This window comes from Humibacter sp. RRB41 (genome assembly GCF_022761015.1).
In the GTDB taxonomy this organism is placed as follows: domain Bacteria; phylum Actinomycetota; class Actinomycetes; order Actinomycetales; family Microbacteriaceae; genus Humibacter.
Window position 1 is genome coordinate 508,423 of the sequence record NZ_JAKWJQ010000002.1, and the last position, 57,215, is coordinate 565,637.

Sequence of the window (57,215 nt, forward strand, 5' to 3'; positions counted from 1 at the left end):
TCGACAAGACGTCGATGCAGCTCGTCCGTCGGATCAGGTGAGTAGATGCCAACCTCAGCCAACGCATCGATGACATCGGGCTCCAGCGGGGCGGTGCCCGGCTCCATCTCGACAGCCATCTCAGATCAGCTCGTCCGGGTTGCCCTCGCCGGGCGTCGCCGTCGGCCACTCCGTCACAGGCTCTTCGACGACCTCGGCATCCACCACGTCGTCGTCCGACTTGGTCTCTTCTGCCGGCGTGACATCAGGCTCCGGGAGGTGCTCGCGCAACTGCCAGAACACCTGCTTCACCGACGGACCATCCGGCCCGTCTGTCGCCGCCAGGTTCAGCTCGCCAGCCGACTCCGCTTCCGCATAGAGAGCACGCAACGTGTCCCGGTCGCGACACCTCGACGCCAGACCCACCCAGTCACGCGATCGCGTCGGCGCCGGCGGCTCAGGCCGACGAGCAGGCTCCGGTGCGTCCTTCGCGGGCGCAGCCTGATCCATCTCCTCCGTGCCATAGATGCCGGAGAGGTCCTGCGGGAACGCCTTCCGCAACCCGAGCATCTCAGCGCACTTCGCCAACTGATTCGACGAGTTCGCAGCCCATTGACCGGACGGCTTCGCGTTCCCATCCCGATCCCTCGGGACATACCCGGAATAGGTCGCCACAGCCCACACAGGCTCCGTGAACCCCCGACGGTAGATGCCAACCCGCGCAGCCGCAGGCGGCGTCGTAGCCAGCCACACGTCCAACCACGTGACACCATCAGCCGTCCACTGCACCGGCGTCTGCCCGGTGTATTCCTTCGACCGCTCAGCGATCAATCGGAACCCATCGATCGAGGCCTGAATGCCCCACTTGCCGCCGCGCTCGATGCAGTAGATCTGCCGAGCCACAGGGTCCAACCCAGTGCGGCGGATCTGGTAGAGGAACGCCTCCACGATCGACTGCGGCGCCTCGAACGTCTCCTTCGTCCACGAGCTACCTCGCTTCACGTTCTTCTCGCCACGCAGCCCGAGCGACTCCATGAGCGCCGTCTGTTGCGGGTTCCACGCCTGCTTGTCCGCCGACTGCGGCAAGAGCGCAAGTGCGTCCGTCATGCCGCCATCTCCTTCTTGACCCACGGCAACCGAAGCGTCGTGAACCCCTGATCGCGGCACGCGGCCGCATACCCCTGCTCAACGATTCCCGCAGCCGCGAGAGCGTCGATGATCGGCACGACCTTCTCCTGGAAGCCCTGGATCGGATGATCGATGTAGAGGTGGAAATGCCCCGGCGTGCTCGACGGGAACACCTGCACCGGAAGGTCGATGTCGAGCAGCAACTTGTGCACGCCATCCCCCAGATCCGACGTCTTCGACGTGATCGCGTTTGCTTCGTCGATGTCGTCGGTCCGCTCAAGCGACGCGAGCACGTCGTACCCGCTGTCAAACCGCACACTCTTGAGCAGCACCTGACCCAGCATCGGGTTGTTGTGGTTCGTCGTCACTTCGTCGCTCCCTTCACACCCGTCACCGTCAGCCGGCCCGGCTTCGACTTCGTCACCGTCCGCTTGAACAGCGCCTGATGCTCGTTCCACCGCTTCGACAACGACTGCACCTCCGCGAACAACTCCGGATCAGCGTCCTTCGCCGCCTGCACATCCGGCTCCTCGACATCGGCGTCATCGCCAGGCGTCCACGACACCTGAGCCATCGACGACTTCTGCGAGAACGGCTTCTCCCCCATCCGCGACGTCAACGCAGACCAGGCCTGTTCCTTCGCCTTCTTTGCGTCCGACTCCGCCTCACGGAACCGCAGGACATCGACCGCGAAGGTGTCGAGCTCCTCGTCGACATCCGGCTTTCCGTCGGAACGCTGACGGTCCAGCTCCTCGAGGAACTCATCCGCCTTCGCCACCAGGTCATCGATGAGGAAGTCGTCGCGCTGCAGCCAATACCGGTGCAGCTCTCCCGCCGTGAACGATCCGTCTGGGAGCTCGATGCGCTCCTCGACCACGAACCGGCAACCGGTCGCACCAATCACGTACATGACCCACTGGCACTGGATCGCGTACCCCTTCTTCGCCATGTGCGGGGACCCCGGCGGCAGATCCTCCCAGCACGTCTTGATCTCCGACACCTGCAGCTGCTCGTCGAAGTCGAGCCGGATGCCGTCAGGCGATGCCAGGTGCCGCGCATTCGACGGATGCCGGAATACACGCGACTCCGGCTCGAAGCCCTCGCCACGGAGACGCTCAGCAATGACCGGCTCGCGCGTTCTCCCCCAGCCAATGACCGGCACGTGCGAGAGATCAGGTGTCGGCTCGTCCGACAGCTTCTCGTTGATCAGGGGCTGCATCGACTTCGCGCCGATGACCAGATCCCGGACCTCCGTCGCCGTGATCCCACGACGACGCTCTGCAAGCCATGCCAGCCTGTCCGTATCGGACGCGCCCGCCCGAGACTCCAGCTCGGCCAGAACGGCCGGCACGCTCACATCAGTCATGGTCACGCCGCGTCGCCGCCGTCGAAGTCATCGTCGCCGCGACCTGCGTTCAGGTCGAGCACCGCGGCGCCCTTCACCGGCTCAGGGATGTCCAGCTGTGTCCTCCCCGTCCTCGCCGACGCCAGATCGAACAGCTTGTTCAGCAGCACCTGCGCCTCAGCTTCATCAGCCACCGGCTCGATACGCGTGATCTGCGCCGTCGCCGTAACCTTCCCCGACGCGAAGTCCGTGTCCTTCTTCGCCGTCACGAACGTGATCACCGCGACGTGCTGCTTCTGCGGATCATCCAGCAGACGATTCGCCCACTCAGATCCGGCCAGCCCATTCGCCTCGTCATCCTTCGGAAGCGCGCCCTTCAACTTCGTGTCACTCATCGCTCGTATCCCTCCGTGCTCAGGCCGCGCGCCTCGAGCGCCGCGGCACGCTTCTTGTTCGATCGCGAGCGGAACTCGCTCGAATGCCGAGTACCGAACGCACCCGGGACGTTGGCCTGGAACCAGGCGCGCTCCGTGATCGGAGTGCCCACCTTCGGCTTGTGCTCGAACTTCACTCCGCCGCGCTTCCGCGCCTTCCTCGCCGCCGTCGACATCAGAACGGCTTCCAACCGTTCGAGTGCGACGAGTACCGCGCAATGAGGTGCTCACCCGGAACCTCGGCCTTCACGCCGTGCTCCCACTCGATGAGGAACTTCCCCTCCGACCCCGTCATCCGCTGCGGCGCTTCGAGCACCTTCCGGACCTTGCCCCGCACGCGCCCCGTCGCCGCATCCGCGACGTTCGAGTGCACCTTCAATGCCAAGCTCACGACCGTTCTCCCTTCGCAATGGGCCAGTGCACGGCCCGCACACTGTCCCGCCCAGACGACGCGAACCCGCCGCCAAACTCGATGCCCAAATGCGCGGCGCCAATCGCCGCAAGGGCCGCCGCATCCGCGACGTCGTTGTTCCTGATCTCCCCCGCCGGGAACGCCCTGATGGCGGCCGCGAGCATCTCGTCCTTGCCAGCCCGACCATTCCCAGTCGCGAACTTCTTGAGCATCCCCGGCTGCACCACAGCGACCGGTGCGATCTGCTCCAGCCCGTGCACCAGCAGCCACCAGAACCCGGCCAGCATGTGCGTCATCTGGTTGTTCGACCCGTACGCCGGGCCCTCGATAACCACGAGAACGACAGTCGACTTCGAGGCGGCAGCTCCCAGCTCCACGCTGCGGACCACACCGATCGCCTGCCGACGCAACCGCTCCAGCCGAGCCGACAACGCGTCGCCCGCCGGCTTCGACTGCACACGGTCGAAGCGCTGCGTGTGCTCGCCCAGATGGACGACGCCGGTCGAACTGATCGACGGGTCAACCCCTGCCACCGCGGCGCTCACCGGACACTCCCGAACGGAAGCCACTCGAACAGATCACGCAGCGCCATCTCCGCCTGCTCGCACTTCGTGCACGTCAGTAACTGACTCAGTCGACGTGCCCTCGCGGCAGCAACCAGGATCAGGTCGAAGCATCTCTGCGAGCACGCCGTCTCGACGCCGCACCGCAGGCAGCGGAAAACGCCCACCGCCGGCGCCTGGCACTCCGGCATGTCCGACGGATGCATTTCGCACGAGAGGTCAAAGTCGAGCAGTGAAAGAACGTCGACATCAGATGAGGCATCAGTCGTCGGCATCGTCGTCCTCCATCAGGAGACGCACACCGATCGCGATGACCAGGCAACCAAGTGCCACAGCCACGCACACCGTCAGCAGCCAAAGCCCCAGCACCGCGGACACGAGCATCCCGGCCAGCGAGGCGACGAACACTGACCACCAGACGACGCGGACGGTCAGGACTCCGCGCTCCTCGCGGCTCACGACGCAACCGCCTCAGCGCCGACAAGCAGCGACGCCAACCTGTGCGCCACAAGCCCCGTCGCGAGCTCGTTCGCGTTATCCGCTTCCTGCTCGCGCGAGATCCGATTCAGACCGGCCATCACCGCATCGAAGTCCCGGCCACGCCACACCCGGAACGCCGACTCGATCAGCTCCCGATCGTCCTCGACGTACGCGTTCACCATCCGCAGATCGCCAGCCAACGGCTGCACCATCTTGATCGGATCGAACCCGTAACGCTCCCGATACGTCCTCGCGACCACCTTCGGGAACGAACCCATCGCATGCGCCAAACGCGCACCCCTCAAACCCTTCGCCGAGAGGAACTCCGCCAACTCGAGCGGCCGCATCTCCGACCGCTCGAAGACCGCCCTCGCCCGCTCCGCTAGCTCCCACTCCGGGACCAGCCCGCGAGCCTCCTGCAGCTCGCGCAGCATCTCCATTGCCTGCTTCACCGTGATCGCCCTTCGATCGATGTGATGTCTGATGGGGACCGCGGCCGACATGGGGGGATGCCGGCCACGGCCGTCTACGCCGCTCGCGCTCGATCAACCCGCTGTTCGTCACGCGCCGGGAAGAACCTCGCCACGTCCACGTCCCACGCGTCGGCAAGCCGAAGCAGCTCAGGACCCGTGAACGGGATGCGACCGAGGAACCGCTGATTGACTGACTGTCGAGAGATCTCGAGAACCGCTGCGACTGCCTTCTGGTCCTTGCGCTTCTCTGCTGCGATGCCACGCACCCTGTCGGCAATCACTGTCAGCTCGTCCTGCATGTCCGCCACTGTGACAGGATTCCATGTCATGCGCAAGCAGCATTGACGCCGTGTCTCGCCGTCCTGACAGCTTCCCGTAGCAGACTGTCGGGAATCCTTGACAGAACGTCAGATAATCCGTACGCTCAGGTTCATGACGAATGTAGTTCCAAGCACTACCGCAGACGCCATCCAGCACGCACGTGCCGCACACCTTCGCGACCTCTTCGAGCCGTGGTCCCTCCGCAAGCTCGAGACACGCACGGGCATCGGACGCGGTGTCCTTGAGACCCGATTCAAGGGCACCACCGCACTCACGATGGCCGACATCGAGATCCTCGCGCCCGTCATCCGCATGGCCCCAGAAGAGCTCTTCGCCGAGCTACTCGCGATCAATCCGGACAACAAAAAAGGCCCAGCCTCCGAAGAGACTGGGCCAAAGAAGCTCCCCGTGGTGGACTCGAACCACCAACCTGCCGGTTAACAGCCGGCTGCTCTGCCAATTGAGCTAACGAGGATCGCCCGTGCGGGCTCCCCTACTTTACCAAAGCGCGCGCAGGGTACAAATCGAGTCGGCGGCGGCGCGGCGCGGCGCTTTGCGCGCTATTCGCTGAGGCGAAGAGCCGCGGCCAGTCGCGCGACGTACGGGTGGGTCGGCGCGGTGAAGACATCCTGCATCGTGCCGTAGCCGACGAGCGATCCGGACTGCAGAACGGCGACGGTGGCCGTCGCATTGCGCAGCACCCTGGCGTCGTGGCTGACGATCACAGCGGCGAAATCGTGCAGCCCGTGCAGCTGCGCCAGCAGATCGACGACCGAGTCGCGCACGGTGACGTCGATGCCGGCGGTCGGCTCGTCGGCGACGAGCAACGCCGGGTCGAGCACGAGTGCCCTGGCGATCGCGACGCGCTGTCGCTGGCCACCGCTGAGTTCGTACGGATATTTGTCCAGCACGCCGAGCGGAAGGTGAACGGCATCGAGCATCGATGCGCTCCTAACGCCCGCGTCGCGACGGCTGAAGTGCTTGTCGCGCTCGAAGATCGGGCCGGCCACCAGCTCTGCGACGGTGGAGGTGCGATCCAGGCGCGTGCCGGCATCCTGCTGCAAATAGCCGACGTGGAAGGTCAGTCGATCGCGATCACGAGCCTTCAGCTTGCGGATCGAATAGCCCATCACCGTGGCATCTCCGCCCGTGATGCGCGGAGACGCACCGCCGTCCGCACCCGCGTTGGCGGAGATGATGCGGGCGAGGGTGCTCTTGCCCGACCCGCTCTCGCCGAGGATGCCGAGCACCTCGCCCGGCTTCACGCGAAGGCTGATGCCGCGCAGGGCGACGCATCCTGCCGATGCGCCGTGCGGCGGGTATTCAGCAGAAATGTCACTGAGTACGATCGGGTCGCGGAATTTCTGGGCGGTCATACCGTGACTCCGAGGTGCATGACCGACAGCTTATTCGCGCGGTCGGCCGCCTTCACTCTCCGCGCAGGCGAGCCCTCTGTTGATCGATCTCGAGTAGCTCACGCTGAACGGCGGAGTAGGCCTCACGGTCCGCCGGATCTGCACGCTGCAGCCTGCCGAGGGCTGTCGCCTTGCGCCGCAGCAGCTCGCGATCGAGAAGTGACGCCACCACCGAGGTCGAGAACAACGCGGCACCGGCCTCGTCCCTCGCGGGGATCGGCGCGACGCTCAGCTGTCGAACCAGGTCGACGAACGGGGGCGGCACATCGTTCGTGATGCGGTCCACCCAGCCGGGGCCGGTGTACTGGTCGATGTTCGCGGCGATCGCGTCGCGCACGACGGCGAGGGACGCATTGGAGAAGGATGCCTGCACCAGCGCGCCGACGCGCTCGGCCTGCACGTGCTGCGGATACTGCAGCACCGCCATCAGTGCGTCGCGTTCGAGCCTGGTCGCAGGGTCGGAGCCGATGTTCGCGAGAGACGCGGCCGGCTCCGCCCGTTGTGCCCCGTCTGTGCCGTCGCGACGCGCCTCACCAGACGTGCGCTCATCCTGCCCCGGCCGGCCGGTACGGCCGCTCTGAGTCTGTCGGGCGGCCTGCTGGACCGCCTGCTGCACCTCGCCGAGTTCGGAGCCGAGCATGCGCGTGAGCTGCCGCGTGTAGCCGGGCCGCAGCGCAGGATCGCGAATGCCCGCCACGATCGGTGCGCACTCGCGGAGCGCTGCGACACGTCCTTCGACCGTCTCGAGGTCGTACTTGCCGAGCGCCTGCCTGATCACGAATTCGAACATCGGCCGCTTCGAGTCGATCATGTGCTGCACCGCGGCATCGCCTTGCTTGAGGCGCAGGTCGCACGGGTCGAGACCCTCGGGTCCGACCGCCACATACGTCTGCGCGGCGAATCGCTGTTCCTCGCCGAACGCACGCAACGCCGCCTTCTGGCCTGCGTCATCCGGGTCGAAGGTGAAGACGACCTCGCCGATGCCGCTGTCGTCGCCGAGCACCCTGCGCAGCACCTTGATGTGGTCGACGCCGAACGAGGTGCCGCACGTGGCGACCGCGGTGCCGACGCCTGCGAGATGGCAGGCCATCACATCCGTGTAGCCCTCCACCACCACGACGCGGTGCGAACGCGAGATCTCACGTTTGGCGAGATCGAGCCCGTAGAGCACCTGTGCCTTGTGGTAGACCGGCGTCTCCGGGGTGTTCAGGTACTTCGGGCCCTTGTCGTCGTCGAACAACCGCCTGGCGCCGAACCCGACGGTCTGTCCTGTGACGTCGCGAATCGGCCAGATGACGCGCCCCCTGAAGCGGTCGTACGCGCTGCCGCGCTCGCCCGTCGAGACCAGTCCGGATGCCGCAAGCTCCTCCGCGGTGAAACCTCTGCCCCGCAGGTGGGAGCCGAGCGAGTCCCAGGTGTTCGGCGCGTAGCCGACGCCGAAGCGCTCGGCCGCCCCTGGGTCGAAACCGCGCTCGCCGAGGAAGCGGCGGCCGGCATCCGCGTCTGATGCGCCGAGCCGCTCCCGGAAGAACTCCTCTGCTGCGGCGTTGGCGGCGATCAGGCGCGCCCGGTTGCCGGTCTCGGCAGCTGCCGGACCGCCATCCTCGTAATGCAGCGTGTAGCCGAGTCGGCCCGCAAGGCGTTCGACCGCCTCGCCGAACGTGACGTGATCCATCTTCTGCAGGAACTCGTAGACGTCGCCGCCCTCGCCGCATCCGAAGCAGTGATAGAGCCCCACCTGCGGGCGCACGTTGAAACTCGGGCTTCGCTCGTCGTGGAAGGGGCAGAGGCCCTTCAGCGACCCGACGCCCGCCGGCTTGAGGGCGACATAGTCGCCGACGATGTCGGCGATGTTCGTTCTGGCCTTGACCTCTTCGACATCGCTCTGTCGAATCCGGCCTGCCATGGCGACGAGTCTACTGACGCTGCCCCACCACTCTGCGCGAGCCGGAGGCCTGGGGATGAAGCGGAAGCATGTGAAGGGCGAGACGCTCTGCGAGGCGGAGGCCATACGGGCGCCGTACTCGGCCAAGCTTCCGGTCGACGCCGGCGCGCAAAAGGTCTAGCGGCACAGCCTCTCGAACCAGGCGATGGCCGACTGGTCGGTGAGGCTGGCCACCTGATCGACGACCGCCCGCTTGCGCTCCGCGTCGTCGGATGCCTGGCGCCAGTCCTCCGCGAAGCCCGGATCGAGCTCGTCCTCGCCCGACGCCAGCAGTACGTCTGCGAGCTCGGAGAGCATTGTGCGCTGCCTGGCGTAGATCGGCTGCCTGGTGTTGCGCGACATCACGAACGTCGCGACGATGCCCTTGAGCACCGCGATCTCGGCCTGGATCTCGCGGGGGACGACGACATCGGCGCCGAACCTGATCAGGCTGCCGTGCGGGTGTGCGTCGCGGGTGGCGCGGGCGGACGCTACGGCGAACCGACCGATCAGCTGACTGGTCAGGTTCTTGAGTCGCGCCTGGGCACGACGCGAGCCGTCCCAGGTGTCGAGCCAGGCATCCAGGTTGTCGAGGCGATCGAAGGCCGCGATCAGCTCGTCGTGGCGTACCTCGCCGCCGATCCACTCGTACATCGAGCCGACGAGGTTGTCGTGGTCGACACGGCTGCTCAACGCCGCGACGTCGATGTAGCCGTTCACGACGGCATCCTCGAAGTCGTGCACCGAGTAGGCGATGTCGTCGGAAAGATCCATCACCTGCGCCTCGATGCAGCGTGCGCGCTCGGGGGCACCGTCGCGGAGCCAGTGGAAAGCTGGCTCGTCGTCGGAGTAGAAGCCGAATTTGGCGCGGCCGCTCGGGTCTGCGACCGACGATGATGCGGGCCACGGATACTTGCAGCTCGCGTCGAGGCTCGCCCTTGTCAGGTTGAGCCCATACGGATGCCCGTCAGCCCCGAACACCTTCGGCTCGAGTCGGGTCAGCAGCCTCAGTGTCTGTGCGTTGCCTTCGAAGCCGCCGATGTCTGTCGCCCATTCGGACAACGCTCGCTCACCGTTGTGGCCGAACGGCGGGTGCCCGATGTCGTGCGCCAGGCACGCGGTGTCGACCACGTCGGGATCGAGTCCGAGGCTGGACGCCAGTTCGCGCCCGACCTGAGCTACTTCGAGCGAGTGCGTGAGCCGGTTGCGGGCGAAGTCGAGCCCGGCGGCCGGAGACAGCACCTGCGTCTTCGCGGCGAGACGGCGCAGCGCGCTGGAGTGCACGAGACGAGCTCGGTCTCTCGCGAAGTCGCTACGCCTGGTCGAGTGCTGCTCGGGAAGCCAGCGTTCTCTGTCGAATTCGGTGTAGCCGGCCTGTTCGGCCGATCGGTTGTGGTGCTCCTGGCCTGGCACGGCATCGTGGGTGCCGTCGATGTCAGCCGCCACTCGTGTTCACCTCGGCCTCCGCGAGCTGGGCGTGCTGGTCGGCGGCGATGGTGCGCGATTCGAGCCAGCGGTCCGGGAGCGACGGCACCTTGGGGGTTCCGGCGCGACCGCGCGGTCCCTCGGCGTCATCTCCGGGATACGGCAGCGCGGAGTCGAGGGTTCCGAGCAACTCGTCAAGCTGCTGCAGCGTCTCGACGGTGGCCAGCTTGGCTCGGAGTTCACCGCCGACCGGGTACCCCTTGAAGTACCAGGCGACGTGCTTACGGATGTCGCGGCACCCGCGTTCCTCGCTCTCGAAGAACTCGACGAGCAGTTCTGCGTGCCTGCGGAATGCTGAGACCACTTCTCCGAGGTTCGGGTGCGCGATCGCGGCGTCGGCCTCGTCCTGGCTGATCACGCCGGCGCGAGCCCTGAAGGCGGCGGCGAGGTCGCCGAACAGCCACGGCCGCCCGAGGCAGCCGCGCCCCACGACGACGCCGTCGCATCCGGTCTGCTCGACCATGCGCACGGCGTCCTGAGCCGTCCAGATGTCGCCGTTGCCGAGCACGGGCACGCTCGTCACCGTCTCTTTGAGAGTGGCGATCGCCGACCAATCGGCCTGGCCGGAGTAGAACTCGGATGCCGTGCGCGCGTGCAGCGCGATCGACGCGACTCCGGCATCCTCGGCGATGCGTCCCGCCTCGAGGTACGTGAGATGGTCGGAGTCGATCCCCTTGCGCATCTTGATCGTCAGCGGAAGCGAGCCGGCGGCCTCGACGGCGCTGGCGACGATGTCGCGGAACAGGTCGAGCTTCCACGGCAGCGCCGCTCCCCCGCCCTTGCGGGTCACCTTGGGCACCGGACAGCCGAAGTTGAGGTCGATGTGGTCGGCACGATCCTCCGCGACGAGCATCGTCACGGCTTCGCCCACCGTCTTCGGGTCGACGCCGTAGAGCTGGATCGAACGAGGCGTCTCGCTCTCGTGATGACGGATCAGCCTCATCGATTCCGGCGTGCGTTCGACAAGTGCGCGCGAGGTGATCATTTCGCTCACATAGAGGCCGGCGCCGAACTCACGGCAGAGCCTTCGGAAGGCCGTGTTCGTGATGCCCGCCATCGGCGCCAGCACGACGGGCACGTCGAGTCGCAGCGACCCGATGGCCAGCTGCGACGGGCTTAGTGTTGCGGTGGGAGACATCACCCACGATTCTCTCAGATGGCGCCTGAAAGGAACGAAGAGCGCATGCCGCAGGGACGTGACCGGGTGTTGGAGGATGCAGAAGCGCGCGGGCTTCAGGTGCGCATCGTCGAGCGGCCGGCGGCGGGTTCGCTGCACGAGGCCGCCGCCTTGCTCGGTCTGCAGCCGCACGACATCGTCAAGACCCTCGTCGTGAAGCGTCATGACGGCGACTATCTCTTCGCGCTGGTTCCTGGCGGACGCAAGATCTCCTGGGCGAAGCTGCGTGCATTGGTCGGCGTGAACAAGCTGTCGCTGCCGGATGCCTCGCTCGCGCTCGACGCGACGGGTTACGAACGTGGCACCATCACCCCGCTCGGTTCGACGACGGCCTGGCCTGTGTTCGCCGACTCGAGTGTCGCCGGACGCACGATCGCGATGGGCGCAGGCGAGCACGGCTACAGCGCGTTCGTCGATGCCGACGCGTTAATCGGCGCCTACGGTGCCACCGTCGCCGACATCACCGACCCCGAGTAGCCCGGCGTCAAGCCCCCGGCTCACGTCGCACTTTCTGTTCTATTGGCCGTCCGATTCACCAGAAAGTGCGACCTGAAGTGAGACGGGCTAGTCGGTGTGGGTCGCCACCGATGTGTCGTCGGTCGTCGGAAGAACACAGGCGTCACCCTCGCACACGATCGCGTTAGGGTCGCCGAGCGGCTTCAACGCGGTCATGCTCCGACCTCCGCCGACTCCGTGGATGCTTCGGAGGAACGCTCGTTCCAGACCTGCTCGAGCACCTGGGCGAACGTCGCCGCCTCTTGAGCGCCCGAGACGCCGTACTTGCCGTCGATGACGAAGAACGGAACGCCGCCGATGCCGAACTCCTGCGCGAGCGCTTCGTCTGCGCGTACCGCGTCGAGGTACTCGTCGCTCGACAGCGATCGCACGACGTCGTCGCGGTCAAGACCGACCTCCGCGGCATAGTCGGCGAGGTCGTCGACATGTCCGACGTGTCCGCCCTCGACGAAGTGCGCCTTCAGCAGGCGTTCCTTCATCTCGAGCTGCTTGCCGTGGGCCTTCGCATAGTGGATCAGGCGGTGCCCTAGAACGGTGTTGGTGTGCTTGACCGAAGGGAAGTCATAGTGAAGACCCGCTTGCTCGGCGATCGCGGTCACGCGATCGAGCATCTGCGTCGCCTGCTCAGGATCGATGCCCTTGTGTTGCGCCAGGTACTCGGTCTCGCTGCCCTCGAACTCCACCGGCGTCTCCGGATTCAGCTCGAAGCTGTGGTACTCCACCTCGACCGCACGGTCGTCGCCTGCGCCCTGGAAGAGGCCGCTGCCCGCCTCGAACTTGCGCTTGCCGATGTAGCACCAGGGGCATGCTATGTCGGACCAGACGTCGATCTTGATGGGTTCACTCACGACTGGGGTAACCCCGACTGATCCGGGAGTATTCCGTCGACAGCCTCCACGGGCTCGCCCGGCGCGTCCACCGCTCCGCCGAACCGGCGGTCGCGGGACAGGTAGATGTCGATCGCCCTCCACAGTTCTTGACGCGAGAAATCGGGCCACAGCGTGTCGAGAAAGACCATCTCGGCATACGCCGATTGCCACAGCAGAAAGTTGGAGGTTCGCTGCTCTCCGGAGCTGCGCACGAAGAGGTCGACGTCGGGCATGTCTGGCACGTAGAGATGGCGTCGGATCGTCTTCTCGCTGATCGCCGACGGCTTGACGCGACCCGCCCTCACCTCCGACGCGATCTCGCGCATCGCATCGACGAGTTCGACCCGTCCGCCGTAGTTGACGCACATCGTGAGGGTCAGCACGTCATTGTGACGGGTGAGCTGCTCAGCGAACTGGAGCTCCTTGATCACCGAGCCCCACAACCTCGGCTTGCGCCCCGCCCAGCGCACCCGGACGCCCCACTCGTTGAGCTGGTCGCGGCGCCTGTGCAGCACGTCGCGGTTGTAGCCCATCAGGAATCGCACCTCACCGGGTGAGCGCGCCCAGTTCTCGGTCGAGAACGCGTAGACGGAGAGATGTTTGACTCCGGCCTGAATCGCGCCGGCGATCACGTCGAGGAGTACCTCCTCGCCCGCCTTGTGACCCTCGATGCGGCTGAGGCCTCGCCGATTCGCCCAGCGGCCGTTCCCATCCATCACGATCGCGATGTGCTCCGGCACCGCCGGAAACGCGGGCGGATACACGCCGGTCCAGTCCAGTGGGCGGTAGGCGACGGCGTCCCTGTGCGTGAAGGGCTTCGGCGTCATGCACTCTCTCCGGTTCGGGCGACGTACGGCAGCGACCGAAGGCCGCGCTCCAGGTGCCATTGCGTGTATGCGGCGACGACACCGCTCGCCTTGGAGCGCGTCGAGGCATCCGTCGCATCGGCGACCGTCCAGTCGCCGCGAAGCAGCGCGGAAAGAAGGTCGATCACCTCGCGCCCCACCCTGGGGGCTCCTGGCGGTGCGCAGTCTGAGCAGACCACGCCGCCGAGCTGCACGACGATCGCCGTGTGCTCGCCTGCCGTGCCGCAGCGCGAGCACGTGTCGAAGCTCGGCGCCCAACCGGCAAGCGACAGCGCACGCAGCAGGTAGGAGTCGAGAGTGAGGGATGCCTCGTGCTCCCCGCGCGACAACGACCGCAGCGCCCCGATCAGCAGAAGGTACTGCTGCGACGATCCCTCCGCCTCCGTGAGCCGGTCAGCGGTTTCGACCATCGCATTCGCCGATGTGTAGCTGGCGTAGTCCGCGGCGATGTCCGCGCCGTAGGAGCCCAGAGACTCGGCCTGCGTCACGATGTCGAGGCTGCGGCCTTCGTACAGTTGCACGTCGGCCACCATGAACGGCTCGAGCCGCGCGCCGAACTTCGACGCGGTGCGCCGTACGCCCTTGGCGACGGCTCGCACCTTGCCGTGGCCCCTCGTGAGCAGGGTTACGATGCGGTCGGCTTCGCCCAGCTTGTGAGTGCGCAGCACGACGGCTTCGTCACGGTAGGTGGGCATCTTTCCATTATCGTCGCGAGGGCCCGCGCATCGGATGTGCCCGACGGCACAATCACGATCTGCCGTCAGGTCGCGTCCCAGAGCGCGCGGTAGAACACGATGCGCTCCTCGTCGGGTTCGACCCCGTATGCCTCGTAGTACAGGTCGGTGTATCCGGCGCCGTAGTTCCATTCAGTGCTCCACGCGCCGATGGCGATATCGCCCCATCGGTCGGCGACGCCGAGTCGGCCGAGGTCGACATACCCGGTGACCGATCCATCGTCGCCGAGCAGGGTGTTCGGCGCACATGCGTCACCGTGGCAAACGACGAGACGGCCCGGTTCGGGGGCGGGCGGCAGCACCTCCAGCAGTTCGAGGCGCTCCGGGATGCCGTCGGCCCGGCTGCGCGTGATGCGCGCGTCGATCGACCACGAGAACGGGCATCCGTCGAGAGGCAACGTGTCGTGCAGAGTCCTCAGGCCCTCGCCGAGTGCTCGTACGGCGCGCTCCGGATCGGCACGCCAGCGCTCGGTCACGGCGTTCTCGCCGCCCAGCGCTCTGGTCACCAGCACATCGCCACGGTCGTCGGAGACGAAGTCGACGACCGTGGGAACCGTCAGGTATCCACCTGCCCAGGCCAATCGCTCGACCTCGGCTCCCAGGTCGAGCTCACTGCCCGCCGGCGCCCACTTGGCGAATACGGACTCGCCGCCGAGATCACCACGAACGGTGACGCCGCCGGCCTCGTTCACCCAGACGACATCGTCGATGCCGTCCGCGCCGAGCAGGTCGCGCAACGCGGGCGGCACAGCGAGGCCGGTGCGGGGTCTGCCGGGAAGCGGCCTGATTCCCGCCGCTTCCTCGGCCCCCGCGCCGGCCTGAGTGCTTGATTCCGTGGTCAGACGATCACCCTTGGACGGATGCCAGCTGACGCTGGTCGACGCCGCCGATGCGCACTGCGCGGTTGACGGCCGAGACGATCGCCTTCAGGGATGCCGCAACGGTGTCCGCGTCGATGCCGACGCCCCACAGCCGCTGGTCTCCCACCTGCAGTTCGACGTACGACGCGGCCTGGGCGTCGCCGCCCTCGGCCAGCGTGTGCTCGACGTAGTCGTACAACGACACCTCGACGCCGTGATCCGCCAGCAACGTGAGGAACGCGTTGATCGGCCCGTTTCCGCTGGCCTCCGCCCAGGTGATGTCGTCGGAGTCGCGGAGCTGCACGCGGAGCTCGACCGTGCCGTCGGCATCCTTCGTCGTCGCCGTCGAGCGCACCTCGAACCGGCCCCACTTCTCGGCCTCGTCCACGTTGGGCAGGTACTCGTCGGAGAAGATCGACCAGATCTGATCGCTCGTGACCTCGCCGCCCTCGGCATCCGTCTTGGCCTGCACGACACCGGAGAACTCGATCTGCAGCTTGCGCGGCAGGTCGATGGAGTGATCCGTCTTCAGCAGGTAGGCGACTCCGCCCTTGCCGGACTGCGAGTTCACGCGGATGACGGCTTCGTACGACCGACCGAGATCCTTCGGATCAACCGGCAGATAGGGAACCGCCCAGACGAGCTCGTCGACCTCCACGCCCTGCTCGTCGGCATCCGCGGCCATCGCCTCGAAGCCCTTCTTGATCGCGTCCTGGTGAGACCCGCTGAACGCGGTGAACACCAGGTCGCCCGCCCATGGGCTGCGCTCGTGCACGGGCAGCTGGTTGCAGTACTCCGCGGTGCGCTTCACCCCGTCGACGTCGCTGAAGTCGATCTGGGGGTCGATGCCCTGCGTGAACAGATTGATGCCCAGCGCGACCAGGTCGACGTTGCCGGTGCGCTCTCCGTTGCCGAACAGGCATCCTTCGATGCGGTCGGCGCCGGCCATGTAGCCCAGCTCGGCCGACGCGATCGCCGTGCCGCGGTCATTGTGGGGGTGCAGCGACAGGATGACGTTCTCGCGGTGGTTCAGGTGACGCGACATCCACTCGATCGAGTCGGCGTACACGTTGGGCGTGGCCATCTCGACGGTCGAAGGCAGATTGATGATCACCTTGCGCGCCTCGGTCGGCTCGAAGACCTCGAGCACCTGGTTGCAGATGTCGGCCGCGAACTCCAGTTCCGTGCCGGTGTAGCTCTCTGGCGAGTACTCGTAGTACACGGTGGTGCCCGGAACGGATGCCTCCATCCGCTTGCACGTGCGCGCACCCTTCAGCGCGATGTCGACGATGCCCTGCTTGTCGGTGCGGAACACGACTGCCCGCTGAAGCACGCTCGTGGAGTTGTACAGGTGCACGATGGCCTGCTTGGCGCCCTTGATGGCCTCGTACGTGCGCTCGATCAGGTGGTCACGCGCCTGCGTCAGCACCTGGATCGTGACGTCGTCGGGAATGGCTCCGGTCTCGATGAGGCTGCGAACGAAGTCGAAGTCGGTCTGGCTCGCGCTCGGAAAGCCGACCTCGATCTCCTTGTAGCCCATGCGCACCAGCAGGTCGAACATGATGCGCTTGCGCTCGGGGCTCATCGGGTCGATGAGCGCCTGATTTCCGTCGCGCAGGTCGACGGCGCACCAACGCGGAGCCTTGGTGATGCGGGCATCCGGCCACGTGCGGTCCGGCAGGTCGACGCTGATCTGCTCGTGATAGGGCCGATATTTGTGAATCGGCATCGCGGAGGGCTGCTGAGTGTTCTTCATGGTCTTCTCGTCTTCTTGTGAAAGTTGGTCAGCCAACGACAAACTCCGCGACGAGGGAGGCCTGGGATCTAGGACTCGTCGCGGCAGCTAAGAAGGAGCAACCCGAAGCGCACGGTGTCAGATTAGCACGGGGTCCGGTGGTCGGGTGGTGCGTCCGAGAGGCGGATGCTACTCGGCCACGGGCGCGACGAAGCGCTGGCGGATGCTCCCCAGCGACTCGATCTCACTGGTCACCGTCTCCCCCGCCTTCAGATACACCCGCGGGGTGCGCCCGAGTCCCACGCCGTCGGGCGTACCCGTGAAGATGACGTCGCCCGGAAGCAATTCGACCAGAGACGACAGCTTCGCGACGAGCACGGGGATCGAGAAGATCATGTCGCGCGTGCGGCCGGCTTGGAGCACCTCGGTCGTCCCGTCGACGTGGGTGATGGTGCAGCCGATGGCGAGGTCGGCGCGGTCGGCTGAGGAGTCGACCTCGTCGATCGTGACGACGGCGGGACCGATCGGGGCGAACCCTTTCAGCGATTTGCCGATCGAGAACTGCGCGGGGTTTCCCCAGAACTGCACCGTGCGGTCGCTGATGTCCTGACCGATCGTGAGGCCGGCGACGTGCGACCAGGCATCCTCCTCGGCGATGTCGCGGCCTCCCTCGCCGATCACGACGACGAGTTCGACCTCCCAGTCCACGGTGTCGCCGGTCAGTTCGACGTCGACATCGGCGCCCGTGAAGCTGGAGACGAACTTGGTGAACACCATCGGGTTCTCCGGCACGTCGAGCCCCGACTCGCCCGCATGGCTCGCGTAGTTCAGGCCGATCGCGAACACCTGCGCGGGGCGCGGGACCGCGGGTCCGAGGTCGTGCGTGTCGAACTCGGCGCCGGTGGAGGCATCCTGCTCCCCCGCCCAACCGAGGAACTCGTTCCAGTCGTCGTACACCGCCTGCGGGTTCGACGAGAACCGGCCGGCGCTGGCCTTCTCGACGTCGAGCGCTCTTCCGCCGTCGACGATCACGAGGCGTCCTGAGAGATTGGCGATGCGCACGTGCTGCCTTCTTCCGATTCTGTGCTGGGGCATTCGGGGAAACATCCGACCATTGGACTCTAGCGAGATTGCGAGTCGAACGCTCAGCGCACGAGGAAGTCTCGTATCGCTGCCCCGAACTCGGGTTCTGTGACGGCACTCATGTGGTTTCCCGGCACCTCGACGTACCGGGCCAGCGGCATGATGTCTGCGAGGTCGGCACCAGACCCGTGATCGTCGTCGGCTTCTCCCATCACGACGAGCGACGGAGTCAGGATGTCCGCGAGCTCGCTCTCGGTCGCGCCGACCGAGGTGTCGAGCACCATGCGCAGAGCGACCGGGTCACCGCCGGTCGTGTGCAGGAACGCCTCGGAGCGCCACTCGGCACTTCCACGCTCGTGCTGCCCGAGCCCGTCGAACACGCGGTGGAAGAACTCGTTGCGCTTGTCGACGGCCGTCACCCCTTTCAGGCCCATGCCTGCGATCACCGCACGGCCCGGCTCTGCGCCGCGCACGAGCATCCGCAGGGTGGTGCGGGCACCCAGCGAGTAGCCGCCGAGATCGTAGTCGATGAGGCCGAGGTGATCGATCAGAGCGAAGGCGTCGTCGGTGAGCACGTCGCGCGGATAGCGCGCCGGATCGTGCGAGCTCTCGCTGTCGCCGTGCGCCCTCAGGTCGGGCATGATCACCCGGAATCCCGCTTCTGAGAGCAGTTCGGCGTGGCCGTACCTGATCCAGTTCACGTACGCCGTGGAGAATAAGCCATGGATGAGGACGACGGGCCTGCCATCGCCGAGCTCCCGATACGCCAGCACGGTGCCGTCCCCGGCGGTGAAGTGGTTCACGGGGAGATCGGATCTGCGCGGCATTCCTTCAGCCTACGGATGCCGCCGCCGGCTCACACCGTCGCCCACGTCGAGATCGTTCGCGTCGAGGCCGCCCGCGTCGAGGTCGCGCGGCGAATCATTCCACCGCGAGGGCGACGACGGGCGAGACGGCACTCGCTCGTCTCGATGCGATGACGGACGAGACCGCGGTGAGCGCGGCGCCTCCCCCGATCACGACGACGACGATGGGCCAGGGCACCACCGGTGCCACGATGCCGTGCACGACGCCCCCGAGAAGCGACTGAGCGGCGACCCAGCCGTACAACATTCCGAGAAGCAAGCCGAACACGACGGCTCCTGCGGTAAGCTGAGCACCTTCGGCGAGGATCATCGTGCGCAGTTGTCCGCGGCTGAAGCCCAGCGCACGCAGCAGCCCGAGTTCCCGCATGCGCTGCAGCATGCCGACCGTGAGCGTGTTGACGAGTCCGACGGCCGCAATCAGGGCCGAGAATCCGACCAGCACGGAGAACACTCCGATCGTCAGCGCGACGGTGGAGCCGAGCGCCTGACGCTCGCCTGCCGACTCGGCCAAGCGGGCTGTGACGACGTCGCTGTAAGTGGTGAGCGCCACCGCGAACATCGTGACGAGAGTCACGCCGATGATCAGGGACATGGTCGCCCTGGTGCTGCGCTCCGCATATCGCGACGCGTTGGCGACCGCGATGCGGGCAGACGGCGAATGTCCGAATGCGCGCCCGACAAGGCTGAGCACGGTGGGCATGATGAAGCGCGCACCCGCGATGATGCCGGAGAACGAGAAGATGCCGCCGAAGAAAGCGACCAGGAGCCCGACCGGGCTCAGCATCCCCGCCAGCACGCCGAGCGCCAGGAACGCGGCGCCGAGCACCAGCAGGACGATCGTCACGGTGGCACTCCGCGTGCGACGGCCGGTCGACGATGCGGGAGCAGCCGCCGCCGCGGTCGCCTCGAGTGGGGAGACGAGCGTGACGCTGCGGCATCCGATCCACGCGGCGAACCAGGTCGTCACGATGACCACGACGACGGGGCCGGCAACGGCGGGAGTCAACAGGTCATACATGGCGGGCGGCAGCCAGCCCTGGGCGAGACCGATTCCGGTGACAATCGCTGCGACGGCCACGCCGAGGACGAGTCCGGCCACCGCGCCGACCGCACCGACGACGAGGCCCTCGCCGGCAAGCGCCCTGCGTACGCGCGCCGACTCCGCCCCGAGCAGACGAAGCAGTGCGATCGGGCGCCGTCTGCCGGCGACGATCGTCGCGAAGGTGTTGGCGGTCACGACGGCGGCGACGTACACGGCGATCAGCAGGAAGACGGATGAGACGGTACCGAGCGCGATGGCCACCGTTCCCGATGATGAGGCTGCGGACGCACCGACGGCGCCGGAGATCAGCACGACCGCCTCGACCAGTGCCACCCCGAAGAGCGAGCTGACACCGGCGACCAGCAGAGTGGCCACGTGGTCGCGGGTGCTGCCGCCCGTTCGCAGCGCGCGGCCGCTCATCGTGCCGTCTCCGCCTCGAGCATGAGTTCGGAGATCTCCGCCGGTGTTCCCGCGCCGCCGTCATGCACGATACGGCCGTCGGCCAGCATGATGATGCGGTCGGCGTAGCTCGCCGCCACCGGATCGTGGGTGACCATGGCGATGCTCTGTCCGTGGTCGCGCGACGCCTCGGCGAGCAACCCGAGCACTTCACGGCCTGTGCGCGAGTCGAGATTCCCCGTCGGCTCGTCCGCGAAGATGACGTCGGGACGGGTGCCGAGGGCGCGGGCGATCGCGACGCGCTGCTGCTGACCCCCCGAGAGCTCGTGCGGCCGGTGTCCCACACGGCCCCGCAGGCCGAGCGTCTCGATGAGCCGCTCGACCCACTCGCTCTCGGCCGCGTTCGGCCGGCGACCGTCGAGATCGAACGGCAACAGGATGTTCGAGCGCACGTCGAGCACCGGCACGAGGTTGAACGACTGGAAGACGAATCCCGCCGCCCTCCTGCGCACTCGTGTGAGCTCGCGGTCACTCAGCGCCGTCAGTTCCTGGTCTCCCAGCCACGCACGTCCGTCGCTGGGCACGTCCAGTCCGGCCATGATGTGCATCAGGGTGGACTTGCCGGAACCGCTCGCGCCGATGATCGCGGTGAATTGCCCCCTGCGCATCCCGACCGAGACGGCGTCGAGTGCTGTGACGGCGCCAGTTCCGGTGCCGTAGGTTTTCGTGAGGTCGACGACCCTGGCGGCGAGGCCGAGGTCCGAAGGACTGATCTGCATGTCTTCGACGCTACGAACTGTCGAGGCTGCTGTCGTCCGGCTGAGGAGTCATCCTCATGCGACCGGAGGATGACCCGCTCTCGTCCGTCGGTCAGGGCACGAGACCGTTCTCGTACGCGAACGCGACCAGCTGCACCCTGTCGCGCAGGCCGAGCTTCGCGAGCACACGGGAGATGTGCGTCTTCACCGTGGCCTCGCTGAGGTATTCGCGCTCTGCGATCTCGGAGTTGCTGAGCGCCTTGGCAGCGAGGTCGAAGATCTCCCGCTCTCTCGCGGTGAGGGTGCCGAGCGACACCGGCGCGGTGCGACCGGGCGACGGCGCGAACTGCTCGAGCAGGCGACGGGTGGCGGAGGCCGCGATCACCGCGTTGCCTGCATGCACCGTGCGGATGGCGGCGAGAAGGAACTCAGGATCGGCATCCTTCAGCACGAATCCGCTCGCGCCCGCCCGGATCGCCCGTGCAGCGCTCTCGTCCGTGTCGAACGTGGTCAACACGAGTACCCGAGGCGTCGCACCGATATCGAGCGCGACGATCGCGGCCGTGGCGGCGACGCCGTCCATCTCGGGCATCCGCACGTCCATCAGCAGCACGTCGGGTCGCATCCGGCTTGCCAACTCGACGGCCTCGCGACCGTTGGATGCCTCGCCGGCGAACTCGAGATCCGGCTGCGACTCGATGAGCATGCGCACGCCGGCTCGGAACAACGCCTGGTCGTCGACGAGTGCCACGCGAATTCGAGCGCTCACGACGCCACCTCCGGTCGTGTCACGGCCGGGAGGACCGCGACCACCTCGTACGACGGCTCGGTCGTCTCGATCGTGCCGACCGTGATCGTCCCGCCGGCCAGGGCCGCTCGCTCGCGCATGCCAGGCAGGCCGTGTCCTGCCGGCTCGCCCTGATTCACGACCGTCTGCGGCGACTCACGCCGGATCGCGTTTCGCACCCTGATGCGCAGCGCATCGGGCGTCCAGGTCAGTTCCACAGCGACCGGTCGGGAGGGTTCGCCGTGTCGAAGCGCGTTGGTGAGCGCCTCCTGCAGAATGCGGAAGGCGGCCAAGGCACTGCCCTGCAGCAGGGGGACGGGCATGCCGCTGTGCGACTCCACGATCAGCAGCCCGGCCTGGCGCATGCCGGCGACCAGCGCAGGAACGTCGTCGAGCGACGGTTGGGGGCCGTCCGGCTCCTCCCTGCGCAACTGCGTCAGCAACACGCGCACCTCTGCGAGAGCGGAACGTGCGGTCGCGGAGATCGTGCCGAGGGCATCCGCCTGCACGTCGGGATGCTCCGCCCCGGCATACCGCGCACCGTCGGCCTGCGCGATCACGACGGCGAGCGAGTGCGCGACGACGTCGTGCATGTCCCTCGCGATCGTGGTGCGCTCCTGTTCGACGGCGGATTCGTACGCTGCACGTTGCGCCTCGACCGCCGCCTGGATGCGCGCCTCGCGCGACTGCCGGACGGTGCGCGTGAGCAGCCCGAGCGTCCAGCTCAGACCGAAGAGCGTGACCATCCCGATGCTCAGCGCCACCAGATTGACGATCACGTGGGACACCCCGTACGCCACGCTGAAGTAGGAATCCCTGTTCGCGAACGTGAGGTAGAACGCAGCGAGAACACCGCCGACGACGGCCGAAGCCAGACCCAGCCACCGCACGGTCCTGCTGCCGTACGCCGCCGTCGCGAACGCCACGCCGAGCACGGCGACGTCGGCGGCAGTGGCCGCCTGCAGCGTGACCATCTGGCCGAGGGCGGCGACCCAGACGCCGATCAGCGCGAGAGGCGGCGAGAGCCGGCGAATCGCCAGTGCGACACAGAACAGCACCGCGACGATCGGTCCGATCAGTGGCGCGTTCGCCGCAGCCGACCAGATCACCAGCAACAGAAGCACGCCGGCGACGACGATATCGACGACCAGCTGGGTTCTGGTGATGGAACGGATCACCTGTCAACGGTACGCGGTACCGGTGCCCGAAGGCGCCCTCGGGGAGCCGGAATCATCCTCGAGACGGATGCGCATGCATCCGCAGGGCGACACGTCGCGCCCGCGATCACGCGGCTAGAAGCCGAGCCGTCCGAGTTGCTTCGGATCACGCTGCCATTCTTTCGCCACCTTGACGCGGATGGAGAGGAAGACCTTCTGACCCACCAGCGGCTCGATCTGCGCACGCGCCGTCTCGCCGATCGTGCGCAGCCTCGAGCCGCCCTTGCCGATCACTATCGCCTTCTGGCTGTCGCGCTCGACGAACAGGTTGGCGTAGATCTCGGTCAGCGGTTTGTCCTCCCGTTCCACGATGTCGTCGATCGTGACCGCGAGCGAGTGCGGCAGCTCGTCGCGCACGTCTTCGAGCACGGCCTCGCGGATGTACTCGGCGATGCGGTCCTCCAACTGCTCGTCGGTGACCGTGTCGTCCGGGTAGAGCTGTGGAGACGGCGGCAGCAGCACGATGAGTTCGTCGACGAGCACGTCGAGCTGGCTGCCGCGCACGGCCGACAGCGGGATGATCGCATCCCACTCGCGCAGAGACGAGACCGTCAGGAGCTGATCGGCGACAGCGGCCTTGCCCGTGGCATCCGTCTTCGTGACGATCGCCACCTTCTTCGCGCGCGGATAGTCTTCGAGACGCTCGTTGATGTACCTGTCGCCCGGACCGATCTTCTCGTCGGCCGGCACGCAGAACCCGATGATGTCGACGTCGCCGAGCGTCGACTGCACGAGGGAGTTGAGTCGCTCGCCGAGCAGCGTGCGGGGACGGTGCATCCCCGGGGTGTCGACGACGATGAGCTGACCGTCCGGCCGGTTGACAATGCCGCGGATCGCGCGCCTCGTGGTCTGCGGCTTCGAGCTGGTGATCGCCACCTTCTCCCCCACCAGAGCGTTCATCAGAGTCGACTTGCCGACGTTCGGGCGTCCGATGAACGAGACGAATCCGGCGCGGAACGAGTTCTCGGGGGTGTCCGGCCTGTCGCCGGCGTCGGAGTCGCTCATGGTGTTCGTCCTCTCGTCTCGCGCGGTGCGGACACCGACGCGTCTTCTCGCTGTCGGTCGGATCCCTGCCCATCGGAGTGCTGTCCGTCGGCTTCGTCGATGCCGAACAGTGCGGCATCCCGTTCGACGAGCACCGTGCTGATGCGGCGTCCGCGACCCTCCGACCTGTCGGCCGTCAGTCTCAGACCACTCACGGTGACGACCGAGCCTTCGATGGGAAGCCTGCCGAGCACCTTGGCCAGCAGCCCGCCGACCGAGTCGACGTCGTCGTCGTCGAGCTCGATGCCGAAAAGATCGCCCAGCTCGTCCACCGGGAGCCGTGCGCTGACTCGATAGCGGCCATCGCCGAGCGGCTCGACGAGGGGAACGTCGTGGTCGTACTCGTCCGAGATGTCGCCGACGAGTTCCTCGATCAGGTCTTCGAGCGTGACCAGGCCGGCGATACCGCCGTATTCGTCAACGACCATCGCGAGGTGGTTCGACTCCAGCTGCATCTGACCCAGGAGGGCGTCGACCTTCTTCGATTCGGGCACGAACGATGCCGGCCGCACCAGGCTGCCGATCGTCTCGACATCGACGTCCAGCGGACGTTCGTAGGCCTGCCGCGCCACATCGCGCAGATACAGGATGCCCGCCACCTCGTCGACGTCGTCCCCGACGACCGGTACGCGCGAGACCCCGGTGGAGAGGAAGAGGCTCATCGCGGTGGAGACCGTCGAGTCGTCGTCGATCGTGATCATGTCGGTGCGCGGGATCATCACCTCGCGCACGAGTGTCTCGTTGAACTCGAAGATCGAGTGGATCAGCTCCCTGTCGTCCTCTTCGAGCACGTCGAGCTCTGCCGCCTCGTCGACGATGCTGAGCAGCTGCTCCTCGTTCGCGACGGCTGCCGAGCGGGCTCTGGACGGGGTGACCCGGTTGCCGAGCACCACCAACCCTCGCGCGATCGGGCCGATCAGCACGCGGATACCATGCACGAGCCACGCGGTCCCCTCGAGCAGGCCCTTCGCGTGTGCCCGTCCGACGCTGCGCGGGCTGGTGCCCACCAGCACGAACGACACGCCCGTCATGATCGCCGCGGAGAGGATGAGCGCCAGCCACCACTGATCGAAGATGCTGGCGAACGCGAGCGTGACGAGAACGGCCGCCGTGGTCTCCGCGATGATGCGGGCGAAGCTGATGGCGTTCAGATGCGCTCCAGGGTCCGCGGCGATGGCCTCGAGCGACCTGCGGAACCGGGAGGTCTGGCCGAGCTCGGCGATGTCACCCCTCGACTGCACCGAGATCGCCGCGTCCACCGCCGCCATCAGCCCGCCGAACGCCACCAGAAGCAGTCCGACGACGAGGAACAGTGCGATCAGCACCGTGCGCCGCCTATCGTCGGCGCTCAGCGACGGCGAAGCCGACGAGGATGTCGCGCTGGATCGAGAACATCTCGCGCTCCTCGGCGGGCTCGGCGTGATCGAACCCGAGCAAGTGCAGAATGCCGTGCGCCGTCAGCAGCTTCAACTCGTCCATCAGGCCGTGTCCAGCTGTCTCGGCCTGGGCGGCCGCCACTTGGGGACACAGCACGACGTCGCCGAGCAGCCCGGCTGCTGCCGGCTCGTCCTCGGTACCGGGGCGCAACTCATCCATCGGAAAGCTCAGCACATCGGTCGGCCCGGGCTCGTCCATCCACTGCACGTGCAGTTGTTCCATCGCAGCCTCGTCGACGAGCAAGATCGCCAACTCCGCCTCAGTAGAGACGTGCATGGTGTCGAGCGCGTAGATCGCGAGGCGCTGCAGAGCTGCCTCGTCGACCTCGATCGCCGATTCGTTGTTGACTTCGATGCTCACGGTGTCCTCTTGATCGCGTGCGGCTGGTCGAGGGTGACGACGCTAGCGGCGCTTCGGCAGGTGGTCGCGGGGAACGCCGGTGCGGCGCTCAGCCCGGTTGGCGAACTCGCGAGCCTGCTCACGCTCGTAATGGTCGGCTTGCTTGCGGGCGTCGTACTCGGTGTAGGCATCCACGATCCGGCCGACGAGGCTGTGCCGAACGACGTCATCGCTGGTCAGGCGCGAGAAGTGGATGTCGTCGATACCGTCGAGCACCCGGGTCACCAGTCGCAATCCGCTCGCCGACGTCGGCAGGTCGATCTGGGTGATGTCGCCGGTGACGACCATCCTCGAGCCGAATCCCAGCCTGGTCAGGAACATCTTCATCTGCTCCGGCGTGGTGTTCTGCGCCTCGTCGAGCACGATGAACGAGTCGTTCAAGGTCCGTCCGCGCATGTACGCGAGCGGGGCGACCTCGATGGTGCCGCTGGCCAGCAGCTTGGGCACCAGCTCGGGGTCCATCATCTCATTCAACGCGTCGTAGAGCGGCCGGAGGTACGGATCGATCTTGTCCGTGAGCGTGCCAGGCAGATATCCGAGCCGCTCGCCCGCCTCGATCGCAGGCCTGGACAGGATGATGCGATTGACCTCTTTGCGCTGAAGCGCCTGAACCGCCTTGGCCATCGCGAGGTACGTCTTGCCTGTACCGGCAGGACCGATGCCGAACACGATCGTGTTCTGATCGATCGCGTCGACGTACTGCTTCTGCCCGAGCGTCTTCGGGCGGATGCTTTTGCCCTTCGCCGTCAGGATCGCCTGGCTGAGCACGTCGGCCGGGCTGGTACCGGACTGGATGATGCGTGCAGAGCTTGCGACCTCGACCGGACTGAGATCGTGGCCATCGCGCACCATCACGAGCAGCTCTTCGATCAGGCGTTTGGCAGCCTCGACCTGAGCGGGATCGCCGGTGATCGAGATGTCGTTGCCGCGTACGTGCACGCTCGCCAACGGGTACTGCTTCTCGAGCGTGGTCAGCAGTCTGTCCTGGGCGCCAAGCAGCCGCACCATGGCGACACCGTCGACGTGCAGCCGGGCCTCCGCGCTGTCGCGGCCGGCGTCGACCTCGGCCGACACCTCATCACTCCGAGCCAAGTGTTCCTTCCGAAAGGTCTCCCGCGAGCACATGAGCATGCACGTGGAACACCGTTTGACCGGCGGATTCGCCGTTGTTGAAGATCAGACGGAACTCTCCGTCTGCCTTGTCGTCCGCCACCTGCTTGGCCACCCTGACGACCTCGGCAAGCAGCTCCGGGTCCTCGGCGGCGAGTTCGACCACATTGCGGTACTGCGCCGTCTTCGGCACGACCACGACGTGAACAGGCGCCTTGGGTGCGATGTCGTTGAACGCGATCACCCTGTCGTTCTCGAACACCACGTCGGCGGGGATCTCCCGCTCGATGATGCGTGTGAAGATGCTCGGTTCGATCTGCGTCATGGCATCCATTCTACGAAGTACCGCCGACGTCGGGCGGGTCGTCCCGGCTTGTTCTTCCACAGCGTCATCACGAGACGCATGTCACCAGCGACCGAGTGCCGCGTTCAGCACGGCGATGGCTGCCGGCCCGGCGCTCGAGGTGCGCAGCACCGCGTCGCCGAGCCGTACGGACAACGCACCGGCAGCCGAGAGCCGCTGCGACTCCTCGGGCGAGACGCCACCCTCCGGCCCGATGACCACCACCACTTCGCGCGTGTCGCTCTGCTCGAATCGGATGCCCGCGAGCGGCTCGTTCGCGCCCGGCTCGAGCACGAGCATCCGCGTGGTGGCAGCGCGGGCCGCCAGCTGCGCCGTCGTCACCGGCTCCTCGACGGATGCCAGCCACGGCCGCACCGACTGCTTCGTCGCTTCGCGCACGATCGACGCCCAGCGCTGCACCCCTTTGAGCTGCTTGTCTCCGGCCCAGCGCGACACCGAGCGTGCAGCCTGCCACGGGACGATCTGGTCGACGCCGAGCTCGACCGCTGTCTGCACGGCCAACTCGTCACGACCACCCTTGGCGAGCGCCTGCACGAGCACCACCTGAGGACTCGGTAAAGCTCTCTGCCGAACAGTATGAACTCGCACGACGGCTCTGGATGGTTCTGCGGTCTCGAGCACGCCACCGAGGAGCAGGCCGTGTCCGTTCGACACGGTCACGACGTCGCCGACTCTGGTGCGGCTCACCGTCACCATGTGCTTCGCCTCGGCCCCTTCGAGCACGACCTCGCCGCCGACGGTGGCGTCGGCCAGGTCCTCGCGCAGATAGAGGTTCGCCATCTGATGACTACAGAAAACGGTCGCGCAGTTTGGAGAACAGACCCTGCTGGAAGCGCGCCAGCGACGGCGCCTCTGCTTTGTGCCGTGCTGCGAACTGCTCGATCAACTCGCGTTCGTGTCTGTCGAGCTTGGTCGGCGTGACGACCTGAACGCCGATGCGCAGATCTCCGCGGCCGCTGCCGCGCAGGTGGGTGATGCCACGAGCCTTGATCGTGACCACGTCGGCGCTCTGCACGCCCGGCTTCAGCTCGACGTCGATGTCGCCGTCGAGCGCCTTCACCTTGGCGTGCGTGCCGAGCACCGCATCCGGCATCGAAATGGAGAGCGTGCAGAGCAGGTCGTCGCCGTCGCGGCTGAACACCTCGTGGTGCCGCACCTTGATCTCGAGGTACAGGTCGCCGTTCGGGCCCCCGGCAGGTCCCGCCTCGCCACTGCCCGGCATCTGCAGCCGCAGACCGGTGTCGACTCCGGCTGGGATGTCGACGGGCACCGTGCGACGCGCGCGAACCCGGCCCTGGCCCTGGCAGGTCACGCAGGGGGTGGCGATGACGGTGCCGTAGCCGCGGCACGTGCCGCACGGCGACGAGGTCATCACGTTGCCGAGAAGGGAACGAACCGTGCGCTGGATGCTTCCCGTTCCGTGGCAGATGTCGCAGGTGACCGGCGCGGTACCGGGCTGGCAGCAGCTGCCGCCGCAGGTCTCGCACACCACGGCCGTGTCGACTTCGAGGTCGCGGTGAGCGCCGAAGATCACCTCGTCGAGGTCGACCTCGACACGCAGCAGGGCGTCTTGACCGCGCTCCCTGCGCGAGCGGGGACCGCGCTGGTTGCCGCCGCCACCGCCGGCGCCGAAGAACGTCTCGAAGATGTCGCCGAAACCGCCGAAACCTGCGCCACCGTCGAAGCCCGGTTGCGGACCGAGGTCGTACTGCTGACGTTGCTGGGGGTCGCTCAACACGTCGTAGGCATGCGTGACGAGCTTGAAACGCTCCGAAGCCTCTGGACTCGGATTGACATCGGGGTGCAGCTCGCGCGCAAGCCTGCGGTACGCCTTCTTGATCTCGTCGCTCGTCGCGTCACGCGCGACGCCGAGAACTTCGTAATGGTCGGCCACGGAAGAGGGGTTTCCTTAACTGTCGTGTACTGAGTGCGTCACGCCTGCCTGCTGAGCTGTCACTCGCCGAGCAGACGCGAAAGATAACGGGCCACGGCACGTACCGCCGCCATGTTGTTCGAGTAGTCCATGCGGGTCGGTCCGAGCACGCCGAGCCTGGCGACGTCGGTGCCGAACCCCGCGTATCCGCTGGCGACCACGGATGCCTCAGACAGCGTCGCCGCCGCGTTCTCGCGTCCGATCCGCACGGCCACCCCGTGCTGGTCGCGCTCCATCTCGCCGAACAGCTTGAGCAGCTCCACCTGCTCCTCGATCGCTTCGAGCACAGGGGTCACGCTGCCCGTGAAGTCGATCTCCGTGCGCACGAGATTCGCCGCGCCCGCCATGATCAGGCGCTCCTGCCTGGTGGATTCGATCTGCTCGACGATGGCCGAGCACAACGCGGCGGCGAAACCGCGGGCATCCTCGTCCCATCGCTCCGCTGACAGCGTTTCCGGCAGTCTGCGCAGCGTGGCCGCCGCATCCGTCAGCCGCATCCCTGCCGCTTCGGCGTTGACTCTGGCCCGCAACTCCGCGAGAGCAACCTCGTCGAGCTCGCCGTCCGGTTCGGCTACGCCCTGCTCGACGATGCCGGAGTCGGCGATCAGCACACACAGCACGCGACGGGGAGCCAGCGGAACGAACTCGATGTGACGCACCCTGGCACGCGATGTCGACGGATACTGCACGAGCGCGACCTGATGCGTCAGCTGCGCGAGCAGCCGCACCGTGCGGGCGAGAACGTCGTCAACGTCGACCGACTGCCCGAGAAACACCTCGATGGCCTGCCGCTGAGCGGCCGAAAGCGGACGGACCTCCGACATGCGGTCGACGAAGAGCCGATACCCCTTGTCTGTAGGGACACGGCCGGATGACGTGTGCGGGGCGACGATGAGCTCTTCTTCTTCGAGCGCAGCCATGTCGTTGCGAATCGTCGCTGCCGACACGTCGAACCCGTGCCGCTCGACGATGCTCTTCGACCCGACCGGCTCCCTGGATGCCACGTAGTCCTGCACGATCACCCGCAGGACTTCGAGGCTGCGATCAGAAACCACTCCGCCTGCTCCTTCCGGTCACCGCGGGCAAGGCATTGGCACTCACCACTGTCGAGTGCCAATCATATCGCCAGCACCCGATCCCGCGCTGAGCGGGTCGGGCGATTCGCAGCGATAACCCGATGAGGTCGGTCACCGCGGCGGCTCCTTGTCGTCACGGCACGTCGAGAAAGTGCTGATCGGAATGTGGCGCCCGAAGCCTATCGACCCCGCTGTCTACCGCGGAAATCGAGGACGCAATCGTGTCGCGCGCGCCGGCGAGCTGCCATTGCAGACGCGCTGGGCGGGCAGTACCTTATGCCTGAGCTCGCGCACAGCCGTGCGCCGTGTGCATGCGCTCCTGCGCCTGCCCTGGGCGAGACCATGATCCCGCAACCGTTCGAAAGGCACCGTACGATGAGCGATCCGAACGCACCACAAGAACCGGCAGATCCCAACCAGCAGCCGCCTGCACCACAGCAGCCGCCTGCACCACAGCAGCCGCAGTACGGACAGCAGCCGCCGCAGGCGGGACAGCAGCCGCCCCAGTACGCGCAGCAGCCGCCGCAATACGGTCAGCAGCAGCCGCCCCAGTACGGGCAGCAGCCGCCGCAATACGGGCAGCCTCAGTATGCAGCCCCCGGCCAGCCGCTGTCGCCGGAGTCCGACAAGACTGCGGCGATGTGGGCTCACATCGGAGGCGTGGTCGGCTTCCTGCCTTCTCTCATCATCTGGCTCGTCCTCAAGGATCGCGGCCCGCGTACCAACGTCGAGGGCAAGGAAGCGCTGAACTGGCAGATCACGTTCACGATCATCGAGGTCGCGATCCAGATCCTCAGCGTGATCTTCGGCGTCTTCTTCTGGCCGATCACGATCCTGTTCTCGCTCTTGTTCTGGGCGGTGTGGATCGTCAATATCGTCTTCTCGATCCTTGGCGGGGTGCGTGTGAACGCCGGCGGCAGCTACCGTTACCCGTTCAACTTCCGTTTCATCAAGTAGCCGAGGCGGCGGGAGAGCACGGCACGGCACGCCGTCGTCGTCTCTCCCTCCGGCCTACCCCTGTGCCCTAGGGTGGGGGGCCGTAGATCGCCCGTGCCGGGCGCAACCCCTAAGGAGTTCGACATGAGCAACGTCCCGCCCCCTCCGCCGCAGAATCCCTACGCGCAGGGATCTCCGCAGATGGACCCCGCCAGCGAGAAGACCTGGTCGACGCTGGTGCACCTCGGCGGAGCCATCATCTCGTTCATCACGTACGCGACGCTCGCCTTCCTGCCTGCGTTGATCGGCTACCTCGTGCTGAAGGATCGCGGGCCGTTCGTTCGCGAGAACACGAAGAATGCGCTGAACTTCCAGCTGACCCTTCTGATCGGCGTGGTCATCGGATGGATCACATCCTTCATCTTGATCGGCTTCCTGATCCTGCTCGCCGTCTGGGTGGTCAACATCGTCTTCAGCATCATCGCCGCCGTGCGCTCGAACCGCGGCGAGGTCTACCGCTACCCGATGACCATCGCTTTCATCAAGTAGGACTACGCCACCAGTCGACGCACGACAGCGTCTGCCAGCAGCCGCCCTGCACGGGTCAGTTCCACCGACCCGTGCAGGGCGGCTTTCGCATCGACAAGGCCGTCTGCGATCAGACCGGCGACCGCGGCGCGACCCGTGCCTTGCAAGGCCGACGTGGGAAGGCCGTCGCGGATGCGTACACGCAGTAGCACGTCCTCGAATTCGCGCGTGGTGGCATCCAGCGTCTCCCTGCCCGCTGCGGGCGAATCACCCGCCAGAACTCGTTGAGCATATGCGGCGGGATGCTTCACGTTCCACCACCGCACACCGCCTACGTGGCTGTGGGCGCCTGGCCCCACTCCCCACCAGTCGTGACCGAGCCAGTACCCGAGGTTGTGGCGCGAACGGTGGTCGACATCCGTCGCCCAGTTGCTGACCTCGTACCATTCGAAGCCGGTATCGGCGAGCCTGTCGTCGATGAGCTCGTACATGTCGGCCTGCAGGTCTTCATCGGGCTCGGCGACCTCGCCGCGACGGATCTGCCTCGCGAGCTTGGTGCCGTCCTCGACGATCAGCGAGTAGGCGGAAATGTGGTCGGGAGCGCACTCCAGTGCGGCGTCGACCGACGTCGCCCAGTCCTTCAGCGACTCGCCCGGCGTTCCGTAGATGAGATCGAGGCTCACCTGCAGGCCGGCATCCTTCGCCCATCGCACGACGAGCGGAACCCGCTCCGGGTCGTGCGTGCGCTCGAGGGTGTGCAGCACGTGCGGCACCGCTGACTGCATTCCGAACGAGACCCGGGTGAACCCTGCGTCGGCGAGCTCGGCGAGATAGGCCGCGTCGACGCTGTCCGGATTCGCCTCGGTCGTGACCTCGGCATCGTCCGCGAGACCGAAGACGTCGCGCACCTGAACCAACATCGAGCGCAGATCGGCTGCCGGCAGGAGTGTTGGCGTGCCGCCGCCGAAGAACACCGTTGCGGCCTTCCGAGCGACAACACCGGAACGTGCGAGCACGTCGGAGGCGAGCCGCACCTCCTGCCGAGCCTGGTCGGCGTAGTCAGTCTGTTTCACGCCGCGCAGCTCGGTGGCCGTGTACGTGTTGAAATCGCAATATCCGCAGCGCACTCGGCAGAACGGCACGTGGAGGTAGACACCGAAATCGCGATGCTGTGCGCCGACCGCTGCACTGTCGGGGAGCAGTCCGTCCGACGGCGCCGGATCAGCGATCGGCAGGGCGCTCGGCATGTGCCGTGATCGAAGAGGTCTCCGTGGTGTCGGCGGCGGCGATCTCGGCGGCGACAGCCGCCTTGTCGGTGACCGTGTCCGCATCCGTGCCCGCAGCCTGACCGCCGATCACGGGATTGCCGCTCACCGGGTGGAGCGCGCGCAGGTAGCGCTTCGTCAGCTGAGCCTGGCTGGCGCGGGCGAACGGGCCCACCATCGCGCGAGCTCCCCCCGCGACGCGGGAGAACGACCGCATGGTCAGCCAGACAGAGTCGTCTTCGCGCTGCTCGACGACGAACGACTCCTCACCGCAGAGCGGATGCCCGTGCATGGTGCCGTAGCCGAAGCCGGCTCTGCGCTCTTCGTCGATCACGTAGACGACGCGCACCGGCGCGTGCACGTGGAATGGGCCGAACGGAACGCGGAGCACAGCGGTCATGCCATTGGAGATGTAGGGCTGTCCGTCTTCGTCGAAGACGGATTCCGCGCCGCGGTGCGGCACGAGCCGTTCCGGCGTTCCGTCTTCGGCGTACCGCACGCCGGCGTACTCCTCGCCGGTGCCCGGCTCGATCTCGCTGATCTCCACTCCGCTGCCGCGCTGCACACCCCACGTCATCAGCGCACGCGACGACGTGGCGAATCGCTCGTCGCCGCTGCCGAGCCTGATCGAGCGCGCCGTTGGCCGGAAGCCCTTCGGAGGATGCATCGTCAGGTCGTGAGCGAGGGTCGCGCCGACGGCAGCGTAGGTCACCGGCTGATCGGTGAAAGTACTGCGTCGCATGACGTTCGTTGGTTCGCCCCTTCGTGTGCGGCCGTGCGCCTGCGCCGTTTCCGGCGCCGTGTCGGCCTGCCCCTGTTCGCCCAGCGAGTTTAGCCGAGTTCGGCGACGGCGACCTCCACAGCGACTGAACGAGACGCCCGCAGCGGCCGCGGTGCGCCGCCGGAACTCATGACGACTTCTTCTCGACGTCCCCGCTCAGTGCGGCGATGAACGCTTCTTGCGGCACCTCGACGCGGCCGACCATCTTCATGCGCTTCTTGCCCTCTTTCTGCTTCTCGAGGAGCTTGCGCTTGCGCGTGATGTCGCCGCCGTAGCACTTCGCCAGCACGTCCTTGCGCATGGCACGGATCGACTCTCTTGCGATGATCCTGGCGCCGATCGCTGCCTGCACCGGGACCTCGAACTGCTGACGAGGAATCAGCTTTCTCAGCCGCTCCGTCATGAGGACCCCGTAAGCGTAGGCCTTGTCGCGGTGCACGATCGCACTGAAGGCGTCGACCTGCTCACCCTGCAGCAGGATGTCGACCTTCACCAGATCGGCGTCCTGCTCGCCGGCCGGCTCGTAGTCGAGGCTGGCGTACCCCTGCGTTCGGCTCTTCAGCTGGTCGAAGAAGTCGAAGACGATCTCTCCCAGCGGCATCCGATAGCGGATCTCGACCCGATCTTCACCGAGGTAATCCATGCCGAGCAGGGCACCCCGGCGAGACTGACAAAGCTCCATGATCGTGCCGACGAAGTCCTTGGGCGCGAGGATGGCGGCCTTGACCATCGGCTCGCGAACACTGTCGACCTTGCCTGTGGGGAATTCGCTCGGGTTCGTGACCGTCACGGTCTTGTCGTCCTCGGTCGTCACGTGATAGATCACGCTCGGCGCGGTCGTGATGATGTCCAGACCGAACTCGCGCTCGAGCCTTTCGGTGACGATCTCCAGGTGGAGCAGACCGAGGAATCCGCAACGGAATCCGAAGCCGAGCGCCACGGACGTCTCCGGCTCGTAGTTGAGTGCGGCATCCGACAGCTTGAGCTTGTCGAGGGCCTCTCGCAGCTCCGGATAGTCGCTGCCATCGATCGGGTACAGACCGGAGAAGACCATCGGCAGCGGCTCGGTGTAACCGGGCAGCGCCTGAGTCGCCGGCTTCACCGCCGTGGTGACGGTGTCGCCGACCTTCGATTGGCGAACGTCCTTCACTCCGGTGATCAGATAGCCGACCTCGCCCACGCCGAGCCCTTCGCTCGGCGTGGGCTCCGGGGAGCTCACCCCGATCTCGAGGATGTCGTGGGTCGCACGGGTGGACATCATCTGGATGCGTTCGCGTGGCGTGAGTCGCCCGTCGATCATCCGCACATACGTGACGACGCCGCGATAACTGTCATAGACGGAATCGAAGATCATGGCACGCGCCGGCGCGTCCGCAACCCCGGTTGGCGCTGGAACCAGTTCGGTGATGCGATCGAGCAACTCTTCGACACCGGCGCCGGTCTTGCCGGAGACGCGCATCACGTCGTCAGGGCTGCCGCCGATCAGATCGGCCAATTCGCGGGCGTATTTATCCGGGTCAGCGGCGGGGAGGTCGATCTTGTTCAGGACAGGGATGATCGTGAGGTCGTTCTCCAGTGCCAAGTAAAGATTGGCGAGAGTCTGCGCCTCGATGCCCTGGGCGGCATCCACGAGGAGGATCGCTCCCTCGCACGCCGCGAGCGAGCGGGAGACCTCGTACGTGAAGTCGACGTGGCCCGGCGTGTCGATCATGTTCAAGGCGTAGGTATCGTCCTCGTACGCCCAGGGCATGCGCACGGCCTGGCTCTTGATCGTGATCCCTCGCTCGCGCTCGATGTCCATGCGGTCGAGGTACTGCGCGCGCATCGCCCGCTCCTCGACGACACCGGTCGACTGGAGCATGCGATCGGCGAGCGTCGACTTTCCGTGGTCGATGTGCGCGATGATGCAGAAATTGCGGATGCGCGCCGGATCGGTCGCTGCTGGCTCGAGGGCCGTTGTTGCACGTGGTGACATCGTTCGGCAATTCTCCCATGAACGAGCGAGCGCCCCGTGCGGCCACGGCTACCCCTCGAATCGCTCCGAACGCTCGGTCACGATTCCGCGCCCGTTCTCCCAGCGGTACACCTCTGCGCCGGAGATGAACACGCACTCTGCCCGGTTCATCACGTCGAGCGGATCGCCCGACCACAGCACGAGGTCTCCATCGAGTCCCACCTGCAGCGAGCCGACTCGGTCGTCGAGCCGCAGGAACGACGCGGGGTTCACCGTGAGGGCCTCGAGCGCGACGGTGCGGTCGAGACCGTCTTTGACCGCGAGCGCTGCCTGGTACACGAGGAAGTTGATCGGCACGACCGGGTGGTCGGTCGTGATCGCCACGCGCACACCCGCGGATGCCAGTCGGCCGAGGTTCGCAATGGCCCGGTCCCGCAGTTCCAGCTTCGATCGGGAGGTGAACATCGGACCGTAGATCACCGGGATGTCTCGTTCAGCGAGCACGTCCGCCAACTTCGCGCCGTCGGTTCCGTGGTTGATCACGAGCCGGTAACCGAACTCGTCGGCAAGACGGATGGCCGTTGCGATGTCGTCATGCCGGTGCACATGCTGGTCCCAGGCGAGTTCTCCCGACAAGACACGGGCGAGAGTCTCCTTCGCCAGGTCGCGGGCGAACGGCTCGCCCTTCTCGGCCGCCGCATCTCGCGCCGCGGCATAGTGCTGCGCGTCGGCAAGTGCCTGGCGAATGACGTAGGCGACGCCCAGCCGAGTGCTCGGGGTCTGCTTCTTCTCGCCGTACACGCGCTTGGGGTTCTCGCCCAATGCCGACTTCACGCTCACGGCCTCGCTGATCACCTGCTCGTCGACGGTGCGGCCACCCCAGGTTTTGATGGCGATCGTCTGACCGCCGATCACGTTGCCGCTGCCCGGCTTGACCACCACGGATGTGATTCCTCCGCTCAGCGCGTCGCGAAATCCCTCGTCGTCGATGTCGATGGCATCGAGCGCCCTGACTCCCGCCGTGTTCGGGTCGGTCATCTCGTTGGTGTCGTTTCCGGCAGCTCCGTTGGACTCCTCGTGGATGCCGACGTGACCGTGCGGCTCGATGAAGCCGGGGAGCAGCCAGCGACCACCTGCATCCACCACCCGGATCCCAGGAGGCGGCGTCACATCGGCACCGACGGCGGTGATCACACCGCTCTCGACGACCACCGTGCCGTTCTCGATGGGCTCGCCGACGACGGGCACGACATAGGCATTGACGACGGCGACGGATGCTTGTGTGCGACTCATGCCTTCCACCCTAGGCAGGTGCGCGCGGGAGCCGTACCGGCCTGAGGGCACACGGTTCGGCGGAACAGAGGGTGTCTGGTAGAGTTGTTTGCTGGCTTGCGTGTGGTCTCATCCACACGAAAAGCCGCCAGACGCCCTCTCTCGTCCGGCGGCACATCCTGACACACCACCTCGAACGAAAGACAAGACCACTCGTGGCAAACATCAAGTCGCAGATCAAGCGCATTCGCACCAACGAGAAGGCGCACGAGCGCAACAAGGCCGTCAAGAGCGAGCTCAAGACCGCCATCCGCTCTACGCGCGACGCCGTCGCCGCGGGCGACAAGGACAAGGCGACCGTCGCCCTCGCTCGCGCGAGCAAGAAGCTCGACAAGGCCGTCAGCAAGGGCGTCATCCACAAGAACCAGGCGGCGAACCGCAAGTCGTCCATCGCCAAGCAGGTCGCAGCGCTGTAGACCTTTGCGCGCCCGTCCCAGCCGGGCGCGCCGCGGTCGGGACCGCGCGTGGTCGCGTACGGCGCCGGCACAGCCGCCGCCTCGTGGAGCGTGTCGCGAGCAGAACACCGACGCAACAAGACATTTGCCAAAAGAGCCTCGTCCTCGTGACGGGGCTCTTTTGCGTACCTGCTGCTAGCGGGAGACCGGCGTCACGCCACGTGCGCTGAGGATCTCGATCATGCGCTCGAGCGCGAAGACCGGATCTCGACCTGCTCCCTTGACGCTGGCATCGGTGTCGGCGACGACCTGGATGCTGCGCGCGAGCCCTTCCTCGGTCCAGCCCTGCAGATCGCGTCGCGCGCGATCCACCTGCCAGGGCGCGAGACCGAACTGAGACGCCAGTTGCGCCGAGCTTCCACGCGCCCCGTAGAGCTTCGCCATGGTGCGCACCTTGCTCGCGAACGCCGCCACCATCGGCACCGGGTCTGCGCCTGAGGCCAGGGCGTGACGCAGTGTCAGCAACGCCTCGCCGTGGCGGCCGGCCAGTGCGGAATCCGCGACCTTGAACGCGTTCGTCTCCACGCGGCCGCCGTAGTAGCGGTCGACGGTCGCCTCTGTGATCTCTGCGCCGGTGTCGGAGATGAGCTGCTGACAGGCTGCGGCGAGTTCGGCGAGGTCATCGGCGAACGCGCCCGTCACGGCACGTAGCGCTCCAGGAGTGACCTTCTTCCCTGCCATGCGGAACTCGGCCTGGGCGAAGTCGTATTTGTCCGATTCACGTTTGAGTTCGGCGCACACCACTTCGACTCCCCCGCCGGATCCGCTGCGAACGGCGTCGAGGAACCTCTTGCCCCGCTGACCTCCCGCGTGACGCACGACCACAGTCGTGTCATCTGCAGGGGCCTCGAGGTAGGAGATCAGGTCGTCGATGAAGGCATCACTCGCCTTCTCGGCGCCACTCACCCTGATGAGTCGCGGCTCTCCGAACAACGAAGGGCTCGCCACCGACGCGAGCCCGCCCGCGATGTACTCCCCCGCCGCGATGTCGGTGACCTCCACGCTCGGGTCTGCTTCGCGCAGTCGATCGCGCAGAATGCGCATGGCCCGGTCGGCGAGCACGGTCTCGGTGCCGCTCACCAGTACTACGGGTGCAGCACGCACGTCCTGCCAGGTCAGCTGCGGGATGGAGACCCTGACCGCCGCAGATCGACCGGCGCCGCGAGCCGCACCAGCGCGGGACGCGGCGGGTCTGCCGCCCGCCGATCTCGCTCCTCCACTGCGCGTCGTCGCCGCCACAGCACTCCTCTCGATGACCTCGCCAAGCCTAATCGTCACCGCCGACGCCGCGGGAACGACCAGGGGTCGCCAGCTGTTCCGAGGTGGCATGCTTCTGCGTCCACGTGCGCAGGCCGCCGTCGCCGTCAGCACTCACCATGAGGATGCCTTGCACGTCGGTACGCATCGCCAGCGTGCCTGCGCGCTTCAGGATGCGGAGGGCCTTCGCCGTCGGATGCCCGTAGTCGTTGCCTGCGCCACACGAGATCAAGCCGACGGCGGCGCCGAGGCGTTGGTAGAGCGCGTCATCTTGGTCCGACGACCCGTGATGGGCAACCTTCACGACGTCCACCCGCTGCGGCCGATCCGTGTCGAGCAGCGCGGCCTGCGCGCGCTCGTCGAGGTCGCCGAGAAAGATCGAGCGCAGACCGTCGCCGTCGAAGAGGACCGTCACGCTGCGTTCGTTGCCGTCCTCCATGCCGCCTGCGTCGGCATCCGGCCACAATACGCTCCAGTCGAGGGTGCCGATTCGGCCCTTGTCGCCCGATTGCGCCACCGTCACCTTGGCCCCGCCCTTTGTCAGCGCGGTGTCGACGGCGCGGCCGTGCGCGTCCGACGGCGGACCGACCATCGCCACTCCGACCTTGCCGACCACCGCCGCGACGCCGCCGACATGGTCCATGTCGTAGTGGGTGAGCACGAGCAGGTCGATGTGGGAGACGCCCAATTCCGAGAGGCATTCAGTGAGCGGAGCGGGGTCGGGACCGACATCGATCAAGGCATGCGCACCGTGGCTCTGCACAAGCACCGCGTCGCCCTGACCGATGTCGCAGGCCGCGATGTTCCAGTCCGACGGCCGCTGCAGCGCCTCGGCGACGCGGCCGCCCGCCATGCCGGCCAGAGAGCACACGACCAGCGCACCGGATGCCGTGAGCGCGATCACGCGCGCCAGTCGCGTCACCCTTCGCGCAGGCCTCACAACGACAAGGACGATCGCCAGCGTGACGGCCAGCATCAACACGAATCCGGCCACGCCGTCCACCCACCCGAGTCCGCTGGCCGGGAGTACCTGTGTGACCCTCGCGACCGCCGCGATCCACGCCGATGGCACCCATGCGACGTGCGCGAGCAACAGCCCGGCAGCCGGCCAGAACGGGGTCAGAACGCAAGACACGAGGCCGAGCACCGTCGCGATCGGGGCGGCCGGCTCTGCCACGAGATTCGCCAGCACGCCGTACAGCGGCACTGTCGGGTTGAGCAGCAGCAGTACGGGCTGGCAGGCGACCTGTGCCGCGATCGGGACCGCGAGCAGGGCTGCTACTCGCGACGGCATCCATCGGCTCATGCGCTCGGTCATCGGCGGCGCGAGCAGCAGCAGTGCTCCCGTCGCGAGCACCGACAACGCGAACCCGTAGTCGACGGCCAACCATGGGTCGACGCAGAGCAACGCGATGATCGCGAGCGAGAGTGCGGAGACCGCTCGCCCCGGTCGCCCGGCCCAGCTGCCGAACACGATCACGGTGGCCATCACGGCGGCCCGCAGCACGCTGGGCTGGGGCGTCACCAGCACGACGAATCCTGCGAGGGCGATGAGGGATGATGCCGAGCGGATGCCGCGTCCGAGTCCCAGCGCGCCTGCCGCTGCGCCGACCAGGGAGACCACAACAGCGCAGTTCGCTCCTGACACCGCGGTGAGGTGTGTCAGGCTCGCCTGCTTCATGGCGTCGGAGAGCGAGGTCGGCAGTCCGTGCACGTCGCCGATCGCAAGCCCGGGGAGCAGGTCGCCTCCATCGCCGGCGAGTTCGCTCGCTTGTGCCGAGAAGGCACTCCGCATCGAGTTGGCGGCTGCCAGAGGGGCAGCGGCTGCAGCGACCACGCGGGGGCTGGCGCCCGCGTAGACGAGCGCGGCTGTCTCTGAACCCGGCTCGAGCATCGTCACCGTCCCCGTCGCCGTCACGGTCTCTCCGATCTGCACGTGCGTGCCGACCGGTGCGAAGACCTGAACGGGCATGCGCGCGCCCATCGTCGTTCGACCGGCGGTCAGTGCGGTGACGGTCGCCGAGAACCGAACGCGACCACCCGAGTACGGCGAGGTCGCGGCCTGGACCGCCAGTGACGTCACGTCGGCACGGAGCGCGACCGTGTGGTGTTCGAGCCGGGCGACGGCATCCGGATGCCGTGCGGGCAGTGCAACGCTCGCCGCCGTGCACACCAGTGCTGCGGCAGCTGCGGCGACGCACACCCCCGCGGCGACAGCAGCGGCTCTGCCCCTTCGACGGGCGGAATCATCGCGCTCGTCCTCTCCAAGCACCCGAAGGATGACCGCCGTCGCCGCCGCCGCGACCGCAGCACTCCACAACGCGACGGCTGCCCACACCGGTGGACCCGGTATCTGCAGCGCGACGCCGCCGCCAACCCACGCGGCGATCGCGGGCACAGCGAGCCTCACGTCGATCATCAGACGGTCACCTGGTCCTTGAGGCCGTCGAAGGTCTTCTCGCCGATGCCGCTCACGTTCATCAGGTCGTCGACGGAGGTGAAACGGCCGTTCTCGGTGCGCCAGGCGATGATCTTCGCCGCCATCGCCGGTCCGACTCGCGGGAGGGTCTCGAGTTGCTCGTCGGTGGCGGTGTTCAGGTTGACCTTGCCGCCAGGAAGCGCACTGCCGCCGGAGGCACCGGCCCCTGCGGCAGGCACCGCTGCCGGATCGCCGACATGGGGCACGATCAGCTGTTCCCCGTCGCTGAGCTGCCTGGCGAGGTTGACTCCCGACTGGTCGGCATCGTCGGTCATGCCCCCGGCCGCCCCGATCGCATCGACCACCCGTGCGCCATCGGCGAGCGTGTAGAGGCCGGGGCGCGTCACTGCGCCGAGAACGTGCACGTAGAGCACGGAGGTGGGTGTCGGCACAGGCACCGGGCGATCCGATCCCGCAGCGGTCACCGTCACAGCCGGTACCCGCCCGCTCTCCCCGCTCGGAGCGAGCATGCCGACCAGTACGGCGACCGCGAACGCCGCGATGAGCAGAACCGCGGCGGCTCCGAGACCGATCTTCACCTTCACGGTGCGGGGCAACGCGCGAGAGCGGGGGGAGAGCGCATCGCGAGGGTCGGCATCCACTCCCGTGACGGTACGGGGACGACGACGTCGTCATCCTCGCTTCGCGCCAGACCGTGGACGCGGCGATGGCCCGCCGCCCTGGGGACGACGGGCCATCGGCCGCTGAACGCTATTTCGCTGTGACGAAGTTCACTAGGCGTGGAGCGCGAACCACCACGCTGGCCGGCTCTCGGTCTCCGAGCGCACGCTGCACCGCTGCGGATGCCCGAGCCAGACCTTCGAGCTCGTCCGCCCCGATCTTGGGCGAGACCTCGACGCGGTCGCGCACCTTGCCGTCGACCTGCACGATCGCGGTCAGCGACTCCTCGATGAGAAGACTCGGATCGGCCCTGCGCCACAGCTGCAAGGCGACGGTCGGCTCGTAGCCGAGTGCCTGCCACATGTCTTCGGCCGTGTACGGGGCGAACAGGTTGAGCACCAGGGTGACCACCTCTGCGGCCTCTCGCACCGCGGCATCCTGCGGGCCGGGACCGGAGTCGATCGCCTTTCGCGTCGCGTTCACCAGTTCCATGAGCCGCGCGACGACCACGTTGAACTTGAACTGCTCGACGAGAGCCGGGGCGTCCGCGAGCAGGCGGTGCGTGACGCGCCGGAGCGCGATGTCGCCGGAACGCCACTCGACGTCGGGAGAGCTGGTCACGTCGTGAGCCAGCCGCCACGCGCGAGCCAGGAACTTCGCGCTTCCGGCCGCCGAGACATCCGCCCAGTCGATATCGTCTTCCGGCGGACCGGCGAAGGCGATCGTCATGCGCAGTGCGTCAGCGCCGTGCTGACGCAGCTCGTCGGCGAACTCGACGAGGTTGCCCTTCGACTTGCTCATCGCAGCACCGTTCAATATGACCTGGCCCTGGTTGAGCAAGGACATGAACGGCTCGGTGAACGACACGTACCCGAGGTCGAACAGCACCTTCGTCATGAAACGCGAGTAGAGCAGGTGCAGGATCGCGTGCTCGACGCCGCCGACGTACTGGTCGACGGGAGCCCATTTCTCCACTTCGGCGGGATCGAAAGCCTGCGTGTCGTCGTTCGCCGAGAGGTAGCGCAGGTAGTACCAGGAGCTGTCGACGAACGTGTCCATGGTGTCGCTGTCACGTGTCGCCTTGCCGCCGCAGTTCGGGCAGTCGACAGTCGACCACTCCGTCGCCGCGCCCAGTGGGCTGGTGCCCTTCGGCTTGAGGTCCAGGCCCTCCGCGTCCGGCAGAACGACGGGCAGCTGGTCCTCGGGCACCGGCACCTCGCCACACGCCGGGCAGTGGATGATCGGGATCGGTGTGCCCCAATAGCGCTGCCGAGAGATCAGCCAGTCGCGCAGCCTGAAATTGCGCGCGGCGTGGCCGATCGACGACGACTCGAGTGCCTCGGTGATGCGGTGGATGGCGTTGTTCTTGCTCAGCCCGTTGAACGGGCCGGAGTTGATGAGGCGACCGTCACCGGTCAACGCCACACCGGTCGACGCCGGGTCGAGAGGCGGCAGGTCCTCGGGAAGCAGCGCTTCGCCGGTCTCCGGATCGGTCGGAATGACGGGGATCGCGCCCGTGATCGGCGCGTTCGTGTCCACCACGACCCGCACAGGCAGGTCGAACGTGCGCGCGAAGTCGAGGTCGCGCTGGTCGTGAGCCGGCACCGCCATGACGGCGCCGTGGCCGTATTCAGCCAGCACGTAGTCGGCGGTCCAGATCGGCAGTCGCTCACCGCTGAGCGGGTTGATCGCATACCGCTCCAAGAACATTCCGGTCTTCTCACGGTCCGTGCTCAGCCGCTCGATGTCCGTGGCCGCCTGCGTCTGGCGCAGGTAGTCGTCGAACCGCTCACGCACGTGCGCCGGGGCATCCATGGCCAGCTCAGATGCCAGGTCGGAGTCCGGCGCCACCACGAGGAACGTCGCACCGTACAGCGTGTCGGGGCGCGTCGTGTAGACGGCGATCGGCTCGTTCCTGCCTTCGATCCTGAACTGCACGTCGGCGCCGATCGAGCGACCGATCCAGTTGCGCTGCATCGTCAGCACGCGCGACGGCCACGATCCCTCGAGCTGGTTCAAGTCGTCGAGCAGCCTGTCACCGTAGTCGGTGACACGGAAGTACCACTGGGTCAGCTTCTTCTTCACGACGGCGAACCCGCAGCGCTCGCAATGGCCGTCGATGACCTGCTCGTTGGCGAGCACTGTCTGGTCGTTGGGGCACCAGTTGACGGAGCCGTCCTTGCGGTAGGCGAGGCCCTTCTCGTACAGCTTCAGGAACAGCCACTGGTTCCACTTGTAGTACTCGGGATCGCTGGTGTGCAGTTCCTTGCTCCAGTCGAACGACGGGGCGTAGATGCGGAAGCTGCGCTTCTGCTGCGCGATGTTGTCGTAGGTCCAGCCGCGCGGGTCGATGCCGCGCTTGATCGCCGCGTTCTCGGCAGGCAGCCCGAAGGAATCCCAGCCGATCGGGTGCAGCACGTTGAATCCCTGCTGGCGCCAATACCGCGCAACGATATCGCCGAAACCGAACGCCTCGGCATGCCCCATGTGCAGGTCGCCCGACGGGTACGGGAACATGTCGAGCACGTACTTGCGCGGGCGCTTGTCGCCGGGAGCATCCGTGCGGAACGGTCGGAGCTCCTCCCACGCAGGCAGCCACTTCGCCTGGATGGCAGCGAAGTCGTAACGGGCTTCTGAGCCGTCTCGCTCGTCGTGATCTGGCACGTCGCTCTCAATCTCTGTGCGGGGAAGGGTGTGCGGACCCCGGCGTCCACACGAAAAAGGGGCGTTGAAAAGATTACCCGCTCATGTCGGGCAGATTGCGGGCCGCCCGCTCAGCGGCCGAGCGCCGCCAATAAGGCCGCAGCCTTCAGCTTGATCTCGGCGAGTTCCCTCTTCGGTACTGACAACGCGGTGATGCCGCCACCTGTTCCGATCACGGCCTCGCCACTGTGCATCACGATGCTTCGGATGACCATCGCGAGCTCGGCGGACCCGTCGAGGCCCAGCCTTCCGAAGCATCCGCTGTAGACCCCGCGCGGGCCACGTTCGAGGTCGTTCAGGATGTCCATGGCGCTGAGCTTCGGCGTCCCGGTCATCGACCCAGCCGGAAAGCATGCGGCGAGCACGTGCAACGCGTCCACGCCGTCTGCGAGTCGCGCCTCGATCGTGCTCACCAGTTGATGCACGTGCCGGTGGGTCTCCACCTCGAGCAACGAGGTCACAGCGACGCCGCCGAGTCGTGCGACCCGGCTCAGATCGTTGCGCATCAGGTCGACGATCATCAGGTTCTCGGCGCGTTCCTTCTCGTCACGTCCCAGCGCATCCTTGAGGCGCGCGTCGTCGTCAGGATCCGGAAGGCGTCGGGCGGTGCCCTTCACAGGGCTCGTCACTGCAACGCCATTCGCGACGGAGAGAAAGAGCTCGGGCGACGAGCTCAGCAGCGCGACGTCCCCGAAACGCAGATAGCCGCCGTACGGCGCAGGGGAATCCCGTCGCAAGCGGCGATAGACGTCGAGCGGCCGGGCATCCGTCGGCATGCGGATCGTGTTGGTGAGACAGAGCTGGTAGGCGTCGCCGGCACGGATCGACCGCTGGCATCGCTCGATCAGCCGCAGATACTCGCCATCGGAGTGTCGCCACTCCGGCTCGCCACGCCGCTCGGCGTCTCCGTGCCTCGCCTCCTCCTCGGCGGGCGCGGGCGCGAGCCCGCCCAGGGCGAGCTCCTCGAGACGGATGCTCGTGGCATCGGCCCACTCGCGTCCTGCCGCGTCGTCGAGGAACCACAGACTCAATTCACTCGACGCGTGATCGAACGCGACGACCTGATCGGCGGCGATCAGCGCGGCATCCGGAAAGGGCGACGGGTAGGTCGGAATGCCGAGCGCGTCCGCCCCGAACTCGTAGCCGAACCAGCCGACCCAGCCGAGGGGCGAGCCGGCCGGCGCATCCATCGACACGAAGATCTCGGAGCGCAGGAGTTCCGACAGGTCACCGCCCACTTCAGCCGTTCGGTCGGCGGTCACCACGTGCACGACGCCGCCCGCGACCAGATAGCCGGGTCGTCTCGGCGATGCCGCGCCGAGGTAACTCACGCCATCGACACGGATTCCGGCATCCAGCCAGAACGCGTGGCTCTCGTGCGCGAACAGCGCATCGAACACCACCTGCGGGTCGACGCCGAAGGGGAGCCGTTCCCTCCGCACCGGTGACATCGCACCGGGCATCACGAACGACTCCCCCGCCGTCGACCCCTACTCGGAGCCATGATCACCTGCTACTGGAACAGGTTCTTCTCCGACAGCCACTCCTTGGCGATCTGAGCGGCGGACTCCTTCGCCGAACCGGAGGCCTTGTCGTTCATAGAAACGAGATCGTCCGTCGTGAGCGCACCCGAAACGGCGTTGAGCACGCTCTTCACCTTGTCCGTGACCTTTTTCGAGTTGATCACCGGAAGGACGTTCTCGGCGATGATGATGTTCTTCGGGTCCTTCAGGGTGACGAACCCGTTGTCCTTGATCGCCGAACTCGTCGTGTAGATGTCCGCAAGCTGCACCGTGCCGTCCTGCAAGGCCTTCACTGTCAACGGTCCACCGCTGTCGCTGATCGGGTCGAGCGTCGCCGTCACGCCGTATGCCGACTTCAGCCCGGGGATTCCATAGGGGCGATCGGCGAACTCGGGATTGGCGCCGACGGTCAGCGGGATGCTGACCGACTTGAGGTCGGAAAGACTCGTGACGTTGTACTTCTCGGAGAAGGCCTTGGTGACGTTGTACGAGTCCTTGTCTTCCGCCTTGGACTGGTTCAGGACCTGATATCCCTTGGGCAGCGCGTCGCTCAGCGCGGCGTACACGTCTGTGCTGGACTGCGCCGTCGTCTTGGCGTCGTAGTACTGCAGCAGGCTGCCGGAGTACTCGGGAACCAGGTCGATCGAGCCGTCCTGAAGAGCCTTCAGGTAGGCCTCACGGGCACCGATGTTCGGCTTGATCGACGTCTTCACGCCGTTGGAAGCCAACGCCTGGGTATAGATCTGGGCGATGATCTCGGACTCGGGGAAGTTCGCCGAACCGACGACGATCGCGCCACCGGAATTCGCTGACGACGTCGTGGAGCTGTCGAGCGGGTTGCCCGACGAGCACCCAGCCAGGGCGAGCGCGCCCAGTGCCGCGGCCGCGGCAGCGCTGATGATGCGTGATTTCAGTGCCATGGTGCTTCGCTTTCTGTTCTGTGGCTTTTCAGCCTGCTGTGGTGGAGCCCGACGTCCCGACCAGAGATCGGGACTGGCGCACGCGCACATCGGATGCCCTCCCGAGCACGACGCCGCGTGGCACGACGAGTCGTTGCACGATGGCGAACACGCCATCGGCGACGAGCGCGAGGATGATCACGACGATCGAGCCGCCGAGCATCTCCGCATAGTTCTGTACGGCGTAGCCGTCGTAGATGTACCGGCCGAGGCCGCCCAGCGGCAGGTAGGCCGCGACCGTCCACGTGGCGATCACCTGGAGGCACGCCGACCGCACACCGCCGATGATGATCGGCAGCGCGAGAGGCAGTTCGACCTTGAACAGCACCTGCCAGCCGGTCATTCCGATCGAACGCGCGGCGTCGATGGTCTGCCGGTCGACGGCTTCCACGCCCGCATAGGCCCCGGCGATCAGCGGGGGAAGGGCGAGCAACACCATCGCCACAAGGGGCGGGCCGAAGCCCAAGCCGAGCCACGTCGCCAACAGCAGGAGGACACCGAGCGTCGGAAGCGCACGAAGTGCCCCCGAAAACTGCACGGCGACCCCGCGACCCTTGCCCGTATGCCCGACGGCGAGTCCGATCGGCAGGGCGATGATGCACGCGACGACCAACGTCACCAGTGTGTACACGAGGTGCTCTTCGGTGCGCGCCGGTATCCCTCCCGGCCCCGACCAATTCGTCGGGTCGAGTAGCCAGTTGAAGGCGTCTGACCAGCCGTTCATGCCGCCTCCACCAACTCGGGAGTCTCATCGCGGATCGCTACACGGGTGCGGCGCGAGCGGCGATGCGTCCACGGCATCAGCACACGGCCGAGCCCGGCCAGGATCAGGTCGAACACGACCGCGATCACAATCGTGCCGACGATGCCGACACCGATCTCGAGGGGGAAGCCCACCTGGAAGCCTCGCAGAAAGAAGTATCCGAGGCTGGGAACGCCGATCACCGATCCGACGCTCACCAGACTGATCGTGCTCACGGAGACGACGCGGATGCCGGACAGCAGAACGGGTCCCGCCAGCGGCAGCTCGACGGACCAGAACCTGCGCCACGTCGAGAACCCGACAGCCGTTGCAGCCAGCAGCACGTCGACATCCACCGCCGCGAACGCATCGGACGCGGTGCGGACCATGATCGCCACCGCGTAGATGCTGAGGCTGATCACGACGTTGGCCGGATCGAGCACCTTCGTGCCGATGATGCTCGGCAGCACGAGAAACAGCGGCAGCGACGGGACCGCGTAGAGGATGCCTACGATGGCGAGCACCGTTCCACGGCTCGCTCGGTATCGATTGGCCAACCATCCGATCGGCACCGACAGCACGAGCCCGACGATGATGGGCGGCACGGACAGGCCGGCATGGATCAGCGTTAGCTGCCAGATCTGGCCCGCGTTCTCGATCAGCCAGTTCACCGCGGCTGATCACCCTGCGCCGAAGCACCCGAAGCCGCTGCGACGGCTCCAGCCTCATCGTCATCGGTCACGAGAACCCCGGCAGCGCGGCCCTCGGAATCGACGAGCACGTCGCGCCCGGCTTCGCTGCGCACGCGAAGCGCACGCTTGCCCCGGTCGGCGCCGATGAACTTGGCGACGAACTCGTCCGCCGGGTCGGCGAGGATCTCCTGTGGGGTACCGACTTGCGCGACCAGACCGCCTTTCTTGAAGATGACCACCTGGTGACCGAGCAGAAACGCTTCGTCGATGTCGTGCGTGACGAAGACCACCGTCTTGTCCAAGTCGTGCTGCAGCCGCAACAGCTCTTGCTGAAGCTCAGCGCGCACCAGCGGATCGACCGCACCGAACGGCTCGTCCAACAGCAGGATGTTCGGGTCGACGGCAAGCCCGCGTGCGACGCCGACACGTTGCTGCTGACCGCCCGAGAGCTGGCTCGGATACCTGTCGGCCAGCGATCGATCGAGTCCGACGGCATCCATCAGCTCGAGCGCGCGAACGCGGGCATCCTTGCGCTTGACGCCCCTGAGCAGGGGAACGGTCGCGATGTTGTCCGCGACCTTGCGGTGCGGAAGGAGCCCGGAGTTCTGCATCACGTAGCCGATGCTCCGCCGCAGCTTGACCGGCTCGAGGGTGGAGACGTCGTTCCCGTCGATCTCGATCACGCCGCTCGTGGGGTCGACCATGCGGTTGATCATCCGCAGAATCGTGGTCTTGCCGCTTCCCGACGAGCCGACGAGTACCGTGATTCTGCGCGAAGGGATGACCAGGCTGAAGTCCCGCACCGCGACGGTGCCGTCGGGGAACTCTTTGGTCACCGATCGGAATTCGATCATCGTCTGGAAGCTCATTCCTGCAGGCGGGGCGGTCAGCGGGTGGTTGCGCGAAAGACGTGTTCGTCAAGGGAAGCACGAATGCACCCTCGATGGGGAGGGGTCACGCAGGTTTCCACTATGTCCCAGACGACCGACAGAAGGCCGGATCTGCAGAAATCTGCCGTAACGCGGGCATCAGCCCTCAGTCGTAATACTTTTCCAGATAGGCGGTGGCGACGACGCGGGCCTCGCTCAGTGTGCGACGGTCGCCGTCGGCATTGCGCAGATAGGCCCTCTCGATCAGCGATTCCGTCATCTGCGCCGCGATGTCGAGATGGAACACCAACTCGTCGCTCGGCGTGAACCCATACGTGCTCACGAGGACCTCGGCGACACGGACCGCGAACTCCCCGACGTGGTCGGGCGTGGCTCCGGACTCCTCGACACCCCGCACGTCCTCGAAGCGCATGATGCGAAAGCCGGGCTCGGTGCGGAACATCGTCGCGAACGTCTCCGCGAACCGCTCGATGGCACCCTGCCAGGTCGAGGGGGACGTGCGCTCGATGTCGTCGGACGCCATCAGTCGGTACCGCCGCACCGCCCTGTCGCGCAACGCGACGAGCAGTGCGATGCGGTCGGGGAAGTATCGGTACACGGTGCCGATGGATGCGCCGCTCTCCTCCGCAACCTGCGCGGTGGTGAGCCGGTCGAAGCCGACCTCGTCCACGACCGCTGCCGCGGCATCAAGCAGTGCATCGATGCGGGCGACGCTCCGTTCTTGAGACGGCTCGACGCGCAACGATGCTGCCGAGTTCGGCACCTCGATCGCCCCGACGAGGATCTCCTCGATCATTCCGTTCTGCTTCCTGTCCGCATCGACCACCCTCGCGACGATAGTCGAATGCTTTCGAATCTCGCCCGTACCAGAAGAGTTTTCACCCTTCATCACGCGGCCCGCCACCAATCCGTCAGGCTGCCCATGAAAGACTGTTCGGATGGTCAGCCGCCCCCGCTCCGCGCCCAAGGTGCATCGCGCTGCGCGCCTGGAGGATGCCTTCCACGGGTTTCGCGCCCGCAGGGCACGCAAGCGCGGTCATCTGCCGACCGTGCTCTCGTACACCGGCTATGGCACGACATCCTGGGTGCGTGTGCTCGGGCGTGTCGTGCTCGCGAAGGATCCCCGTCCCGGTTCGCGGGCCGAGCGGACGAACCGCAAGCGCGAAGAGAGTGTGCGCGGCTGGAGAAGCTTCATCAGCGTTCCGATCAGCGACGCCGACGTGATCATCGAGATCGAGGGCATCGAGCACGTCGTCCGGCCCGACCGCGGCGGTGTCATCGACACCGTTCTGCCGGTGTCGCTCGAGCCGGGAACGCACTGGATCTCTTTCCGCGTCGAGGGTGCAGGCGACGTCGCGACCGCACCGGTCCAGATCGTGGCCGACGACGCATCCTTCGGGGTCATCTCCGACGTCGACGACACCGTGATGGTGACCGCGCTTCCCCGGCCTCTGCTCGCGGCCTGGAACACGTTCGTCCTTGACGAGCATGCGCGGGTCCCGACTCCCGGCATGGCCGTGCTTCTGGAACGCCTCACGTCTGCGCACCCCGGCGCACCCGTCGTGTACCTGTCGACGGGCGCATGGAACGTCGCCCCCGCCGTGACCCGTTTTCTGTCGCGCAACCTGTTCCCGCCGGGTGCTCTTCTCCTGACGGATTGGGGTCCGACGCATGACAGGTGGTTTCGGAGCGGTACGGAGCACAAGGAGTGCAACCTGCGCCGCCTGGTGAGCGAGTTCCCCGACGTGAAATGGCTGCTCGTCGGCGATGACGGACAGCACGATGAGCGGATCTACGCCGAGTTCGCCACGGAGCACCCGCAGAATGTCGCGGCCGTTGCGATCCGGCAGCTCTCCAACACCGAATCCGTGCTCGCGGGCGGCCGTTCGAAGGCCGAGAAGCACTCGCAGGTGAGCGGCGTGCCGTGGGTCTACGGCACCGACGGCGCCGCCCTTCTGGCACAACTGGCCGATCTGGGACTGGTGAGGTGAACACGCCGCTCGCGCGTGCCGGAGCTCAGCTCCTCGTCGAGCGCGATGCCGCAGGGCCGGAGTCGGTGGCCCGTCGCCTGCTCGCCGTCCAGGGCCAGGCCTTCGGCCCGGCGAGGTGGTCGCTCGGAGCGCGCAGCATCTCGACGACTCTGTCCGATGTCGACGCGCTCTTCGACAACGGCACGCTCGTACGCACCTGGACGATGCGAGGAACGCTGCACATCGTCAGCGGTGACGACGTTCGCCTGATGCTCACCGCCACCGCCGACAAGCAGCGCCACCTGGCACAACAGGTGATGCGTCGCGACGGCATGAATGCCGAGGTGGTCTCCACCGCCTTCCGTGCCCTCGAGACCGCTATGTCACAGGACGGCCCACTGGAGCGCAGGCAGGCGATGGATGCCATGAGCTCGGCCGGTCTGAACACCGACGGCGGCCGCGGCTATCACCTGATCAGGGAGGCCGCGCTGGCGGGCATCGTGGTGTGGGGGCCCGTGCGTCGTACGCAGCAGGCACTCGTGCCCGCCGGCGAATGGCTTCCGCCCGCCGAGCCGATAGACCGCGACGAGGCCATCACGCGCATCCTGGTGCGATACCTGCAGTGCCGCTCCCCTGCGACGCTGCGCGACTTCGCATGGTGGTTGGGAATCACGCTCACCGAAGCGCGCAGAGCTCACGCCGACGCCGGCGACGCCGTCGTGCAGTCCGACGCGGGAGCTGAATTCCTCGAGTCGGCGGCAACCGTCGACGCTCCCACCCCGCCACGAGCCACGGCGCTGCTCCCTGCGTTCGACGAGTACATCCTCGGCTATCGTGATCGCTCGCCCGTGCTCGAAGACCGCCACATGGAAGTCGTCCAGGCCGGCGCCAACGGCATCTTCCAGCCCGTCATCGTGCTCGACGGCCGCGTCGCGGGAATCTGGCGAGCGGATGCCTCGCCCGCCGGCATCCGCGTCGACCTTTCGCCGTTCGCGGCGCTGTCGCCTCGCGCCACGTCACGCATCGAGCGCGAGGCGGCGCGCTACGCGACCTACCTCGGCACCCCGTTGCTCGGGGTCTCGACGCTCGGCGGGTCTCGCCCCGCCTAGCCCTTCACAGCGCCGCCGAGTCCTCCCCCGCGCAGGAACGTGCGCTGGAAGATCAAGAAGATCACCACGGGGATGAGCGTCGCGATGGTGAGCGCCGCGAGGTAGACGCCGAGATCCGTCGAAGACTGGATCTGCGGCAGCCGCACCGACAGGGGCTGAATGCCGATGTCTGTCAGCACCAGGTTCGGCCACAGGAAGTCGGCCCATGCCGCATTGATCGCGAACACCGAGACGACACCGAGGATCGGCTTCGACATCGGCAGAACGATGGACCAGAACAACCTGAAGGTGCCTGCGCCGTCGGTCCTCGCCGCCTCGAACACCTCGCGAGGCAAGCTGTCGAAGAAGCGCATCACGAGAAGCACGTTGAACGCGCTCGCTCCTGCCGGCAGCCAGACCGCCCAGAACGTGTTGATCAGCGAATGACCGATCAGCGGCGGGTGCAAGATCGTGAGGTAGAGCGGGACCAACAGGACGACAGCCGGCACGAACAGCGTGGCCAGCACCAGGCCGCTGATGATCTTGCCGTACCTGGGCTTCAGCACCGAGAGCGCGTAGCCGCCCGTGGTAGCGACGAGCAGCTGCACGGCCCACTCCCCGACGGCCATCCAGATCGTGTTGAAGAAGAAGCTGCCGATCTGAACGTCGTTCCACGCCTTTGAGATATTCGACCAGGCGAGGCCGTTCGGGAACAGCGACAACGGGTTCGTCAACGTGTCCTGAGTGGGCGTCACGGCAGACTTCAGCAGCCAGAGAAGCGGCAGCAGCCCGATGATCACCAGACTGATGCCGAGGATCACGTTGAACACGGTGCCGACGATGCGCACGTGCGGTCGGCGCCAGTCGGCCGGCGAGAGGATGCCGCGATCGGCATCCTCGAGAACGACTCTGGCCCTCTTGGCTCGCTTGCCCTCGGGCTCGATGGTCTCGTGCAGCGGAACGTCCGCGGGAATCGTGGTGGTCAATTGTCACTCCATCTCGCGGTCACGCGGAAGTACACGATGGACAGGATGGCGAGGAACACGGCGAGCATCAGGCTGAGCGCAGTCGCCTGTCCGTATGCCCCGCCGAGGCTGTTCGTGAAGGCGTACTGGTAGATCAGCAGCAGGATGGTCGTGGTCGAGTTGACCGGACCACCGCCGGTGAAGAGGAACGGCTGCAGAAAGACCTGGGCGGTCGCGATGATCTGCAGAATGAGCGTGATGAAGAGGATGCCCCGCAGCTGCGGCAGCGTCACGTGCCAGATCTTGCCCCAGATGGACGCGCCGTCCACCTCGGCGGCGTCGTACAGATCGGGCGATACCGAGGTCAGCGCAGCCAGGTAGATGATGATCGTGCCGCCGGCGCCGGCCCACGTCGCCTCCAGCACGAGCGACGGCATCGCGGTGGCGGCATCCTGAATCCACGGCTGCGGCGGGATGCCCACCCAGCCGAGGATCGCATTGAAGACTCCCGTCGCGCTCGCGTCGTAGAAGATCTTCCAGAGCAGCACAGAGACCACCGGCGGAATGATCACCGGAAGGTAGGCGAGAACGCTGTAGAAGCCCTTCATGCGCTTCACCTCGCTCATCAGCACCGCGGCGATGAGCGGGATCGGATACCCGAAGAGCAGAGCGAGCAGGGCGAAGTATCCGGTGTTGCGGATCGCAACCCAGAACAGCGGGTCCTGGAATATCGCAACGAAGTTGTCCCACCCGACGAACACCGCCGGCGTGACGAGGTTGGTCTTCTGGAAACTCATGACCACGGACTCGACGATCGGGGTCCACGAGAAGACGCCGAAGATGATCAGCAGCGGCAGAAGGAAGAAAAGGGTGGTCAGACCGCCTCGTTGCACCCAGGTGATCGGGTTGTGTCGACGCTTCTGACGTTCGGGACGCGCCGCCACGTGCTGCTTGACTGCGGTATCAACGGTCATCGGTGATTGCTCTCATCTGGAGGCATGCTGTCGGGTCGCCGGTCGAATTCGTACCGACGACCCGGCAGCGTGCCGTTGAACGTGGTGTTACTTGCTGTCCGCGTCGACCAGGGCCTGCACCTTGGTGTCCACGCCCTTGAGGAGGGTGTCGACGTCGGCGTTCTTGTTCGTCAAGACCGCTTGAACGACCGGGTCGAGAGCGGCGTAGAGGTCCTGAGTGTGAGCCGGTGGCTCAGGCACGATCTTCTGGTTGAAGATGCCGTCGGTGAACGGCGTCAGGTTGCCGACCGGAATGTTGTCGTACGGCTTGATCCACGCCTGGTTCTGCTCCCACGTCGCCTTGTCGAACACCGGGAGGGTCGGCGCGTTCACTGCCTGCTTCCCCTTCGCAAGCGTCTTGGCATTGTTGATCGCGGCCGTCTTGTCCGCCGTCGGCCCCGTGCGGTAGAAGTCGATCCACTTCACCGCGGCCGCGATCTGTGCAGCCGAGTCCTTCACGTTGACGACATCGACATTGCCGCCGGAGAGGATGCCGGCGTCGGAGCCCGACGCGAGCGGGAACGTCGCGACGCCGTACTTGTTCTGATCGAAGCCGTTGGCCTGCATGAGCGAACCGATGACATCCGAACCGCTCATGTACATGGCCACCTTGCCTGATGCGAAGGCCTGATTGATGCCGCTCCAGTCGAACAGGAAGTTGCTGCCCATGGAGTTGTCACCCCACCTCAGCGTCTTCAGCCAGTCCAGTCCTGCCTTCGTCTGGGCGTTGTCCGTCGTGACGGTGACCTTGCCATCGGAGCCGACCTTCTCCAGACGTCCGCCGAGTGCCTGCGTCAGGGTCGCGAGCTCCCATCCGCCGGTACCGCCTTCCGTCATCTGCATGTAGCCGGCCACGCCTGGCACCTTCTGCGAGATGATCTTGGCGTCCTGCTGGATCTCGTCCAGCGTGGTCGGAGGTTTGTCAGGGTCCAGCCCGGCTTGCTTGAAGATGTCACGGTTGTAGGACAGAGCCATGGCGTAGGGACCCCACGGGATGCCGTAGACGTGACCGTTGCTTCCGGTCGCCACGTCGAGAACGTTCTTGTTCCACTTGTCGGCGGTCGACGTCTTCTTGAAGTCCTTCGTGATGTCGGCCAGCTGGCCACTGTTCGCGAGGGTCTTCGAGTCGGTGAAGGGCACGTTGAACACGTCGGGCAGCGTGCCTCCGGCGAGCTCAGCAGTGAATGTCGGCGCGGTCCACTGGTACTCGACCGCCTTGACATTGATGTCCGGGTTCTCCTTGTTGAACTGCTGCACGCGCTGGTGCAGTGCCGTCAACGCATCTGCTGTCGCACCGGGTAGAACGGGGGCGACGACGAGGTTGACCTTGCCGCCGCCGCTTCCACTGCTCGACGAGCATCCACTGAGAATGCCGACGCCGACCAGGGCCACGGTGGCGAGCACCGCGATCTTTCCTGGGGACTTCATTGTCATGTTCCTTTCGGGTGTTCCATGGGATGTTTCGTGCGTCATCCGCGCCTGGGGCGTCAGGCCCGGATCTCCGGCGGCTCGTGCTGTGTTCGTAGCCATGCCGTGGAGTCTGGTGGCAGCTTTCCGCCGTCGAGCGGACTGCTGCAGAGCAGGATTCCGCCGTTGTCGGGCAGGTCGATGCTGTGAATGGAGAGGTTGGTGACAGAGAGAAAGTCGGGGCCTCGATCGAACGCGAGCACGTGCGGCGCAAGCTCCCGCCAGGCGAACGAGGTGTCGGATGTCGCGTTCAGCGCCCTGCGGATCCGCAGCGCCTGCCGGTACAGCCAGAGCATCGACGACGGGTCGGCCTGCTGCGCCTGCACCGTGATGGAAGCCCAGCTCGCCGGCTGCGGAAGCCACGGAGCGGCGCTCGCGGAGTCCGGGCTGAAGCCGAACGGTGGCGTCGAGCCGCTCCAGGGAAGCGGCACGCGGCATCCGTCTCGGCCGGGATCGACACCGCCCGAACGGAAGTGCATCGGGTCATCGAGCAGATCCTCCGGAATGTCCTCGACCTCGGGGAGCCCGAGTTCGTCGCCCTGGTAGATGTACAGCGCGCCGGGAAGTGCCGCCGTCAGAAGGGCGGCGGCCCTGCCTCTGCGCGCGCCGAGGGCGAGATCGGTGGGGATTCCCGCTCGCTTCTTGCCGAAGGCGAAGGACGAGTCTTCGCGTCCGTACCGTGTGACCGGCCTGGTGACGTCGTGATTGGAGAGCACCCAAGTGGACGGTGCATCGACGGGCGCGTGCGCTGCGAGGGTGGCGTCGATGGAGTCACGCAACTCATCGGCATCCCACGGCCTGGCGAGGAAGTCGAAGTTGAACGCTGTGTGCAGTTCGTCCTTGCGCAGGTACTTCGCGAACCTGTCGATGTCGGGGAGCCAGATCTCTCCGACGAGAACCCGAGTGCCAGGGTACGAGTCCGCGATCGAGCGCCAGCTGCGGTAGATGTCGTGCAACTCGTCGCGATCCTGCGTCGGATGCCCACCAGGGCCGGGATCGTTCGGCACCTCCGGCAGTGCGTCGTCCTTCACCAGCAGTGCCGCCGAGTCGATGCGAACCCCGCCGACTCCGCGGTCGAACCAGAACTTCAGGATGTCTTCGTGCATACGGCGCACGTCGGGATGGTTCCAGTTCAGGTCCGGCTGCTCCGGCGTGAAGAGGTGCAGGTACCACTCGCCGGGCGTGCCGTTCGCATCTGCGGTTCGCGTCCAGGTCTCGCCCGAGAAGTTCGACTCCCAGTTCGTGGGCATCTCGTCGCCGTTTCGGCCCTTTCCTTCGCGGAACCAGAACCGCTCGCGCTCCGGCGAGCCCGGACCCGCCGCCAGCGCCGCCTGGAACCACGGGTGCTGATCGGAGATGTGGTT

59 protein-coding genes and 1 tRNA gene (2 of these 60 only partly in view) are annotated in these 57,215 nt (G+C 66.6%); 6 read left to right on the plus strand and 54 right to left on the minus strand.

All coding sequences use genetic code 11. From position 1 onward, the window contains the following. The 17 genes from MJ603_RS08345 to dusB form a co-directional block, all read right to left on the minus strand. Positions 1-119: the beginning of a hypothetical protein gene (locus tag MJ603_RS08345; RefSeq protein ID WP_243063225.1), read on the minus strand. It extends 364 nt beyond the left edge of the window; only the first 119 of its 483 coding nucleotides appear in the window; its start codon is at positions 117-119; its stop codon lies beyond the left edge, outside the window. Between the two features lies 1 nt (position 120). Next, entirely contained in the window at positions 121-1,086 is a 966-nt protein-coding gene (locus MJ603_RS08350; RefSeq protein ID WP_243063226.1) for a recombinase RecT, read from the minus strand. Next, a complete protein-coding gene (locus MJ603_RS08355) occupies positions 1,083-1,475 on the minus strand; it encodes a hypothetical protein (protein WP_243063227.1) in 393 nt (130 codons plus the stop codon). The genes MJ603_RS08350 and MJ603_RS08355 overlap by 4 nt, the downstream gene beginning before the upstream one ends. Beyond that, positions 1,472-2,473, minus strand: a complete 1,002-nt coding sequence (locus MJ603_RS08360) for a YqaJ viral recombinase family protein (RefSeq protein WP_243063228.1) — start codon at positions 2,471-2,473, stop codon at positions 1,472-1,474. Before MJ603_RS08360 ends, MJ603_RS08355 begins: the two co-directional genes overlap by 4 nt. A 2-nt stretch (positions 2,474-2,475) precedes the next feature. Further along, complete coding sequence (locus MJ603_RS08365) at positions 2,476-2,847, minus strand: hypothetical protein (RefSeq protein ID WP_243063229.1); 372 nt, start codon at positions 2,845-2,847, stop codon at positions 2,476-2,478. Further along, the gene (locus tag MJ603_RS08370) at positions 2,844-3,062 is read right to left on the minus strand and encodes a hypothetical protein (RefSeq protein ID WP_243063230.1); all 219 of its coding nucleotides are present in this window, start codon (positions 3,060-3,062) and stop codon (positions 2,844-2,846) included. Before MJ603_RS08370 ends, MJ603_RS08365 begins: the two co-directional genes overlap by 4 nt. After that, a complete protein-coding gene (locus tag MJ603_RS08375; RefSeq protein WP_243063231.1) occupies positions 3,062-3,277 on the minus strand; it encodes a hypothetical protein in 216 nt (71 codons plus the stop codon). Before MJ603_RS08375 ends, MJ603_RS08370 begins: the two co-directional genes overlap by 1 nt. Further along, positions 3,274-3,843 (minus strand): hypothetical protein, encoded by a 570-nt coding sequence (locus tag MJ603_RS08380; protein WP_243063232.1) that lies wholly within the window; start codon positions 3,841-3,843, stop codon positions 3,274-3,276. The genes MJ603_RS08375 and MJ603_RS08380 overlap by 4 nt, the downstream gene beginning before the upstream one ends. Beyond that, positions 3,840-4,136 carry a hypothetical protein gene (locus MJ603_RS08385; RefSeq protein WP_243063233.1) on the minus strand — a complete coding sequence of 99 codons (297 nt, stop codon included), beginning with the start codon at positions 4,134-4,136 and terminating at the stop codon, positions 3,840-3,842. Before MJ603_RS08385 ends, MJ603_RS08380 begins: the two co-directional genes overlap by 4 nt. Beyond that, positions 4,123-4,320, minus strand: coding sequence for a hypothetical protein (locus MJ603_RS08390; protein ID WP_243063234.1), 198 nt, complete (start codon positions 4,318-4,320; stop codon positions 4,123-4,125). Before MJ603_RS08390 ends, MJ603_RS08385 begins: the two co-directional genes overlap by 14 nt. Beyond that, positions 4,317-4,844 carry a hypothetical protein gene (locus tag MJ603_RS08395; RefSeq protein WP_243063235.1) on the minus strand — a complete coding sequence of 176 codons (528 nt, stop codon included), beginning with the start codon at positions 4,842-4,844 and terminating at the stop codon, positions 4,317-4,319. The genes MJ603_RS08390 and MJ603_RS08395 overlap by 4 nt, the downstream gene beginning before the upstream one ends. Before the next feature lie 23 nt (positions 4,845-4,867). Next, entirely contained in the window at positions 4,868-5,122 is a 255-nt protein-coding gene (locus MJ603_RS08400; protein ID WP_243063236.1) for a helix-turn-helix domain-containing protein, read from the minus strand. Between the two features lie 415 nt (positions 5,123-5,537). Next, positions 5,538-5,610, minus strand: a tRNA-Asn gene (locus MJ603_RS08405). 85 nt (positions 5,611-5,695) lie between these two features. Further along, complete coding sequence (locus MJ603_RS08410) at positions 5,696-6,511, minus strand: ATP-binding cassette domain-containing protein (RefSeq protein ID WP_243063237.1); 816 nt, start codon at positions 6,509-6,511, stop codon at positions 5,696-5,698. Between the two features lie 52 nt (positions 6,512-6,563). After that, positions 6,564-8,456 carry a DNA primase gene (gene dnaG / locus MJ603_RS08415; protein ID WP_243063238.1) on the minus strand — a complete coding sequence of 631 codons (1,893 nt, stop codon included), beginning with the start codon at positions 8,454-8,456 and terminating at the stop codon, positions 6,564-6,566. Between the two features lie 156 nt (positions 8,457-8,612). Then, positions 8,613-9,887, minus strand: coding sequence for a deoxyguanosinetriphosphate triphosphohydrolase (locus MJ603_RS08420; protein ID WP_243063310.1), 1,275 nt, complete (start codon positions 9,885-9,887; stop codon positions 8,613-8,615). Positions 9,888-9,909: 22 nt separating this feature from the next. Next, on the minus strand, positions 9,910-11,097 hold the full coding sequence (dusB, locus tag MJ603_RS08425; protein WP_243063239.1) for a tRNA dihydrouridine synthase DusB: 1,188 nt from the start codon (positions 11,095-11,097) through the stop codon (positions 9,910-9,912). 45 nt (positions 11,098-11,142) lie between these two features. Here dusB and MJ603_RS08430 point away from each other — a divergent pair, with 45 nt between their 5' ends. Then, entirely contained in the window at positions 11,143-11,613 is a 471-nt protein-coding gene (locus tag MJ603_RS08430) for an aminoacyl-tRNA deacylase (RefSeq protein WP_243063240.1), read from the plus strand. Between the two features lie 191 nt (positions 11,614-11,804). Here MJ603_RS08430 and MJ603_RS08435 read toward each other — a convergent pair whose 3' ends face one another. The 19 genes from MJ603_RS08435 to hrcA all read right to left on the minus strand — a co-directional run bounded on the left by MJ603_RS08435 (position 11,805) and on the right by hrcA (position 30,210). Continuing rightward, entirely contained in the window at positions 11,805-12,500 is a 696-nt protein-coding gene (locus tag MJ603_RS08435) for a DsbA family protein (RefSeq protein ID WP_243063241.1), read from the minus strand. Further along, positions 12,497-13,348 (minus strand): isoprenyl transferase, encoded by an 852-nt coding sequence (locus tag MJ603_RS08440; protein ID WP_243063242.1) that lies wholly within the window; start codon positions 13,346-13,348, stop codon positions 12,497-12,499. Before MJ603_RS08440 ends, MJ603_RS08435 begins: the two co-directional genes overlap by 4 nt. Beyond that, on the minus strand, positions 13,345-14,082 hold the full coding sequence (recO, locus tag MJ603_RS08445; RefSeq protein WP_243063243.1) for a DNA repair protein RecO: 738 nt from the start codon (positions 14,080-14,082) through the stop codon (positions 13,345-13,347). The genes MJ603_RS08440 and recO overlap by 4 nt, the downstream gene beginning before the upstream one ends. Positions 14,083-14,147: 65 nt before the next feature. Beyond that, positions 14,148-14,870 (minus strand): aminoglycoside 3'-phosphotransferase, encoded by a 723-nt coding sequence (locus MJ603_RS08450; RefSeq protein WP_243063244.1) that lies wholly within the window; start codon positions 14,868-14,870, stop codon positions 14,148-14,150. A 97-nt stretch (positions 14,871-14,967) separates the two neighbouring features. Beyond that, entirely contained in the window at positions 14,968-16,737 is a 1,770-nt protein-coding gene (gene leuA / locus MJ603_RS08455; RefSeq protein WP_243063245.1) for a 2-isopropylmalate synthase, read from the minus strand. A 168-nt stretch (positions 16,738-16,905) separates the two neighbouring features. Then, on the minus strand, positions 16,906-17,778 hold the full coding sequence (locus MJ603_RS08460; protein ID WP_243063246.1) for a fumarylacetoacetate hydrolase family protein: 873 nt from the start codon (positions 17,776-17,778) through the stop codon (positions 16,906-16,908). Between the two features lie 83 nt (positions 17,779-17,861). Beyond that, a complete protein-coding gene (locus tag MJ603_RS08465; protein WP_243063247.1) occupies positions 17,862-18,626 on the minus strand; it encodes an alpha/beta fold hydrolase in 765 nt (254 codons plus the stop codon). A 94-nt stretch (positions 18,627-18,720) separates the two neighbouring features. After that, positions 18,721-20,127, minus strand: coding sequence for an ABC transporter permease (locus MJ603_RS08470; protein WP_243063248.1), 1,407 nt, complete (start codon positions 20,125-20,127; stop codon positions 18,721-18,723). Then, the gene (locus MJ603_RS08475; RefSeq protein WP_243063249.1) at positions 20,124-20,885 is read right to left on the minus strand and encodes an ABC transporter ATP-binding protein; all 762 of its coding nucleotides are present in this window, start codon (positions 20,883-20,885) and stop codon (positions 20,124-20,126) included. The genes MJ603_RS08470 and MJ603_RS08475 overlap by 4 nt, the downstream gene beginning before the upstream one ends. 91 nt (positions 20,886-20,976) lie before the next feature. After that, positions 20,977-21,633, minus strand: a complete 657-nt coding sequence (locus MJ603_RS08480; protein WP_308220576.1) for a response regulator transcription factor — start codon at positions 21,631-21,633, stop codon at positions 20,977-20,979. After that, complete coding sequence (locus tag MJ603_RS18745) at positions 21,630-22,829, minus strand: sensor histidine kinase (RefSeq protein ID WP_243063250.1); 1,200 nt, start codon at positions 22,827-22,829, stop codon at positions 21,630-21,632. Before MJ603_RS18745 ends, MJ603_RS08480 begins: the two co-directional genes overlap by 4 nt. Positions 22,830-22,943: 114 nt before the next feature. Next, positions 22,944-23,873 carry a GTPase Era gene (gene era, locus MJ603_RS08490; RefSeq protein WP_243063251.1) on the minus strand — a complete coding sequence of 310 codons (930 nt, stop codon included), beginning with the start codon at positions 23,871-23,873 and terminating at the stop codon, positions 22,944-22,946. After that, complete coding sequence (locus MJ603_RS08495; protein WP_243063252.1) at positions 23,870-25,237, minus strand: hemolysin family protein; 1,368 nt, start codon at positions 25,235-25,237, stop codon at positions 23,870-23,872. The genes era and MJ603_RS08495 overlap by 4 nt, the downstream gene beginning before the upstream one ends. Before the next feature lie 10 nt (positions 25,238-25,247). Continuing rightward, a complete protein-coding gene (gene ybeY, locus MJ603_RS08500) occupies positions 25,248-25,709 on the minus strand; it encodes an rRNA maturation RNase YbeY (protein ID WP_243063253.1) in 462 nt (153 codons plus the stop codon). A gap of 42 nt (positions 25,710-25,751) precedes the next feature. Then, positions 25,752-26,756 carry a PhoH family protein gene (locus MJ603_RS08505; protein WP_243063312.1) on the minus strand — a complete coding sequence of 335 codons (1,005 nt, stop codon included), beginning with the start codon at positions 26,754-26,756 and terminating at the stop codon, positions 25,752-25,754. A gap of 70 nt (positions 26,757-26,826) precedes the next feature. Beyond that, on the minus strand, positions 26,827-27,183 hold the full coding sequence (locus MJ603_RS08510; RefSeq protein WP_243063254.1) for a histidine triad nucleotide-binding protein: 357 nt from the start codon (positions 27,181-27,183) through the stop codon (positions 26,827-26,829). An 81-nt stretch (positions 27,184-27,264) separates the two neighbouring features. Then, a complete protein-coding gene (locus MJ603_RS08515) occupies positions 27,265-28,002 on the minus strand; it encodes a 16S rRNA (uracil(1498)-N(3))-methyltransferase (protein WP_243063255.1) in 738 nt (245 codons plus the stop codon). Positions 28,003-28,009: 7 nt separating this feature from the next. Beyond that, entirely contained in the window at positions 28,010-29,116 is a 1,107-nt protein-coding gene (gene dnaJ, locus MJ603_RS08520; protein WP_243063256.1) for a molecular chaperone DnaJ, read from the minus strand. A gap of 59 nt (positions 29,117-29,175) precedes the next feature. Then, positions 29,176-30,210 carry a heat-inducible transcriptional repressor HrcA gene (gene hrcA, locus MJ603_RS08525; protein ID WP_243063257.1) on the minus strand — a complete coding sequence of 345 codons (1,035 nt, stop codon included), beginning with the start codon at positions 30,208-30,210 and terminating at the stop codon, positions 29,176-29,178. 396 nt (positions 30,211-30,606) lie between these two features. On the opposite strand from hrcA, the gene MJ603_RS08530 reads away from it, so the two are divergent. Further along, on the plus strand, positions 30,607-31,188 hold the full coding sequence (locus MJ603_RS08530) for a DUF4870 domain-containing protein (RefSeq protein WP_243063258.1): 582 nt from the start codon (positions 30,607-30,609) through the stop codon (positions 31,186-31,188). Positions 31,189-31,311: 123 nt separating this feature from the next. Continuing rightward, positions 31,312-31,716 carry a DUF4870 domain-containing protein gene (locus tag MJ603_RS08535; RefSeq protein WP_243063259.1) on the plus strand — a complete coding sequence of 135 codons (405 nt, stop codon included), beginning with the start codon at positions 31,312-31,314 and terminating at the stop codon, positions 31,714-31,716. A 2-nt stretch (positions 31,717-31,718) separates the two neighbouring features. Here the strand turns inward: MJ603_RS08535 and hemW are convergent, their stop codons facing one another. The 4 genes from hemW to MJ603_RS08555 form a co-directional block, all read right to left on the minus strand. After that, complete coding sequence (gene hemW / locus MJ603_RS08540) at positions 31,719-32,942, minus strand: radical SAM family heme chaperone HemW (RefSeq protein ID WP_243063260.1); 1,224 nt, start codon at positions 32,940-32,942, stop codon at positions 31,719-31,721. Continuing rightward, on the minus strand, positions 32,917-33,702 hold the full coding sequence (locus MJ603_RS08545) for a DUF1990 family protein (protein ID WP_243063261.1): 786 nt from the start codon (positions 33,700-33,702) through the stop codon (positions 32,917-32,919). Before MJ603_RS08545 ends, hemW begins: the two co-directional genes overlap by 26 nt. Before the next feature lie 166 nt (positions 33,703-33,868). Next, complete coding sequence (gene lepA, locus MJ603_RS08550) at positions 33,869-35,716, minus strand: translation elongation factor 4 (protein WP_243063262.1); 1,848 nt, start codon at positions 35,714-35,716, stop codon at positions 33,869-33,871. Positions 35,717-35,764: 48 nt separating this feature from the next. Next, positions 35,765-36,988, minus strand: a complete 1,224-nt coding sequence (locus tag MJ603_RS08555) for an amidohydrolase (RefSeq protein ID WP_243063263.1) — start codon at positions 36,986-36,988, stop codon at positions 35,765-35,767. A 194-nt stretch (positions 36,989-37,182) separates the two neighbouring features. Here MJ603_RS08555 and rpsT point away from each other — a divergent pair, with 194 nt between their 5' ends. After that, complete coding sequence (rpsT, locus tag MJ603_RS08560; protein ID WP_243063264.1) at positions 37,183-37,443, plus strand: 30S ribosomal protein S20; 261 nt, start codon at positions 37,183-37,185, stop codon at positions 37,441-37,443. A 174-nt stretch (positions 37,444-37,617) separates the two neighbouring features. On the opposite strand, the gene holA is transcribed toward rpsT, so the two are convergent. The 10 genes from holA to MJ603_RS08610 all read right to left on the minus strand — a co-directional run bounded on the left by holA (position 37,618) and on the right by MJ603_RS08610 (position 50,144). Beyond that, the gene (holA, locus tag MJ603_RS08565) at positions 37,618-38,721 is read right to left on the minus strand and encodes a DNA polymerase III subunit delta (protein ID WP_374230867.1); all 1,104 of its coding nucleotides are present in this window, start codon (positions 38,719-38,721) and stop codon (positions 37,618-37,620) included. A 28-nt stretch (positions 38,722-38,749) separates the two neighbouring features. After that, a complete protein-coding gene (locus MJ603_RS08570) occupies positions 38,750-41,158 on the minus strand; it encodes a ComEC/Rec2 family competence protein (RefSeq protein WP_243063265.1) in 2,409 nt (802 codons plus the stop codon). After that, the gene (locus MJ603_RS08575; protein ID WP_243063266.1) at positions 41,158-41,820 is read right to left on the minus strand and encodes a helix-hairpin-helix domain-containing protein; all 663 of its coding nucleotides are present in this window, start codon (positions 41,818-41,820) and stop codon (positions 41,158-41,160) included. The genes MJ603_RS08570 and MJ603_RS08575 overlap by 1 nt, the downstream gene beginning before the upstream one ends. A gap of 109 nt (positions 41,821-41,929) precedes the next feature. Then, entirely contained in the window at positions 41,930-44,503 is a 2,574-nt protein-coding gene (gene leuS / locus MJ603_RS08580; protein WP_243063267.1) for a leucine--tRNA ligase, read from the minus strand. 110 nt (positions 44,504-44,613) lie between these two features. Continuing rightward, on the minus strand, positions 44,614-45,984 hold the full coding sequence (pabB, locus tag MJ603_RS08585; protein ID WP_374230868.1) for an aminodeoxychorismate synthase component I: 1,371 nt from the start codon (positions 45,982-45,984) through the stop codon (positions 44,614-44,616). Positions 45,985-46,055: 71 nt separating this feature from the next. Then, entirely contained in the window at positions 46,056-46,985 is a 930-nt protein-coding gene (locus tag MJ603_RS08590) for an ABC transporter substrate-binding protein (protein ID WP_243063269.1), read from the minus strand. A gap of 28 nt (positions 46,986-47,013) precedes the next feature. Continuing rightward, positions 47,014-47,748: an ABC transporter permease gene (locus MJ603_RS08595; RefSeq protein ID WP_243063270.1), complete on the minus strand. Its 735-nt coding sequence runs from the start codon at positions 47,746-47,748 to the stop codon at positions 47,014-47,016. Continuing rightward, complete coding sequence (locus MJ603_RS08600; RefSeq protein ID WP_243063271.1) at positions 47,745-48,437, minus strand: ABC transporter permease; 693 nt, start codon at positions 48,435-48,437, stop codon at positions 47,745-47,747. Before MJ603_RS08600 ends, MJ603_RS08595 begins: the two co-directional genes overlap by 4 nt. Beyond that, positions 48,434-49,312, minus strand: coding sequence for an ABC transporter ATP-binding protein (locus MJ603_RS08605; RefSeq protein ID WP_243063314.1), 879 nt, complete (start codon positions 49,310-49,312; stop codon positions 48,434-48,436). The genes MJ603_RS08600 and MJ603_RS08605 overlap by 4 nt, the downstream gene beginning before the upstream one ends. Positions 49,313-49,493: 181 nt before the next feature. Then, positions 49,494-50,144: a TetR/AcrR family transcriptional regulator gene (locus MJ603_RS08610; RefSeq protein ID WP_243063272.1), complete on the minus strand. Its 651-nt coding sequence runs from the start codon at positions 50,142-50,144 to the stop codon at positions 49,494-49,496. 142 nt (positions 50,145-50,286) lie between these two features. On the opposite strand from MJ603_RS08610, the gene MJ603_RS08615 reads away from it, so the two are divergent. After that, complete coding sequence (locus MJ603_RS08615; protein WP_243063273.1) at positions 50,287-51,339, plus strand: App1 family protein; 1,053 nt, start codon at positions 50,287-50,289, stop codon at positions 51,337-51,339. After that, positions 51,336-52,427 carry a winged helix DNA-binding domain-containing protein gene (locus MJ603_RS08620; protein ID WP_243063274.1) on the plus strand — a complete coding sequence of 364 codons (1,092 nt, stop codon included), beginning with the start codon at positions 51,336-51,338 and terminating at the stop codon, positions 52,425-52,427. The genes MJ603_RS08615 and MJ603_RS08620 overlap by 4 nt, the downstream gene beginning before the upstream one ends. Here MJ603_RS08620 and MJ603_RS08625 read toward each other — a convergent pair. The 4 genes from MJ603_RS08625 to MJ603_RS08640 form a co-directional block, all read right to left on the minus strand. After that, positions 52,424-53,392: a carbohydrate ABC transporter permease gene (locus tag MJ603_RS08625; protein WP_279238941.1), complete on the minus strand. Its 969-nt coding sequence runs from the start codon at positions 53,390-53,392 to the stop codon at positions 52,424-52,426. The two genes, MJ603_RS08620 and MJ603_RS08625, sit on opposite strands and share 4 nt — an antisense overlap. Continuing rightward, entirely contained in the window at positions 53,389-54,345 is a 957-nt protein-coding gene (locus MJ603_RS08630; protein ID WP_243063275.1) for a carbohydrate ABC transporter permease, read from the minus strand. The genes MJ603_RS08625 and MJ603_RS08630 overlap by 4 nt, the downstream gene beginning before the upstream one ends. 87 nt (positions 54,346-54,432) lie before the next feature. Then, a complete protein-coding gene (locus MJ603_RS08635; protein ID WP_243063276.1) occupies positions 54,433-55,812 on the minus strand; it encodes an extracellular solute-binding protein in 1,380 nt (459 codons plus the stop codon). A gap of 59 nt (positions 55,813-55,871) precedes the next feature. After that, positions 55,872-57,215, minus strand: the 3' portion of a protein-coding gene (locus tag MJ603_RS08640; RefSeq protein WP_243063316.1) for a glycoside hydrolase family 13 protein. It continues 336 nt past the right edge of the window; the window shows 1,344 of its 1,680 coding nt (coding positions 337-1,680); the start codon falls outside the window, past its right edge — the gene reads right to left on this strand; the stop codon is at positions 55,872-55,874.

What these genes read in the sequence shown, in the direction of transcription:
- MJ603_RS08350 (WP_243063226.1), bottom strand. Translation starts at nt 1,086, where the DNA reads ATGACGGACGCACTTGCGCTCTTGCCGCAGTCGGCGGACAAGCAGGCG.
- MJ603_RS08360 (WP_243063228.1), bottom strand. Translation starts at nt 2,473, where the DNA reads ATGACTGATGTGAGCGTGCCGGCCGTTCTGGCCGAGCTGGAGTCTCGG.
- MJ603_RS08365 (WP_243063229.1), bottom strand. Translation starts at nt 2,847, where the DNA reads ATGAGTGACACGAAGTTGAAGGGCGCGCTTCCGAAGGATGACGAGGCG.
- MJ603_RS08370 (WP_243063230.1), bottom strand. Translation starts at nt 3,062, where the DNA reads ATGTCGACGGCGGCGAGGAAGGCGCGGAAGCGCGGCGGAGTGAAGTTC.
- MJ603_RS08385 (WP_243063233.1), bottom strand. Translation starts at nt 4,136, where the DNA reads ATGCCGACGACTGATGCCTCATCTGATGTCGACGTTCTTTCACTGCTC.
- MJ603_RS08395 (WP_243063235.1), bottom strand. Translation starts at nt 4,844, where the DNA reads ATGTCGGCCGCGGTCCCCATCAGACATCACATCGATCGAAGGGCGATC.
- MJ603_RS08410 (WP_243063237.1), bottom strand. Translation starts at nt 6,511, where the DNA reads ATGACCGCCCAGAAATTCCGCGACCCGATCGTACTCAGTGACATTTCT.
- dnaG (WP_243063238.1), bottom strand. Translation starts at nt 8,456, where the DNA reads ATGGCAGGCCGGATTCGACAGAGCGATGTCGAAGAGGTCAAGGCCAGA.
- dusB (WP_243063239.1), bottom strand. Translation starts at nt 11,097, where the DNA reads ATGTCTCCCACCGCAACACTAAGCCCGTCGCAGCTGGCCATCGGGTCG.
- MJ603_RS08430 (WP_243063240.1), top strand. Translation starts at nt 11,143, where the DNA reads ATGCCGCAGGGACGTGACCGGGTGTTGGAGGATGCAGAAGCGCGCGGG.
- MJ603_RS08440 (WP_243063242.1), bottom strand. Translation starts at nt 13,348, where the DNA reads ATGACGCCGAAGCCCTTCACGCACAGGGACGCCGTCGCCTACCGCCCA.
- recO (WP_243063243.1), bottom strand. Translation starts at nt 14,082, where the DNA reads ATGCCCACCTACCGTGACGAAGCCGTCGTGCTGCGCACTCACAAGCTG.
- leuA (WP_243063245.1), bottom strand. Translation starts at nt 16,737, where the DNA reads ATGAAGAACACTCAGCAGCCCTCCGCGATGCCGATTCACAAATATCGG.
- MJ603_RS08465 (WP_243063247.1), bottom strand. Translation starts at nt 18,626, where the DNA reads ATGCCGCGCAGATCCGATCTCCCCGTGAACCACTTCACCGCCGGGGAC.
- MJ603_RS08470 (WP_243063248.1), bottom strand. Translation starts at nt 20,127, where the DNA reads ATGAGCGGCCGCGCGCTGCGAACGGGCGGCAGCACCCGCGACCACGTG.
- MJ603_RS08475 (WP_243063249.1), bottom strand. Translation starts at nt 20,885, where the DNA reads ATGCAGATCAGTCCTTCGGACCTCGGCCTCGCCGCCAGGGTCGTCGAC.
- era (WP_243063251.1), bottom strand. Translation starts at nt 23,873, where the DNA reads ATGAGCGACTCCGACGCCGGCGACAGGCCGGACACCCCCGAGAACTCG.
- MJ603_RS08505 (WP_243063312.1), bottom strand. Translation starts at nt 26,756, where the DNA reads ATGGTGCGGCTGCTTGGCGCCCAGGACAGACTGCTGACCACGCTCGAG.
- MJ603_RS08510 (WP_243063254.1), bottom strand. Translation starts at nt 27,183, where the DNA reads ATGACGCAGATCGAACCGAGCATCTTCACACGCATCATCGAGCGGGAG.
- MJ603_RS08515 (WP_243063255.1), bottom strand. Translation starts at nt 28,002, where the DNA reads ATGGCGAACCTCTATCTGCGCGAGGACCTGGCCGACGCCACCGTCGGC.
- MJ603_RS08530 (WP_243063258.1), top strand. Translation starts at nt 30,607, where the DNA reads ATGAGCGATCCGAACGCACCACAAGAACCGGCAGATCCCAACCAGCAG.
- MJ603_RS08535 (WP_243063259.1), top strand. Translation starts at nt 31,312, where the DNA reads ATGAGCAACGTCCCGCCCCCTCCGCCGCAGAATCCCTACGCGCAGGGA.
- hemW (WP_243063260.1), bottom strand. Translation starts at nt 32,942, where the DNA reads ATGCCGAGCGCCCTGCCGATCGCTGATCCGGCGCCGTCGGACGGACTG.
- MJ603_RS08545 (WP_243063261.1), bottom strand. Translation starts at nt 33,702, where the DNA reads ATGCGACGCAGTACTTTCACCGATCAGCCGGTGACCTACGCTGCCGTC.
- lepA (WP_243063262.1), bottom strand. Translation starts at nt 35,716, where the DNA reads ATGTCACCACGTGCAACAACGGCCCTCGAGCCAGCAGCGACCGATCCG.
- MJ603_RS08555 (WP_243063263.1), bottom strand. Translation starts at nt 36,988, where the DNA reads ATGAGTCGCACACAAGCATCCGTCGCCGTCGTCAATGCCTATGTCGTG.
- MJ603_RS08570 (WP_243063265.1), bottom strand. Translation starts at nt 41,158, where the DNA reads ATGATCGACGTGAGGCTCGCTGTGCCCGCGATCGCCGCGTGGGTTGGC.
- MJ603_RS08590 (WP_243063269.1), bottom strand. Translation starts at nt 46,985, where the DNA reads ATGGCACTGAAATCACGCATCATCAGCGCTGCCGCGGCCGCGGCACTG.
- MJ603_RS08595 (WP_243063270.1), bottom strand. Translation starts at nt 47,748, where the DNA reads ATGAACGGCTGGTCAGACGCCTTCAACTGGCTACTCGACCCGACGAAT.
- MJ603_RS08605 (WP_243063314.1), bottom strand. Translation starts at nt 49,312, where the DNA reads ATGATCGAATTCCGATCGGTGACCAAAGAGTTCCCCGACGGCACCGTC.
- MJ603_RS08610 (WP_243063272.1), bottom strand. Translation starts at nt 50,144, where the DNA reads ATGATCGAGGAGATCCTCGTCGGGGCGATCGAGGTGCCGAACTCGGCA.
- MJ603_RS08615 (WP_243063273.1), top strand. Translation starts at nt 50,287, where the DNA reads ATGGTCAGCCGCCCCCGCTCCGCGCCCAAGGTGCATCGCGCTGCGCGC.
- MJ603_RS08630 (WP_243063275.1), bottom strand. Translation starts at nt 54,345, where the DNA reads ATGACCGTTGATACCGCAGTCAAGCAGCACGTGGCGGCGCGTCCCGAA.
- MJ603_RS08635 (WP_243063276.1), bottom strand. Translation starts at nt 55,812, where the DNA reads ATGAAGTCCCCAGGAAAGATCGCGGTGCTCGCCACCGTGGCCCTGGTC.